General features: G+C 39.7%; 52 protein-coding genes and 1 riboswitch (1 of these 53 running past the window's edge). Of the genes, 36 read left to right on the plus strand and 16 right to left on the minus strand.

Annotated features, from left to right (window positions below; genetic code table 11):
- The first annotated feature begins 117 nt into the window (after positions 1 to 117).
- Positions 118 to 218: riboswitch (SAM riboswitch) on the plus strand.
- 117 nt (positions 219 to 335) lie between these two features.
- The 5 genes from ACZSMY_RS14600 to ACZSMY_RS14620 all read left to right on the plus strand — a co-directional run bounded on the left by ACZSMY_RS14600 (position 336) and on the right by ACZSMY_RS14620 (position 4471).
- Positions 336 to 1388, plus strand: coding sequence for a homocysteine S-methyltransferase family protein (locus ACZSMY_RS14600; protein WP_465147921.1), 1053 nt, complete (start codon positions 336 to 338; stop codon positions 1386 to 1388).
- 26 nt (positions 1389 to 1414) lie between these two features.
- Positions 1415 to 2164, plus strand: a complete 750-nt coding sequence (locus ACZSMY_RS14605) for a cyclase family protein (protein WP_042531811.1) — start codon at positions 1415 to 1417, stop codon at positions 2162 to 2164.
- Positions 2165 to 2199: 35 nt separating this feature from the next.
- Positions 2200 to 3306: a 5-methyltetrahydropteroyltriglutamate--homocysteine S-methyltransferase gene (locus tag ACZSMY_RS14610; protein ID WP_042531813.1), complete on the plus strand. Its 1107-nt coding sequence runs from the start codon at positions 2200 to 2202 to the stop codon at positions 3304 to 3306.
- Between the two features lie 188 nt (positions 3307 to 3494).
- Entirely contained in the window at positions 3495 to 4085 is a 591-nt protein-coding gene (locus tag ACZSMY_RS14615; RefSeq protein ID WP_226894757.1) for a histidine phosphatase family protein, read from the plus strand.
- Positions 4086 to 4147: 62 nt separating this feature from the next.
- Entirely contained in the window at positions 4148 to 4471 is a 324-nt protein-coding gene (locus ACZSMY_RS14620) for a hypothetical protein (RefSeq protein ID WP_042531817.1), read from the plus strand.
- Positions 4472 to 4544: 73 nt separating this feature from the next.
- Here the strand turns inward: ACZSMY_RS14620 and ACZSMY_RS14625 are convergent, their stop codons facing one another.
- On the minus strand, positions 4545 to 5318 hold the full coding sequence (locus ACZSMY_RS14625; RefSeq protein ID WP_042531819.1) for an acetoin reductase: 774 nt from the start codon (positions 5316 to 5318) through the stop codon (positions 4545 to 4547).
- 270 nt (positions 5319 to 5588) lie between these two features.
- On the opposite strand from ACZSMY_RS14625, the gene ACZSMY_RS14630 reads away from it, so the two are divergent.
- Positions 5589 to 6374 (plus strand): SDR family NAD(P)-dependent oxidoreductase, encoded by a 786-nt coding sequence (locus ACZSMY_RS14630; RefSeq protein WP_042531821.1) that lies wholly within the window; start codon positions 5589 to 5591, stop codon positions 6372 to 6374.
- Positions 6375 to 6730: 356 nt separating this feature from the next.
- On the opposite strand, the gene ACZSMY_RS14635 is transcribed toward ACZSMY_RS14630, so the two are convergent.
- The gene (locus tag ACZSMY_RS14635) at positions 6731 to 7744 is read right to left on the minus strand and encodes an Rpn family recombination-promoting nuclease/putative transposase (protein WP_465147922.1); all 1014 of its coding nucleotides are present in this window, start codon (positions 7742 to 7744) and stop codon (positions 6731 to 6733) included.
- 693 nt (positions 7745 to 8437) lie between these two features.
- Positions 8438 to 8992: a TetR/AcrR family transcriptional regulator gene (locus ACZSMY_RS14640; protein WP_042531824.1), complete on the minus strand. Its 555-nt coding sequence runs from the start codon at positions 8990 to 8992 to the stop codon at positions 8438 to 8440.
- Between the two features lie 169 nt (positions 8993 to 9161).
- Here ACZSMY_RS14640 and ACZSMY_RS14645 point away from each other — a divergent pair, with 169 nt between their 5' ends.
- Entirely contained in the window at positions 9162 to 11237 is a 2076-nt protein-coding gene (locus ACZSMY_RS14645; RefSeq protein ID WP_175297030.1) for an efflux RND transporter permease subunit, read from the plus strand.
- Positions 11221 to 13035, plus strand: a complete 1815-nt coding sequence (locus ACZSMY_RS14650) for a methyl-accepting chemotaxis protein (protein WP_042531828.1) — start codon at positions 11221 to 11223, stop codon at positions 13033 to 13035. The genes ACZSMY_RS14645 and ACZSMY_RS14650 overlap by 17 nt, the downstream gene beginning before the upstream one ends.
- 44 nt (positions 13036 to 13079) lie before the next feature.
- Here the strand turns inward: ACZSMY_RS14650 and ACZSMY_RS14655 are convergent, their stop codons facing one another.
- The 5 genes from ACZSMY_RS14655 to ACZSMY_RS14675 all read right to left on the minus strand — a co-directional run bounded on the left by ACZSMY_RS14655 (position 13080) and on the right by ACZSMY_RS14675 (position 18961).
- Positions 13080 to 14126 (minus strand): ABC transporter permease, encoded by a 1047-nt coding sequence (locus tag ACZSMY_RS14655; RefSeq protein WP_042531830.1) that lies wholly within the window; start codon positions 14124 to 14126, stop codon positions 13080 to 13082.
- Between the two features lie 90 nt (positions 14127 to 14216).
- Positions 14217 to 15716 (minus strand): sugar ABC transporter ATP-binding protein, encoded by a 1500-nt coding sequence (locus ACZSMY_RS14660; RefSeq protein ID WP_465147923.1) that lies wholly within the window; start codon positions 15714 to 15716, stop codon positions 14217 to 14219.
- A 56-nt stretch (positions 15717 to 15772) separates the two neighbouring features.
- Positions 15773 to 16771: an ABC transporter substrate-binding protein gene (locus tag ACZSMY_RS14665; protein ID WP_455725290.1), complete on the minus strand. Its 999-nt coding sequence runs from the start codon at positions 16769 to 16771 to the stop codon at positions 15773 to 15775.
- A gap of 172 nt (positions 16772 to 16943) precedes the next feature.
- Positions 16944 to 17960 (minus strand): Gfo/Idh/MocA family protein, encoded by a 1017-nt coding sequence (locus ACZSMY_RS14670; protein ID WP_256705675.1) that lies wholly within the window; start codon positions 17958 to 17960, stop codon positions 16944 to 16946.
- Positions 17961 to 17971: 11 nt separating this feature from the next.
- The gene (locus tag ACZSMY_RS14675) at positions 17972 to 18961 is read right to left on the minus strand and encodes a LacI family DNA-binding transcriptional regulator (RefSeq protein WP_465147924.1); all 990 of its coding nucleotides are present in this window, start codon (positions 18959 to 18961) and stop codon (positions 17972 to 17974) included.
- A 518-nt stretch (positions 18962 to 19479) separates the two neighbouring features.
- On the opposite strand from ACZSMY_RS14675, the gene ACZSMY_RS14680 reads away from it, so the two are divergent.
- The 14 genes from ACZSMY_RS14680 (at position 19480) to ACZSMY_RS14745 (ending at position 35875) form a co-directional block, all read left to right on the plus strand.
- Positions 19480 to 20877, plus strand: coding sequence for a polysaccharide deacetylase family protein (locus tag ACZSMY_RS14680; protein ID WP_341172540.1), 1398 nt, complete (start codon positions 19480 to 19482; stop codon positions 20875 to 20877).
- 48 nt (positions 20878 to 20925) lie between these two features.
- Complete coding sequence (locus ACZSMY_RS14685; RefSeq protein WP_465147925.1) at positions 20926 to 22737, plus strand: glycosyltransferase; 1812 nt, start codon at positions 20926 to 20928, stop codon at positions 22735 to 22737.
- A 75-nt stretch (positions 22738 to 22812) separates the two neighbouring features.
- Entirely contained in the window at positions 22813 to 24558 is a 1746-nt protein-coding gene (locus ACZSMY_RS14690) for a polysaccharide deacetylase family protein (RefSeq protein ID WP_465147926.1), read from the plus strand.
- Between the two features lie 70 nt (positions 24559 to 24628).
- Positions 24629 to 25717: a glycosyl hydrolase family 18 protein gene (locus ACZSMY_RS14695; RefSeq protein ID WP_465147927.1), complete on the plus strand. Its 1089-nt coding sequence runs from the start codon at positions 24629 to 24631 to the stop codon at positions 25715 to 25717.
- Between the two features lie 505 nt (positions 25718 to 26222).
- The gene (locus tag ACZSMY_RS14700; RefSeq protein ID WP_289584977.1) at positions 26223 to 27812 is read left to right on the plus strand and encodes an L-lactate permease; all 1590 of its coding nucleotides are present in this window, start codon (positions 26223 to 26225) and stop codon (positions 27810 to 27812) included.
- Between the two features lie 70 nt (positions 27813 to 27882).
- On the plus strand, positions 27883 to 28596 hold the full coding sequence (locus tag ACZSMY_RS14705; RefSeq protein WP_042531843.1) for a FadR/GntR family transcriptional regulator: 714 nt from the start codon (positions 27883 to 27885) through the stop codon (positions 28594 to 28596).
- Between the two features lie 42 nt (positions 28597 to 28638).
- Positions 28639 to 29382, plus strand: a complete 744-nt coding sequence (locus ACZSMY_RS14710) for a (Fe-S)-binding protein (RefSeq protein WP_332093890.1) — start codon at positions 28639 to 28641, stop codon at positions 29380 to 29382.
- Positions 29379 to 30803, plus strand: a complete 1425-nt coding sequence (locus ACZSMY_RS14715; protein ID WP_455725287.1) for a LutB/LldF family L-lactate oxidation iron-sulfur protein — start codon at positions 29379 to 29381, stop codon at positions 30801 to 30803. Before ACZSMY_RS14710 ends, ACZSMY_RS14715 begins: the two co-directional genes overlap by 4 nt.
- The gene (locus tag ACZSMY_RS14720; protein WP_332093888.1) at positions 30803 to 31504 is read left to right on the plus strand and encodes a LutC/YkgG family protein; all 702 of its coding nucleotides are present in this window, start codon (positions 30803 to 30805) and stop codon (positions 31502 to 31504) included. Before ACZSMY_RS14715 ends, ACZSMY_RS14720 begins: the two co-directional genes overlap by 1 nt.
- 506 nt (positions 31505 to 32010) lie before the next feature.
- Entirely contained in the window at positions 32011 to 32688 is a 678-nt protein-coding gene (locus ACZSMY_RS14725) for a flagellar brake protein (protein ID WP_256705680.1), read from the plus strand.
- A 123-nt stretch (positions 32689 to 32811) separates the two neighbouring features.
- A complete protein-coding gene (locus ACZSMY_RS14730) occupies positions 32812 to 33330 on the plus strand; it encodes a GNAT family N-acetyltransferase (protein ID WP_256705681.1) in 519 nt (172 codons plus the stop codon).
- A 225-nt stretch (positions 33331 to 33555) separates the two neighbouring features.
- The gene (locus ACZSMY_RS14735) at positions 33556 to 34308 is read left to right on the plus strand and encodes a class I SAM-dependent methyltransferase (RefSeq protein ID WP_193065192.1); all 753 of its coding nucleotides are present in this window, start codon (positions 33556 to 33558) and stop codon (positions 34306 to 34308) included.
- Between the two features lie 133 nt (positions 34309 to 34441).
- Positions 34442 to 35332: a cupin domain-containing protein gene (locus ACZSMY_RS14740; protein WP_244882363.1), complete on the plus strand. Its 891-nt coding sequence runs from the start codon at positions 34442 to 34444 to the stop codon at positions 35330 to 35332.
- A 177-nt stretch (positions 35333 to 35509) separates the two neighbouring features.
- Positions 35510 to 35875: a hypothetical protein gene (locus ACZSMY_RS14745; RefSeq protein ID WP_052484971.1), complete on the plus strand. Its 366-nt coding sequence runs from the start codon at positions 35510 to 35512 to the stop codon at positions 35873 to 35875.
- A 79-nt stretch (positions 35876 to 35954) separates the two neighbouring features.
- Here ACZSMY_RS14745 and ACZSMY_RS14750 read toward each other — a convergent pair whose 3' ends face one another.
- Positions 35955 to 36893: an AEC family transporter gene (locus tag ACZSMY_RS14750; RefSeq protein WP_042531856.1), complete on the minus strand. Its 939-nt coding sequence runs from the start codon at positions 36891 to 36893 to the stop codon at positions 35955 to 35957.
- Between the two features lie 116 nt (positions 36894 to 37009).
- On the opposite strand from ACZSMY_RS14750, the gene ACZSMY_RS14755 reads away from it, so the two are divergent.
- Positions 37010 to 37465, plus strand: a complete 456-nt coding sequence (locus ACZSMY_RS14755; RefSeq protein ID WP_212928660.1) for a GNAT family N-acetyltransferase — start codon at positions 37010 to 37012, stop codon at positions 37463 to 37465.
- 45 nt (positions 37466 to 37510) lie between these two features.
- On the opposite strand, the gene ACZSMY_RS14760 is transcribed toward ACZSMY_RS14755, so the two are convergent.
- Entirely contained in the window at positions 37511 to 38827 is a 1317-nt protein-coding gene (locus ACZSMY_RS14760; protein WP_042531860.1) for a lysine N(6)-hydroxylase/L-ornithine N(5)-oxygenase family protein, read from the minus strand.
- A gap of 254 nt (positions 38828 to 39081) precedes the next feature.
- Between ACZSMY_RS14760 and ACZSMY_RS14765 the strand changes: the two genes are divergently transcribed.
- The 8 genes from ACZSMY_RS14765 to ACZSMY_RS14800 all read left to right on the plus strand — a co-directional run bounded on the left by ACZSMY_RS14765 (position 39082) and on the right by ACZSMY_RS14800 (position 47379).
- Complete coding sequence (locus tag ACZSMY_RS14765; RefSeq protein ID WP_465147928.1) at positions 39082 to 39420, plus strand: hypothetical protein; 339 nt, start codon at positions 39082 to 39084, stop codon at positions 39418 to 39420.
- Between the two features lie 120 nt (positions 39421 to 39540).
- Positions 39541 to 40302 (plus strand): MerR family transcriptional regulator, encoded by a 762-nt coding sequence (locus tag ACZSMY_RS14770; protein WP_289584979.1) that lies wholly within the window; start codon positions 39541 to 39543, stop codon positions 40300 to 40302.
- Between the two features lie 258 nt (positions 40303 to 40560).
- Positions 40561 to 41208 carry a hypothetical protein gene (locus tag ACZSMY_RS14775; protein ID WP_042531864.1) on the plus strand — a complete coding sequence of 216 codons (648 nt, stop codon included), beginning with the start codon at positions 40561 to 40563 and terminating at the stop codon, positions 41206 to 41208.
- A 175-nt stretch (positions 41209 to 41383) separates the two neighbouring features.
- The gene (locus ACZSMY_RS14780; RefSeq protein WP_042531866.1) at positions 41384 to 42166 is read left to right on the plus strand and encodes an NUDIX domain-containing protein; all 783 of its coding nucleotides are present in this window, start codon (positions 41384 to 41386) and stop codon (positions 42164 to 42166) included.
- Between the two features lie 183 nt (positions 42167 to 42349).
- Positions 42350 to 43801: a nicotinate phosphoribosyltransferase gene (locus tag ACZSMY_RS14785; RefSeq protein WP_042531868.1), complete on the plus strand. Its 1452-nt coding sequence runs from the start codon at positions 42350 to 42352 to the stop codon at positions 43799 to 43801.
- 135 nt (positions 43802 to 43936) lie between these two features.
- On the plus strand, positions 43937 to 44764 hold the full coding sequence (gene nadE / locus ACZSMY_RS14790) for an ammonia-dependent NAD(+) synthetase (RefSeq protein ID WP_042531870.1): 828 nt from the start codon (positions 43937 to 43939) through the stop codon (positions 44762 to 44764).
- A 92-nt stretch (positions 44765 to 44856) separates the two neighbouring features.
- Positions 44857 to 46368: a xylulokinase gene (gene xylB / locus ACZSMY_RS14795; RefSeq protein WP_042535988.1), complete on the plus strand. Its 1512-nt coding sequence runs from the start codon at positions 44857 to 44859 to the stop codon at positions 46366 to 46368.
- A 69-nt stretch (positions 46369 to 46437) separates the two neighbouring features.
- Positions 46438 to 47379 carry an AEC family transporter gene (locus tag ACZSMY_RS14800; RefSeq protein ID WP_465147929.1) on the plus strand — a complete coding sequence of 314 codons (942 nt, stop codon included), beginning with the start codon at positions 46438 to 46440 and terminating at the stop codon, positions 47377 to 47379.
- Between the two features lie 206 nt (positions 47380 to 47585).
- Here the strand turns inward: ACZSMY_RS14800 and ACZSMY_RS14805 are convergent, their stop codons facing one another.
- The 6 genes from ACZSMY_RS14805 to ACZSMY_RS14830 all read right to left on the minus strand — a co-directional run bounded on the left by ACZSMY_RS14805 (position 47586) and on the right by ACZSMY_RS14830 (position 51473).
- Positions 47586 to 48107: a VOC family protein gene (locus ACZSMY_RS14805; protein WP_042531873.1), complete on the minus strand. Its 522-nt coding sequence runs from the start codon at positions 48105 to 48107 to the stop codon at positions 47586 to 47588.
- Positions 48108 to 48257: 150 nt separating this feature from the next.
- Positions 48258 to 49100: an aldo/keto reductase gene (locus tag ACZSMY_RS14810; protein ID WP_256705690.1), complete on the minus strand. Its 843-nt coding sequence runs from the start codon at positions 49098 to 49100 to the stop codon at positions 48258 to 48260.
- A 116-nt stretch (positions 49101 to 49216) separates the two neighbouring features.
- A complete protein-coding gene (locus tag ACZSMY_RS14815) occupies positions 49217 to 49609 on the minus strand; it encodes a DUF3592 domain-containing protein (RefSeq protein WP_042531877.1) in 393 nt (130 codons plus the stop codon).
- A gap of 202 nt (positions 49610 to 49811) precedes the next feature.
- Positions 49812 to 50243: a VOC family protein gene (locus ACZSMY_RS14820; RefSeq protein WP_042531879.1), complete on the minus strand. Its 432-nt coding sequence runs from the start codon at positions 50241 to 50243 to the stop codon at positions 49812 to 49814.
- Positions 50244 to 50255: 12 nt separating this feature from the next.
- Positions 50256 to 50603 carry a nuclear transport factor 2 family protein gene (locus ACZSMY_RS14825; RefSeq protein WP_465147930.1) on the minus strand — a complete coding sequence of 116 codons (348 nt, stop codon included), beginning with the start codon at positions 50601 to 50603 and terminating at the stop codon, positions 50256 to 50258.
- 84 nt (positions 50604 to 50687) lie between these two features.
- Positions 50688 to 51473, minus strand: coding sequence for a helix-turn-helix transcriptional regulator (locus tag ACZSMY_RS14830; RefSeq protein WP_465147931.1), 786 nt, complete (start codon positions 51471 to 51473; stop codon positions 50688 to 50690).
- A gap of 213 nt (positions 51474 to 51686) precedes the next feature.
- Between ACZSMY_RS14830 and ACZSMY_RS14835 the strand changes: the two genes are divergently transcribed.
- From ACZSMY_RS14835 to glpK, 5 genes are all read left to right on the plus strand, one after another.
- Positions 51687 to 51845, plus strand: a complete 159-nt coding sequence (locus ACZSMY_RS14835) for an RAxF-45 family protein (protein ID WP_343766485.1) — start codon at positions 51687 to 51689, stop codon at positions 51843 to 51845.
- A gap of 107 nt (positions 51846 to 51952) precedes the next feature.
- Positions 51953 to 53857, plus strand: coding sequence for a ribosomal protection-like ABC-F family protein (gene abc-f, locus ACZSMY_RS14840; RefSeq protein ID WP_281422720.1), 1905 nt, complete (start codon positions 51953 to 51955; stop codon positions 53855 to 53857).
- 212 nt (positions 53858 to 54069) lie between these two features.
- Entirely contained in the window at positions 54070 to 55260 is a 1191-nt protein-coding gene (locus tag ACZSMY_RS14845) for an AI-2E family transporter (protein ID WP_139089061.1), read from the plus strand.
- A 537-nt stretch (positions 55261 to 55797) separates the two neighbouring features.
- On the plus strand, positions 55798 to 56607 hold the full coding sequence (locus tag ACZSMY_RS14850; RefSeq protein ID WP_212928654.1) for an MIP/aquaporin family protein: 810 nt from the start codon (positions 55798 to 55800) through the stop codon (positions 56605 to 56607).
- A gap of 103 nt (positions 56608 to 56710) precedes the next feature.
- A protein-coding gene (gene glpK, locus ACZSMY_RS14855; RefSeq protein WP_042531888.1) for a glycerol kinase GlpK crosses the window boundary here: on the plus strand, positions 56711 to 57671 show its 5' portion. 542 nt of this gene lie beyond the right edge of the window; only the first 961 of its 1503 coding nucleotides appear in the window; the start codon lies at positions 56711 to 56713; its stop codon lies beyond the right edge, outside the window.

Below are 57671 nucleotides of genomic sequence, written 5' to 3' on the forward strand. Positions count from 1 at the left end.
ATTTACAAGATTCATTCAAACCGATTCAAAAACCGCTGAAATATTTTTAAAATTTCTTATTGACATGGAATTCAAATAGATATATAGTTATCTACAACAAATAAATAGCAATACATTTTCTTATCCAGAGAGGTGGAGGGACTGGCCCTTCGAAGCCTCGGCAACAGACTTATAAAAGAACTGTGCCAATTCCAGTAGCGTTAGCTAGCAGATAAGAAGAGACATTGATATCGTACTCAAAACCTCTTCTTTCTGAAAGAAGAGGTTTTTTCGTGTCTATATCGACTTATCCGCAGCGAACCAAATAATTAAAAGCTTACAGGAGGAATGGAACGATGGCGAAAAGAAGTTTGGAAGAGCGATTAAAGCAAGGAACAGTTATTGCAGGGGAAGGATATTTATTTGAATTGGAGCGCAGAGGGTATTTGCAGGCGGGCTCCTTTGTACCCGAAGTAGCGCTGGATAACCCGGAAACGCTAAAGGCAGTTTATCGTGATTACATGAAAGCAGGTTCCGATGTAGTGCTTGCCTTTACATACAACGCACACCGAGAAAAAATGCGCATTATCGGTAAAGAGGACTTATTAGAGCCTCTAAATAGAAATGCTATTAAATTAGCGAAGGAAGTAGCAAAGGAACATCCGACAGAGGAAGCTCTGTTTGCAGGAAATATATCGAACACCAATATTTTTAATCCGGAAGATCAGGAATCCAAGGATAAAGTCAGAGCGATGTTTAATGAAATGGTTTCATGGTGTAAGGATGAGGATGTTGACTATATTAACGGAGAAACTTTTTATTACCATGAAGAAGCATTGATTGCTTTAGAGGAAATTAAAAAATATGATTTACCGGCAGTTATTACCTTGGGATTAATGGGTGAAAACATTTTACGTGATGGTTACACAGTGGAAGAGTCATGTAAGATTTTAGAGGATAACGGCGCCTTGGTTGTTGGGATGAACTGTTTCCGGGGGCCGGACACGATGCAGCCGTATTTAGAAAAGATTCGTGACAAAGTAGACGGGTATGTTGGAGCACTGCCGATTCCATACCGGACAACAGAAGAGAATCCAACCTTCTTTAACTTGCCGGATGGAGGGTGCAGCTGTCATTTACCAACGGAAACAACCTTCCCGACTTCTCTGGATCCGCTATATCATAACCGCTATGAGCTGGCAGAATGGGCGAAACAAGCACATAGCATCGGCGTGAATTATATCGGTTTATGCTGTGGAGCTTCACCGGCAATGCTGCGTGCGGTTGCGGAAGCTGTCGGCATCGAAACAATTAATTCAATTTATTCTCCAGATATGCATAAACACTTTTTATTTGGTGAAGATGAAACATTGCAGGATCATATCACAGATTACAAAACAAAAGCGTAAAACAATATATTGGGAGGCGGCTTATCATGACAGTTACCAAAGAAAATGAAATCTTACACGCGTTAGAAACACTAAAATCAAAAACATGGGTAGATTTAACACATACATTCGGTCCTAATTCGCCGCATTTTGCCGCATTTAAAGATGCCGAGTTTGAAACATTATATACGCATGATGACGGGTTTTTCGCACAGCAGTTCAGTGTTTCCGGACAATATGGCACACATATTGATGCACCTATTCATTTTGTTCGTGATCAGCGCTATTTAGAGGAGCTGGATTTAAAAGAAGTTGTCCTCCCAATCGTTGTGATTGATAAATCAGAAGCGGCCGGAGAAAACCATGATTATATTTTAACGGTGGAGGACATTTTAGCTTTTGAAGAGGTGCATGGAAAGGTTGAAGCGGGTACATTTGTCGCGTTACGGACAGATTGGAGCAAGCGCTGGCCGGATAAAGGTGCATTTGAGAATAAGGATGAGAATGGAGACAGTCATTTACCCGGATGGGGGCTCGATGCTCTGAAGTTCTTATTTGAAGAAAGACAGATTAAAGCAGTGGGTCATGAAACGTTTGACACGGATGCGGCTGTGGATGCCAGAAAAAATGGTTCATTGATCGGCGAGTATTATGTATTAGAGCAGGATACTTTTCAAGTAGAGCTGCTGACGAATCTGGATCAATTGCCGGCAAAAGGAGCTGTGATTTTCAATATTAGTCCCAAGCCTGAAAAAGCAAGCGGTTTTCCAGTTCGATCGTTTGCCATTTTGCCATAATAAATACTATCTACCAAAAAGGGAGAAGGAATAACATGACAAAAACAGCAGTGAAAGCACCATTTCGTGCAGACCATGTCGGAAGTTTATTGCGGCCGGAACGGATTCATCAAGCTAGAAAGAACTTTCAAGAAGGAGCTATTTCCAAAGCGGATCTTCATCAGATTGAAACAGAAGAAATCAAACGTATCGTAGATAAGCAGATTGAAGTCGGCTTAAGCGCTGTTACGGACGGGGAATTCAGACGCCGCTTTTGGCATACGGATTTTCAAGAGCATCTAAACGGTGTGGAAGGATATGTGCCGGATACAGGATTTCAATTTGTTGGAGAAGAAACAGAACGCTATAATGTGCGTGTCACAGGAAAGGTTTCCTTTAATCCGGATCACCCGCATGTTAAGGAGTTTGTGGAATTCAAAGAAATCGTCGGAGACCGTGCGATTGCCAAACAAACGATTCCAAGTCCGAATCAATTATTTGGGAAAGGAATTGTAAATCCCGAGGTTTATCCAAGTATTGCAGAATATGCAGAGGATGTCATCCAAACCTATCGTGATGCAATCAAAGCTTTTTATGATGCGGGATGCCGCTACCTTCAGCTGGATGATGTGTATATTGCGGGGTTAAATGTAGAGAATTTCCCGACAACGGAAGATGGAAAGGACCGTCAGTATTTTATTGACTTGGCACTGTATGTACTAAACAGCGTGTTGGAAGACAAACCAGAAGATTTGATGATTACCACGCATCTTTGTCGTGGAAATTATCGTTCGAAATGGGCATTTGAAGGAAGCTATGCAAAAATAGCCCCTACTTTATTTGCCAAAGAAAAAGTAGATGGTTTCTTCTTGGAATATGATGATGACCGCTCTGGCGGTTTTGAACCGCTGGATTACATTCCAAATGGCGGACCGCGTGTAGTATTGGGTGTATTTACTTCAAAACATGGGGAATTAGAAGATAAAGCAAATATTAAAGCAAGAATTGAAGAAGCGTCGCAGTATGTTCCAAAAGATCAGCTATGCATCAGCCCGCAATGCGGCTTTGCATCGACCCATCATGGGAATCTGTTAACAGAGGAAGAGCAATGGAACAAGCTGAAATATATCGTGGATACGGCTAAAGAAATATGGGGAGAATAAAAAACACGTTTATAAAGAAAAATGCGTTATCACATTGTATGGAAAATAAATAAACAACCAAACAGGCTGAGGGAGATTGGAACCCTTGAGCCTGTTTTTTCATGCCAACCAAGCACAACTTAATAGATATAAAGATAGAAATAGTGCTAGAATAGGGGTAACTGGAAAAATAGTTCGAAAGTGGGGAAATGACTTTGACAGAGATTTGTATGATACGCCACGGAGAAACAAATTGGAATAAAGAAAAAAGAATTCAAGGCAAGACAGATATCCCTTTAAATGAAACGGGAAAATCGCAAGCGGGAGTTTGCTGCGCGGCTGCAATGCAATTTGAACCGACTGTATTAATTACCAGTCCCTTAGCTCGTGCAAAGGTAACAGCAGAAATTATTAATCAGAAACTGCAGCTGCCGCTTCATGAAATGAGGGCTTTTGTAGAGCGGTCTTATGGAGATGCGGAGGGGATGACGATAGAGGATAGAAATCGTTATTTCCCTGATCGTGAGGCTATCCCGAATGTGGAGACGTTTGAAGATTTAAAGCAGAGAGGGATAAAAGGATTAGAGGAAGTGTGCGTGAGATATCCGGACGAACGTGTTCTTATCGTTTCCCATGGCGCATTAATCAATAGTCTGTTGTCTGTGATTTCAAAAGGAGAGCTGGGTACAGGGGTTACCTTTCTCCAAAATACATCGATTACAAAATTTACTTGTGAAAAAGGGGAATGGCGTGTGGTTGATTATAATAATACAGACCATCTTACGCCTGTAAATGAGTAATCATTGCGATAAAAAACGTATCAATTTAAAATAGAGAGATGTTCAAAAAAGGGGGGATATGGATGAAAATGAATTTTGTGAAGGTAGAGGTGCTGATTGCAGAGGAATATATCAGCAGTTTGCGGGAGCAGCTTCATGAACATGGGTTTCTGCACTACGGCAATCAGGATAACGTACTTTCTTATACAAAATACAATCACTATTCCCGTCCTTTGGAGTTAGCTTCTTTGGAAATGGCTTTGCCGATAGAAAGCGAATTTTTTCAAACTCTCTATAAGGCGGAGTTTCGTTGTATGATTCACCAGATTGAAAAGGTAAAGAAAATCATCCATGATATCCACCCGAGTGATTATCCTGTTATGTATTTTATTCCTATCCTTGAGTAGTTAAAAGCAGCCATATCTAGATCAGATACGGCTGCTTTTTATATACATTTAATGCTTTCAATGCTGACCTCTATTATCTATACACAATTCCGCCATCTGTGATAATAGCTTGTCCGGTAATATAGTCGGAATCATCTGAAGCTAAGAAGGATACAAGGTTAGCGACATCCTCCGGCTCTTGAGAACGACCTAAGGAGATGCCGTCAACAAATTGCTTATAAGCGTCTCCACGTTCCATATTGTCATAGTATTTCACCATTTCTTCATCGATACGATCCCACATTGCTGTACCTGCAACACCTGGGCAGTATGCATTGACACGAATGTTATATGGTGCAAGCTCTTTTGAAGCGGAATGCGTGAAAGAACGGACCGCGTGTTTAGTTGCAGAGTAAGTACCCAGCATTTCATAGGATTCATGCCCGGCGATACTGCATGCATTAATGACTTTCCCTTTTGTATCCTGTTTAATAAATTGATCCGCAGCAGCCTGTGTACCAAATACTGTACCATTTACGTTTACTGAAAATGTTTTATTCAGCTGATTTTCGTCAATTTCAAGGAATGGAGAAACAACATCAACTCCAGCATTGTTCACAAAAACATCCAGCTGTCCAAAAGCATCTACAGCTTCTTTGACAAGATTAAATTGGTCCTCTCGTTTAGACACATCTCCGACAACGGCAATGGAATCTACACCGGCATCTTTAAATTCTTTTAATGTACTGTCCAGCATCTCTTTATTAATATCATGCAGAACGATTTTGAAACCATCTTCACCAAGACGTTTTGCGATACCTTTTCCTAAACCGCCTGCAGAACCTGTAATAATTGCCACTTTTGACATAGAAAAGACCTCCAAATAAATTTACTTTAAATAATTAGATGTAGTTTTTTGCATCTAGTTATACTATTCCTCTTTTAAGGAGTTTAAAACATGCATAATTAGAAAAAGTTTTTGGGAAATCTTTAGAAAGATGTTTCCTTTTAAGAGGTAATTTTTCAGTGATTATTTATACACCTAAAATGTAACGATAAATTGAAGTTTAAAAGCTGCAAACTTTGAAATAATAAAACAAAAGCGTATGCTTAAGGTAGAAAGAAGGAGGAAGTAAGTATGACAACATTAGCAGGTAAAGTTGCAATTGTAACTGGAGGCGCTTCAGGAATTGGCTATGCGATGGTACAGAACTTGCTGGAAGCTGGGGCAAAAGTAGGTGTAGCGGATTTAAATGAAGAAAAGCTGAAAGAGCTGGAACAGCAGCATAAAGGGGAGCTGCTTGGTGTCGTCACCAATGTAACCAAAGAAGAGGATATTAAAAACCTTGTTAACAAGACGGTAGAAGCATTTGGCGGATTGGATATAGCTTTTAATGTAGCTGGTGCATCGAAATCAGGAGCAATTATTGATCAGCCGGAGGAGGATTGGAATTTCACTGTTGACTTGTGTTTAAAAGGTGTCTTCCTATCTTTAAAACATGAAGCAAAATATATGAAAGAGCATGGCGGTGGAGCAATTGTCAATGTTTCATCTTTAAACGCGCATGTTCCAATGCATTACGGAGCAGCTTATTCCTCTGCGAAAGCTGGTGTGGAGATGCTTACAAAAAATGCTGCGCTTGAAATGTCCAAGCACAATATTCGTGTCAATGCCATTCTGCCTGGGCTTGTATCGACGCCGTTAACCTCCGGCTTAACAGACGTTGATGCAATCAATGAAGCTTATTTGGAGCGTATCCCAATGGAAAGAGCCGGGGACCCGAAAGAAATAGCAGGTCCAGCGTTGTTCCTTGTCAGCGAGGAAGCCTCCTACGTGAATGGAGCCAGCTTACTTGTAGATGGTGGCTGGGCAGTGACAGGTTATCCGGATTTAAGCAAATTTATCACGGAGAACCGTCCGTAAAACTCCCGCCTCAAAATAAAGCGTAAAAATAAATTTATTTAGGCGGGAGATAACGGACGCTAACTCCCTGAATCACTCGACTAACACTCAGTGGGGAACTAAGGAAACAGACTAAGTTCGCGACGTCTGCACTAGCACATCCTGGGACTGCGATTACTCGCCCCATCGGAAACATTTGTGCGTCGAAAAACTCCCACTGAGTGAAGTTTCGTTTTATGTAACCAAAGCTGTTATTTTGAAAATGGGTTATCACCCAGCCTTTAAATAACAACCTCAGTTACACTTATACAGGGGTAAGTTTAAACTTACCCCTGTATAAAAATAGAAACAAAAGAGCTGCTCGTTTTACCCTTACATTAATTTTCAAGCGATTTTCGGAGTTCGTTTACGTCCTTAAGCTCGAGACCTGTTAATTCGGATATTTCTTCATCTGAATAGTTCCTGTCTAAAAGCTTTTTGGCAAAATTCCGTTCCGCTTCCTCCATGCCTTTCTCCATGCCTTTCTCCATGCCTTTTTCTAAGCCCTTTTTTGTCGCCTCTTCCTCGATTTCTCTAAACAGTCTTCCAAACGTCGGGGTATCTCTCAATTTTTCCATTCCCATGAATTTTCCTTCCTCCTTTTCGTTTTCTGCGATTGGTAATGATTCATACAGCTTTTCCTGTAATTCCGCTGGGACCTGCAGGATATAATCGATAAAATACAATAGGGCTGACAGATAGGTGTCACGGTGCGAATATTTTTCGAGTGCCATACTGATAAGCTGCTGTTTAAATTGGAACTTTTCTTCGTCGTCTTTCTTTGTTCTGCCGGCGTTTTCACTAACATAGATTCCTGCAAGTACCGCTAAAGCGAATGGATTATCAGATTTTTTCAGCTTCTCCTTATCTTTTCCGTAAAAACGATAGACATTGTATAAATAAGTTAATTCTGTTCCGTAGAAAGAATAACGAAACGTATCTTCATAATGCTGATGACTTGCATCCGTCAAGAGGGCGATGGAATAAATCGGATGCTTATATTTGTCATAGATTCGATAAAAGTACTTAAACATGCGTTCAGCAAAGTCTTGCTCTCCAATAGCCTGCACTTCAATATGGACGAAGACGTATTTTTCTTCCCCGTTCTTCAGCGTCACTTTGGCTAACCTATCTGAATATTTTCTGCCTTTTCTTGAATTAATTACAAATTGAAGAAGTTCTATATTCGGGAAATCTGCTCCTTTTTCAAAATCAATTTCCGGGTATAACTCGGGTGCGAAAAATTCCATAAATTCTTGAAACAGTTCTTCAATCAAATTTTTCCAAAGCCCGTCATAATCCGTATCCTTTGCATCGTAGCTGTCGGTATTTTCTTTTACTGTGGTTATCATTATTTTATCACACCCCCAGGTAATATTAAATTTGCTTTTAATCATAGCGGCTATGAGTGGGGGATGCAAAACGGTAAAATAGGATTTCCTGCGTGAAAATCTGCTGTATAAATGACGTTTTAACTTAGGTTTGTGCCTTTTTCAATGACAATAGGATGTTCATATTGCATTTTTTATGTTTTTTTATACAGAACGAAAAATGATCATTTAAGGCTCTTCACCAAAATCTATGGGTGACATAGTAGATATAAATTTGCTGTAAGCGACCGCTACGGAAATACACTACGCTTTCCATGAGCCCCAAGCTCATCTCCTTTAAAGAAGACTTGCTGATTGGCAAGCCGTCAGGCGCAGACAGAAGCATAGTCGCACTTATGCCCTGCGGGTAGAAAAAAAGAAGTTCGCTTTTTTTCTGCGGGGTCTTCCCACTGGGACTGGGACAGCGATTACTCGTCCCATCGAAGAGCTTTTGCGATTACTCGCCCCACCGAAGACCATTGCGCTTTCCCATAGGAGTCTCCGTGTATTTTCTCCGCTAGCTAGTTGCTTTTATCACATTTAATTATATTTTCCAACCATAGATTTTGGTGTTGATCCTTATTTAATCGTTTGTTCTTGGTGTGAAAATGGACAAGTTTCGATGTTATCGTACAATGGAAGAAGCTTAGTGAAAGAGTTTGACTTTCCCTGAATTCAACAAGGCTTACTTATTTCCGTAATAATTCTTGCCATTTCATCCGGTGACTCCTTCATTCCATTTTCCAGCCAGTATTCAATTACCGTAATACTCCCGCTGATAGAATAGATTGTCATATACTTTGCAGCGGTTTCGCTCATTTTATGTTCTGGTCCGTTAAAGTCATTCATAATATGCGTTTGTGCGGCGAACATGACTTTATGTGTGAATCTTTTATTGCCGTGTTCGCTGAACAGAATCCGAAAATGCTCATGACGGCTGTACACATATTTGAGTAAATAATTTAACATCGCCAGCGCTTCTTTTTCCTGCGTGTAGTCATACTGAAGCAGTGCCTGATTTAATTCATCGATAATTTCGTCCTCAATATTGGTCAGTAAATCATATTGATCGGCATAGTGGCTGTAAAATGTGGAACGGTTGATATCAGCCTGCTCACAAATTTCTTTAATTGTAATCGAAGAAATTGGTTTTTCTTTTAAAAGCTCCATCAGCCCATTTTTAAGAGCCATCCTTGTATAACGTTTTCTGCGATCTAGTTTTTGTGCCATGATAAATAAGCTCCTTTTATGAACAAAATATGAAATTCTATCTGTTATCCAACAGATAATGATTATTTGTTGCGAAACGTACATATTTTAAACAACTGTTTGTTGTCTAACTGACAGTGTGTAGTTATAATAATAGATTATATGAATGAAATCAGCAAGGTAATGGGGAATGACAGTGGCAAATTTAATTATTCGTTTTAAAAAGACAGTGGTAACACTTTTTATCATACTTATGATCCTTTCTTTAGCGGGGATTCTGTTTGTTGATGTGAATTACAATATGCAGGATTATTTACCGGATGATGCAGAATCTACGCAGGCTTTAGAGGTGATGGAGGAGGAATTTTCAAGCGGTATTGCAAATGCCAGGGTCATGATAGGAGATGTCTCGATTCAGGAAGCGATGGAGTATAAACATGCTCTGGAAGAGATAAATGGGATTACAGAGGTTCTCTGGCTGGATGATGTTGTTGATATTCGGACACCGATTGAAGTAACTGACACGGATACAGTGGAGACATACTATAAGGATGAAAATGCCCTTTTTTCTGTCACGATTGCCAATGAAAAAGAGGTAGAGGCCACCAATGCTATTTATGACTTGATTGGTGAGGGAAATGCCGTTTCCGGGGAGGCTGTCAATACAGCAACAGAACAGGAAATGACAGGGACAGAGAGCATGTACGCGGCGGCCTTGCTTGTTCCAATTATTATCATTATTCTTATCTTGTCTACCAGCTCATGGGTGGAGCCGGTATTTTTCCTGACAGCCATTGGGGTATCTGTATTAATTAACCTGGGGACGAACATATTTATCGGCGAGATTTCTTTTGTTACCCAAGCGGTTGCACCAATATTGCAGCTTGCAGTCTCCTTGGATTATGCTATTTTTCTTCTGCATAGCTTTCAGGATTACAGGAATAAAAATTACAAACCGGAAGAAGCAATGAAATCAGCTATTAAAGAATCATGGCCGGTTATCAGCACAAGTGCTTTTACAACTATTTTTGGCTTTATGGCATTGATGTTTATGCGTTTTGAGATTGGTTCCGATCTGGGGTTGAACTTAGTTAAAGGAATTATTTTAAGCTTTATCAGTGTGATTGTCTTTCTGCCAGCCTTTACACTTGTGTTTTATCGCTGGATTGACCGGACGCAGCATCGTGCGTTTGTTCCGACTCGTTTTGAGGGAGTCGGGAAGAAGCTCTTGAAATTAAGACTTCCTGTTCTTATTCTGGTGCTGCTGCTTCTTGTTCCCAGCTTTATGGCGCAGAGCAGCACGACCTTTACCTACGGGATGGGAGAACCGCCGGAGGATACCCGGCTAGGAACTGATGTGAGACAGATTGAAGAAGTTTTTGGAGAATCGACTTCCGTTGTGTTGCTTATTCCTAATAATGATATAGGGAAAGAGGAGGAAATGGTTCAGGTCCTGGACAATGTAAATCATGTTTCCTCGGTTATCAGCTATGCAACCATGGTCGGCAGTGTTATTCCGCAGGACTTTTTAGAGGAAGAGGCGACAGAGCAATTTCTTTCCGATCATTACAGCCGGATTATTATTAATACGGAAGCTGGAACAGAAGGAGACCTTCCTTTTGCAGTGATAGAAGATATACGGGAAATTGCTTCCGCTTATTATGGAGAGGAGGCGCTGACCTTAGGTGAAAGTGCGTCTCTGTATGATATGAAGAATATTGTGTCCCAGGATAATCAGCTTGTAAATATTTTAACCATTCTTGGGGTAGGGATTGTGATTTTGGTTAATTTCCGATCGATTTCTTTCCCGATTATTTTACTACTGGTTATCCAAGCAGCCGTATGGATAAACTTAGCTATTCCTTATTTTACAGGAACACCGCTTGTCTTTATCGGTTATTTAATTGTCAGTACGGTTCAGCTGGCAGCAACGGTGGATTATGCCATATTATTAACGGAGACATATAAAAATTACAGAAGATATATGCCGAAATGGAAGGCAATAAAAATGACATTGGATGATAAGATTTTCTCCATTGCTGTTTCTGCATCGATTCTATCCATCGTCGGATTTGTTTTATGGATGACATCATCTAATCCGGTTGTCGGGTCTATCGGCTTGCTGCTGGGGAGAGGTGCGCTCTTGGCATTTATTCTGGTTATCACCTTACTGCCTGCATTGCTTGTATATGGGGATACATTGCTTCAAAAGACATCATTAGGAATGAAGTTTCGCAAGGAGGAAAAACATGAGGACAACAATTAAATGGATCTGGCTCGCTTTAGCTCTGTTCTTTATTCCGTTTATGAATACAGCTCTTGCAGAGGGGGCTTCTGAGGATTCTGCGTCTGAGGGAGATGCGGAAATTGAGGAAAAGAACGAGGTTATTTATGCGAATTTAGAAGCAGGCGGCGCATTAGAAAATATCTATGTCGTAAATGCGTTTGAATTGAATAAATCAGGTGTTATTGAGGATTTCGGAAACTATGAATCTATCAAGAATTTAACAGATACGAGTGAAATAGAACAGGACGGAGATACAATCCGTATGGACGCGGCTTCAGATACGTTTTATTATCAAGGAGACCTTTCCAAAGAGCTGCCCTGGAAATTCACCATCTCCTATTATTTAGACGGGGAAGAAGTAGATCCGCAAACGGTTATTGGGGAATCCGGACAGGTAGAAATCGAAATAAAGGTAGAAGAGAATGCAGAAACAGAAACTGCTTTCTTTGATAACTATATGCTGCAAATATCACAGGCGCTGAATACCGATTACTTTTATAATATTGAAGCGGAGGATGCAACGATAGCCAATGCCGGGAAAAATAGGCAGGTGGCATTTACGGTGATGCCGGGAGAAGAAGAGACGCTGACGATTCAAGCAGATACCGATCAATTTGAATTAGAAGGAATGGAAATCTCCGGCCTGCCGTCTTCTGTTTCTGTAGACGGTCCGGATACAGATGCGCTCACAGAGGAGTTTCAGAGCTTAACCGATGCCATTGGTGAAATCAACCAGGGAGTAGGTGAGCTTGGTGATGGAATCAGCGGGCTGTCTGGCGGATTAAGTGAATTAGAGAATGGGTCTTCTGAATTTCAGAACGGTTTAAATGAGTTAAATAATTCCAGCGGTGAATTAACAGGTGCATCGGAAGAAATCAATAATGCTTTTCAAACCGTACAGGAAGAAGTTGGCCAAATTACAGGGATAGATGGAATAGAGCAGTTAAGCGGGATGACAGAAGCTGCATCAGATATGGCTGCAGGAATGGAAGCATTGGCTGACGAATTAGATTCGCTGTCAACAGGCTATGGAGATGCGAAAGAAGCATTGCAGACAGCTATGGAGGGCATCCCAGAAGCCACCTTAACAGAAGAGGATTTTCAAGCATTATATGATAGTGAAGCAGTAGATCCGGCGGTTGTTGATGAATTAGTTGGCACCTATGAAGCTGCCCAAGGTGCATTAGCTGTCTACTATGAATCCGTAGAATCATTTGATGCGGTGGAGCCGGCATTATCTGAATTTCAAACTTCTGCCAGTGACATTGCCAGCAATATCCGTACGTTTTCCGATGAATTAGAGCAATCTGTCGGCCAAATTGATATCGATGAAGGACTGGATGAATTTATTACAAGTGTAGATACCATGGCTGAAAATTATAATCAGTTCCATGAAGGTCTGGTTTCTTATACCAATGGCGTAAATGAGCTCAGTACTTCCTATGCTGATATTCATAATGGAATTAGTGAATCGGCATCCGGTTCCAATGAACTTGCGAACGGAGCAGATGAATTACAGGATGGAACCAGTGAATTATATGATGCCACTGAAAGTATCCCTGATGAGATGCAGGAAGAAATTGATGAGATGATTTCACAATATGATAAATCTGATTTTGATCCTGTATCCTTCGTATCGGGAGAAAATGATGAGATCACAAATTCTGTTCAATTTGTGATTCAAACAGACAGTATTCAGCCGGAAGAGGATACCGAAGAGACAGAAGAAGAGGAAGAGAACGAAGGGTTTTGGGATAGGTTATTGAATTTGTTTTAAGAGGATTTCAATATTTTAATGATAAAGAAACCGCATGAAATGACTCATGCGGTTTTTTCCTTCCGCTGCAACAGAACAGCTGCAATGACAATCATCCCTTTAAATGCATCCCGCAGTAATGGAGGAACCCCGAAGAGATTGAGCAGGTTGTTCAGCACAGCAATAATCAACATTCCATAAACCGTTCCGAGGATAAATCCTCTTCCGCCCATCATACTTGTACCTCCGACAACAGCGGCAGCGATAGCGTCCATTTCCATTCCCCGTCCTGAACCGGCAAAATCCATCGAGCCGATTCGAGAAACTTGAATGATTGCAGCAATGGCTACAAGTATTCCGGAAAGCGCATAAACCCGGTACTTAACCTGCTTCACGTTAATTCCGGATAGTCTGGCAGCTCTTTCATTGGAGCCAACCGCAATAATCTGCCGGCCAAAGATGGTGCGCTTGGAAATATAATACATAACAGCAGCAATCAAAATCCAGTAGATGATGGGCATAATCATATAGTTCCCGATTTTGAAATTGGCAATTTGTAAAAATTCTGGCGGTACACGCGGTGCAGCTCCTTGCATGAAATGCTGTGTGACACTGCGGAAGACCATCATCGCTCCTAAGGTGGCTATAAAAGGAGGAACCATTCCCCGTGTAACAGTTACGCCAATTAAGGAACCAAGCAAATATCCAAAAAGAATCACAACAATGATTGTAATGAAAATAGCTGTCCAGCCTGTGATTCCAATCGCATTAAAAAAACCGTTTGCTCCAATATCAAGCAATGTCATTGTCAATGCGCCAGTTGCTACAAGCGTTGCACCAACAGCTAAATCGATTCCGCCTGTCATAATAACAAACGTCATTCCCAGTGCGACAATTGCTACACTGGCATTGTTTCGTAAAATATTGATCCAGTTATTAGTCCAAGACGTAAACCATTCTCCAAATGAAGGATAATCAAAGCCTAATACAATCGTTTGTAAGATAACCATTACGATGAACGCAATAAAAATACTAAACAATGGACTAGTAGACCATCGATTCTTGAACCAAAGGATAAACTGGTGAAAGTAATTGATATTTTTCTCTGTCAAAAGGTACACCCCTTTTCGATCCCGGATAAAAAGAAGCTGCAACCTGCGGGATACCTGTTACTTATCGCCTAAGTGATGGCGGACAGTCCATTAAGACGTTGAAATAAAAGCATCTCCGCCTGTAGCCAGCTCCATTATTGCTTGTTCGTTCATTGCTTCTCCTTTTAATTCTCCTTGCAGCTGTCCGTGGTACATGACATACGTCCGATTGCAAAGCCTTAATATTTCATTTGCTTCACTGGAAAGAATAATAACCCCAATCCCTTCATCAGCTAAACGAAGGATAATATCATAGATATCTTCCTTCGCTCCAACATCTACCCCTTGTGTCGGGTTATCTAAAATCAAAATACGGGGATCTGTGGAAAGCCATTTAGCTAAAACGACCTTCTGCTGATTTCCTCCAGAGAGATTCAGAATACTGTTTGAGGAATCAGTCATCCGTATCTTCAGCTGTTTTTGAAGTGCAGCCAGCTTCTCTTGATGGATGGAATGCTGGATGATTCCCCATTTGGCATGTCTCTTCCAAGAAGCAATGGCGCTATTTTCGAGAATGTTCATATCTTTAATAATGGCGTTTTCCTTTCTGTTTCTTGGAAGGTAGGAAATTCCGTTTTTAACAGCGTCCATCGTGGTATGGATATTAATTTCTTTGCCGTAAAGGAACAGCTTGCCCGATGAAATATCATTTGCGCCAAAAATGGATTGAAACAGCTCACTGCGTCCGTCCCCTAAAAGACCGGTGAATCCGACAACCTCTCCCTGATGAATGGAAAAAGTAATATCGGAAAAAGCAGCATTATACGTAAATTTTTCTGCACGCAGGATTTCTTCACCGCGGTCACGCTGCTGGACCAGTTGATCTGTCCGGACATCATAGCCGACCATAAAGCGGGCAAGCTCCTTTGTGGTTACATCACTGACCTGTCCTTCAGAAACAAGCCTGCCATCCCGGAGTACGGCATATGTGTCACAAGCCTCAATGACTTCTTTTAACTTATGAGAGATAAAAATAATGCCAACCTGTTGATCGCGTAAACGCCGCATCATCGTAAATACACGTTCGATTTCAGAATCGGTAAGCGATGTTGTTGGTTCATCCATGATAATGACAGAAGCATTCATCGAAATCGCGCGACAGATTTCAATAATTTGTTTATAGGAAGAATCTAACTCTTTGACCAGCATGCGGGGGTCAAGGTCTACATGCATGCGTTCAAATATCTCCTTTGTTTCTTGAATCATTTTTTGATGCTGTACGCGCTTGAATCCCTTTTTATAATCTCTTTCTAAAAACATATTTTCATAGATGGGCAGATCATTAATTAAGTTCAGCTCCTGATGGATAAAAGAAATTCCCATATTAATAGATTGCTCCGGACCGGTCAGATTTACCTCGGCCCCGTTTATATAAAGCTTGCCTTTATCAGGCTGATGAATACCGCCTAAGATGTTCATCAGGGTTGATTTCCCCGCTCCATTTTCTCCAAGCAATGCACAAATTTCTCCTGCTTTAATAGAAAGGGAAACGTCTTTTAGAACATGATTTTTGCCAAAGGACTTTTGGATATTTCTTAACTCCACAAGCATGTCATCACCTCTGAGAAATGGATGGAAAGGGAGCAGACTTTCCTGCTCCCCTCTGCTTAATATGGTGAATTTTCATCTAAGAATTCTTCGTAGTTATCCCGGTCAACGACAGTAGTTGGAATGATGGTTTCTTCCTCCACGTCTTCTCCGTTGAGCACGTCTATCGCAATGTCAACAGCATCTTTTACCATAACAGGGCTGTATAATGCGGATTGAATCCAGATATCTTCGTTTTCTGGCATCATTTCAAAATATTCCTGCATGCCACCGCCGCCTGTGACGACTTGAATGTCTGTTCTTCCAGCTTCTTGAATAGCTTGTAAGACACCGACAGAGGTTTCATCATCAATCGAATAAACGGCATCAATATCCTCAACAGAAGTCAGAACATCAGCGAAGTCAGCTAAACCATCCTCTCTGGTGAATTCTGTTGCATACGTCATCAGATTCATATCTGGAGCAATTTCTGCCATGGTTTCCTCGAAGCCTTTGGTCCGTAACTCGGATACAGAACCGGACGAAGGCACTTCCAGTACAACAACATTCCCTTCCTCACCAATTTTATCTACAATGTAATTCGCTCCCTGGATACCCATATCTTCATTATCACCTGCAACGCGGTAAACTCCTTCTACATCAATCGCGATGTCAAAGTTAACCACGGTTATACCACTGTCAATGGCATTTTGAATCGGGACTTCCATGCCCTCCCATTGAGGAAAAGCAACAATGGCGTCAGCTCCCCATGTCATTAAATCATCTAATTGGGAAGTCATTTGTTCCGCGTTACTGCTGGTTTGAATTTGATAATCTACTTGATCTCCTAATTCTTTTACGCGTTCTTCAGCGTGGTAAGCAACTGCCGCAACCCAGCCATGCGTCACTTCTGGCGCAAGTATGCCAATTTTATAGTGTTCTTCAGTGTCCTCGCTGCCATTTCCGCTGTCCGCATTATTCTCCTCTGAAGCCTTACCAGAATCATTTCCACCGCCGCAAGCAGCCAACAAAAGCATGAGGACAGCAATCATTAAAAAGCCAAAACTTTTTTTCTTCATCGTATTGTAAACCTCCCCGATTTTTAGTGAATCTTATAAAATAGACTGGCTCTGCACAGAATAACCGTTTGCAATTAGCATACGAGGTAATGATGGAAATAAATAAAATAGATGGGGAAAACGCCTCCTTTCCTTCCTATGAGAGATAAATCAGCTGCTTTCATGAAATCCATTACATCCTTTCCTCGTTTTGCTGGAGAATTTCTTCAAGCAGTCGTAATGATTTTAATGCATCTTCTCCGCTGACAATGGGCTTTTTTTCTTCTTGAATGCAATGGATAAAGGCATCGATTACGCCGGAGTTTGTTTGATTCGTATTGGTTTGAATTCCTTCTAATGCATAGTAAATGTTTTCACCGTTTTTCTTTTCAATAAGAAGTGGATAGTGTTTATCCTGGTATATTTTCATAATTCCTTCCTGGCAGTAAATCGTTGTAGAGTTATTTTCTTCCCCGTAATAGGTCCAAGAGAAAGTGGCAGTACCGATGCTTCCTCCAGCAGTTTTTAAAATACAGACGACATTGTCATTTACTTCGATAGGCTGACCGTTTTCATCTGTTTTATCTAAGGTGGCCGTATAGGAATGGAGATTTGTAATATCGTCATCCAACAGATAGAAGAGCAGGTCCAGCTTATGAATGCCTAAATCTCCTGCAGCCCCTGAATGAGAACGGTCTTTTTTAAAAAACCAGGTTTCTTTTGATTTGGTTGCTCCCCAATCTTCGGGGCCGCTGTGCCCAAAGGTTGTCTGAAAGGAGAGAATCTCGCCAAGCTCTTTCGCTCGAAGGATTTCACGTGCTTTTTGATGTGCTTTTGTAAAGCGTTGGTTGTGGTCCACCATTAATAGCTTTCCGGTTTCCTTCGCAGTACGTACCATTTTTTCTGCCTGTTCCACAGTGGCGGAAATTGGTTTTTCACAAAGAACATGCTTACCGGCTTGTAAAGCTTTTGTTGTATGAAAATAATGTGCTTCATTGGAAGAGCAATCACTAATGGCATCAATGGTCGAATCTTGAAGCAATGCCTCCAGTGACGAAGCGGTTCTGCCGCCAAATAATTGCTTCATTTCCTCTGCGCGTTCAGGATTTCTGTCATAGAAAACAATCTCTTTTACGGATGGATTGGCTCTATACTCGGGAGCATGCCTGAAGCGTGTAATCGAGCCGCAGCCAATAATTCCTACAATCATTTAGATCCCTCCTAACCCAATGTTGATTCTCGAATAATCAACTCATAATCCATGATGACATTTTCAACAGGCAGCCCTTGAATCCGGTCAATGACCATTTTTGCGGAACGATAGCCCATTTGATATTTTGGCTGAGAAACTGTTGTCAGGGCAGGTGTGGTCATACTGGAAAAAGCAATATTGTCAAATCCGATAATCGCCATCTCTTGAGGGACCTTAATGCCCTGAGCATGTAATTCTTTGATAGCGCCAATCGCTAAAGTGTCTGAAATAATAAATACAGCAGTTGGCCGGTTTTTAGAACGCAGCATTTGCCGCATGGCTTCTACACCGTCCTGGAAGCTGAGTCCGTCAGTGTAATGGATCCATTCGTCACAAATAGGCAATTGAAATTCGTTTAAGGCCTTCTCAAATCCGATGCGCCGCTGCTTTGCATAGAGCAGATTTTCATTGAAATTGATCAAGCCGATTTTTTTATTTCCCATCGTAATCAGATACTTTACCGCGCGATAAGCAGCCTCTGTATTATCAATTGCAATATAAGGGATATTGGCATCTTCATAATAATCACTGCAAAGCACGATAGAATGGGACTCAGAAAGCTCTTTCAGCTTATCAACATGAACGGTAGGATTCATGGAAATAATACCGTCCGCCAATTTATTACGAACCATATGAAGAAAGATATCTTCCCGCTGCAGGTTATCATCTGTTTCGCAAAGCAGAATATTATAGTTGTTTTCTATGGCATAATCCTCAATCCCATTAATGATTTCTGTGTAATAAGGGTTTGAGAACGTGTGAATAAGAACAAGAAGTAATCTGCTTTCCGAGTTTCGTAAATTCCTGCCAAGCATACTGGGAGCATAATTTAACTCCCGAATGGCTTTTTCAACCTTGTGTCGCGTTTTCTCAGAGACCTTGGATGTGTTATTTAGAACACGCGAAACCGTAGCAATGGAAACACCTGCCTGTTTTGCAACCTGATGTATATTTGCCATGGCACAACCTCTTTCAGAACAAATAATGTACAGTCGATGTAGAATTGAATAGAATGAAGAAGTTCTGATGTAAACGTTTTCTGTAAGCTATAGAATTAATATGCGAAGGTTTATAAATACATTCTAAAAAATTTGGAAGAGCAGCTTATTTTTATGAAAATACTCCTTTTTAGCGATGAAGATTCAAAAAGTGCAGGATAATTCTAAATATGAATGTGGAAATTGCTTGAAAGATGTAATGGATTTCATGATAATGGGCTATGAAAAAAGGGTTGGGGAAAATTACATAAAATATAAAATAACTGGTATATATAGAATTATTAGTAGATGAGTGAATAAACTTTTTTACTTTTAAATAGACTTTGTCCCTTGAAGTTTGTTAATTGACTCCATTATAAAAGTGGATTATTAAAAATATAATTATAATATTTTCCATATTTTAATTTTTAAATAAGAAATTTGTTATAATATACATAAGTGCTTTCGAATGTTTGTTTAGTAAAGAAGGAGGATATGTAGTGAAAAGGTATATTTTCTGGAGTCTCTGTTTAGTATTGGTTATTATAACGGGATGCAGTAATAAAGCAGAAGAAGCAGAAGCTGTAAAACCGGAAATTGAAATTCCTCCAAATGAAATAGAGTCTGAGGAATCGATAAGTAAAATAATGACAACAGATAAAAAAATAGCTTTAACGTTTAATGGAATGGCAGATGAAGAAACGATGACTAGTCTTTTGGAAAGATTGAATCAGCTTCAAATTCATGCCACTTTTTTTGTTCAGGGGGTAAAGATAGCTGAGGAACCAGAAATAGCAGAAATGATTTTAGAAAATGGACATACGATTCAAAATAACACTTTAAATCATATATTAGTTGAACCGATAGATTATGAAGAAGCTTATACGGAATTATATTTGACTAATAAAGTAATCCAAGAAAACTTAGATATTACTCCACAATTTGCAAGAAGCCGTTCTGGAGACACTTCCCCTTTTTTTGAAAGTGCTGCTGCACAGCTAGATATGCAGGTAGTTACTAATACAATCAATCCAAGGGACGGGGACATGCAAAGTGCAGAAGAAATTGCTGAATATGTGAGGGGTTTTATGAACAGAGGAGCCATTATTCAACTGAATACTTATCTGAATCCAGAGATTATTGATGCTGTTTCTTTAATTAAAAAAGATGCCGAAGAAGCGGGATATGAATTAACAACTTTGGAAGCCGTTGTGGAATCGGCTTATACTAATCCAAATAAGGAAATTGAAACAAATAAGTTAGCTGTTAATCAAGATTACGATCAGGCTTCCCCTCAGGTTATTGAAAACTTTCAAACCGATGAACAAGAAGTTGTTCTAACTTTCGATGACTGGGCAGGTGATGAAACGTTATCAATAATATTAGATATTCTAGATGATTATCAGATAAAGGCAACATTTTTTGTTATTGGAAAGGGAGTAGAAGCAAATCCTCAACTTGCACGTTTAATTATAGATAGAGGACATGAAGTGGCAAGCCATTCCTACAATCACCTTGTTGTAACAGAAATGAATTCCCTTGAATTACAGGAGGATTTAGTGAAGGCGGATCAAGTTATATCTAATGCGTTACAAGAAAAACCGAAGAATTATTTTCGCCCTGCCCAAGGGCTTTTAGATGATTCATCAGCAAATACAATTGCTGCAACCGGAATAGATTATATTGTCCTTTATGACATTGCTTCTCTCGATTGGGATTTGAACAGATCAGAAGACGAGATTTATAAACGTGTTGTAGATAATGTAGAATCCGGAAGTATTATTGGAATGCACATTTCAGATGAATCACATACAATCCGGGTGCTGCCTAGAATTATTGAAAATATACTAATGCGTGGATACACATTTAAGACTGTTTCGGAAATGATTGGAGATTGAAAAATTGGAAAGTAGGGGAGGGAGCTGTGTGAACAGCTACATTCATCAATGAAGAAAAAAGAAATATTAACAAATCCAAAAAAAGACCGTAGAATATTATCAAACGTTCCTGATCCAGATGGAATCAGGTTAAATCTAGATCGCCGTGGTTCAGATACAGAAATTGCAGAGCAAGATACGAATAAATTATATAAAGCAAGAATGGATGGACAACGTTATATAGCGGAATTTCCAGTAGTGATGAGAATAGGTAGAAAAAAGAAGACTTCAAACTGTGTAGATATATCTAACACCGGAATTTTAGTTCAACTGCCGAGCAGCACTGAAGATCTTGGTCTACAAAAAGGGGAACAAATAAAGTTAAAATTTCAAATACCCTCAGGTGCCATGCCTGAAGGGTTTGAAATGAGGGTGAATATTAAAGCAAAGCTTGTCCGGCAATTTCAAGAAGAAGAAAACAAAAAGGAACATTATTATGCTTTTGAATTTTTACAATCAATGGAAAGCTATCATCGGAGTAGGAGATGGGGGTTATCCATTGCTGTAGCCAGCATTCTTTTATTCTTCATGGCGCTAGTTGTTATGCTTATGCGTGCTGAAAGTATCATATATTTTCAGTTTAATAAAATTCTCTACGCATATAGCTTAGTAGCCGCAACATTTTTGCTATCTAGATATATTTTCGGAATGTTATATCGAAATGTTAAAGTAAACCCGGATTTTGAACCCGGAGTCTCAATTATCATTCCTGTATTCAATGAAGAAGAATGGATTCAGCGGACAATTACAACTTGTTTTGATCAGACATACCCTATTGATAAATTAGAAGTAATTATTGTTGATGATCAATCATCTGACCGTTCTATGGAAGAAATACGTAAAATAGTTTCTAAGATGTATCAAGAAGGGAAAAGATTTAAAACAAAGAACCGTTTAAAATTTGTTCAACTTCCGGAAAACGGTGGAAAAAGAGAGGCTCTTGTAGAAGGAGTAAAGATAGCAAAGCATGAACTAGTAGCTTTTGTTGACTCGGACAGCTTTTTGGAGCCAAATGCAATTCGAAACATTGTGCAGCCATTTCAAGATCCTAAAATGGGTGGCGTGGCAGGAAGAACCGAAGTAGAGAATAAATTCACTAATACGCTGACTAAATTACAAACCGTCAGATATTATATTGCATTTCGAATCATGAAGGCGGCAGAAGCAACCTTTGATTGTGTTACTTGCTTGTCAGGCCCCTTATCTTGCTATCGTAAAGAATTAGTTTTAAAGCATGCAGATGCTTGGTTAGACCAGCGCTTTTTAGGGCATCCTGCAACATTTGGAGACGACCGGAGCATGACTAATTTGATTTTGAAAACGCATCGAACAAGCTATCAGGATAGAGCAGTTTGTTCTACCATTGTTCCTTCAGAATTTAGCATGTTTTTAAAACAACAGATGCGCTGGAAAAGATCATGGCTGAGAGAAACATTAAGGGCGATGACCTTTATCTTTAAAAAAGAGCTATTTATGGTGCTGTTTTTCATAGTAGGCTTTATTGTTCCAGTATTAGCACCTATTATTGTGCTCTACAATCTTGTATATGTTCCGGTTGTTTATGGAGTATTCCCATTAACCTTCATAATTGGATTACTAGTGATGGCACTTATGCTTAGCTTTGCACACCTTCTTTTTCGACGAAGTAAACTGTGGTTTTTTGGTTTTGTGTTTGTCATGTACTATGAGTTTATTTTACTTTGGCAAATGCCAGTTGCATGGGTTACCTTCTGGAAATCGACATGGGGGACAAGAGATACGCCACAAGACGTATCAGCTAGGGAAAAGAAATTAGAAAAAAAACAAAAAAAAGCCCAATAATATAATGTGTCAAAGCCTAATGATAGATGGCAGTTATATACCGCCAAAAGTAAATAACTTTAGGGAGGTTGGCATATGCCGTCCCAATCAAATAAGAATAAATTGAATGTGCGAAGAAAAAATACGTTTAAACTGATTAAATCTTTATTTCAGTTTGTGGTAATTAGTTTACTTGCCGTTCTGTTGATACGTACACTTTTTATTACGGAAAGGTATGAAACTTTGTCTTCTGACACTATGGTAAATGAAGAAGGTTTTCTAGCTATCTCATATTTTGGAGTAGATCGAAGCGGCTCTACGCAGCATGTATCAAAAGAACAATTAGAGAAACAACTGACAGTTTTAAAAGAACAGGACTTTGAAACGATTTCTCTGCAGCAAATTCTAGAGTATTATCATGAGGGAAAACTTTTGCCAGAAAAGGCATTGTATCTATCGTTTGAAGACGGGCGGACAGATTCAAGTATTTTTTCTCAATCTTTATTGGAGGAACTGAATTATAAAGCAACGATGTATACCTACGCCAATAAATTTGAAGAGCGAGATACAAAGTTTTTAAAACCGAACGATTTAAAAACAATGATGAGAAGCGGCTACTGGGAACTTGGTACAAATGGTTATCAATTATCCTATATCAATACATTTAATGAGAATGGAGAGTCTTTGGGAGAATTAGATAATATACCAATTCCTGACCACCCAGATATTGAATATTATAATCATTACTTAATGGACTATCTTCGAGATGAATATATGATTCCAAAAGAGACGCGTAGAGAAATGGAAGAGAGAATTTTGAATCAGTATAATAAAATGCATGAATCTTATACGGAACATTTTAATGAAATTCCGAATGCTTATGCAATCATGCACGCGAATTCAATGTACAATAATATGGATCAATCTGTAGAATCAATCAATGAGAAAATGATAACAGATAATTTTTCTCTTCATTTTAATCGTGATTTAACCTCTTTCAATGGTCCAAAAACAGATATATATAATCTAAATCGACTGCAAGTAGCTCCTTGGTGGTCGACTAACCATCTTTTAATGAAAATACAAGAGGATTATGACTGGGGTATTCAATTTGAAAACGGTGATGAATCTATTGCAAACCTGTGGTCAATAAATGGTGGAGTTGGAGAATTTGTTGGAGAGAAGATTATATTAACTTCTCAACCGGAAAAAGAGGTAGTGGCTACTTTAAAAGAAGTATTACCTGAATCTTATCGTATTTCTATGAACCTTGAAGGGAATGTAATGGGAGAACAGACTTTTTATTTGTCTAATGACAATAAAGAGCTGAAATTTAGTTTAGAACAAAATAAACTATATATTTATCAGCGGAAATCAGATAAAGAAGAGGTACTGTTTGAAACAGATTTAAGCGGGATTAAATGGAATCAAGATGACTATGCATTTAATAAAGCCATGGTTTATACGTACGAAGACACACAACAAGGGTCTCGAGTAGATGATGATGAATATCCAGTTACTTTGCAGAATAATCGCCAAATAGTATTGGATGTTAATGAGCAGGAAATTACTGTTGAGATTGAGGGGAAAAATATGATGCAGATAGATTGGATAAACGAAGAAGGCTTAACACAATTTGCAGTTGGCGGTAAAATTGTAGATTTAAATACGCAGCATCAACAAAATACTGATACTATCTATGATTCGGTTGTTAATATGCTTCAAATAACTTCTGAAGATGATATAATTTATCAGGTTATACCGCCAGTAGAAAAAAAGCTGAAAAGAGATATAAAATATAAAACAGATGAGATAATCGACTTTTTCATAGAATATCTATAAATATAAATTTCAACTCGTGTTCTGTCGAATGCCAAATAGTTTAATAGTTTTTTAAAGGAGGGGTATGTATTTGCCGCTAAGAAACATAATTGTTGTTATAATTTTCATATTTATTATAGGAGGGTGTTCAGCAGCTGAGGAGGAAAAAGCTACACCTATGTTAAAACCGAGTGAAGGGGTAGATGACATTTCAGTTAAAACCTCTATTTGGATAGTAGACTGGGATGCTGAAAAGAGTCTGGATGATGTAAGTTCCTCTCTTTCAAATGTAGATAACATTATATTATTTGGAAATTATTTTGATGAAAATGAAAAGCTCTTTACTACACTAGAAGGCCAATATTTAATTGATGAATTACTGCAACAGCCGATAAGAGCGAATAAGCAGGTATATCTTTCACTGGTGAACGATCAGTTTTTAGAAGATGGCTCTACCATTCCAAAAAGTCCGGACCTTATAAAAAATTTGATGCAAAGTGAAGAAACGCGAAAAAAACATATAGAAGAAATTATGAACTATGCGGTAAGTATGCCTATAGATGGTGTCGAAATTGATTATGAAAAAATACCTGAGGAAAATATATCTTCATACCTGCAATTTTTAGAAGAATTATCAGAGCAACTCTCAGGAAAAGGATTAGCGTTAAGAGTGGTGCTTGAACCATCGTTCCCTGTTGAACAATATACTTTACCAGAGCATATAGATTATTCCATAATGACATATAACTTATATGGAATGCACAGTGGACCCGGCCCTAAAACTGATATAAATTTTTTAAAAAGTTTAGCTGACATGTGTTCAAATCAAGCAGCAAGTATAGAATTTGCATTGTCTACAGGAGGTTTCAGTTGGAAAGATGATCACGTTACTTCCCTAACTGAAAATGAAGTAGAAGATTTGATTAGTTTAAATAATGTAACACCGGTAAGAGATCATGCGAGCGGTTCCCTAACCTTTATTTATGAAGAGGAAAAACAAGAGGTGGAAGTATGGTATGCAGATGCTGAAACACTGACTGAATGGGCGAAAATATTGGCTGAGGAAGGAGAATATTATACTTTTTCTTTTTGGAGAGCCGGGGGGTTAAGTGAAGATACACTAAGGAGAATTAATCATCTTGAAGAAGTTTTAACTCAAATAAATAAAGAAGAAGCTTGATTACTAACTCTAAAAAAATTATTTAGAATAGATGAAAATAAGTAGAATCATAGCTGGGGAAAAGCGTTTTTGACTTAGCCTTGAAAGATTGTATTTTATTGTTTTTTTGTTACTCGATGAAAATTTTTGATAAGGAATGGAATAGTTGTAAGCTTAGCTACTGAATAGATACTCAGGAGAACAATTCAATTTTTGTAAAAATAAAATAGCTTGGTTATAATACGCAGAATGATGATATCTAACTAAGACTTTTGACAAATTCAATATAGTGTAACATTGGATATTAGTAGGGTTTAGTTTTACAATTTTGGGTTTATTTATAAATAGAATAAAGGGAGTGCTTCTACAACAATGGAGCACTCTCTCTTTCATTTTGATAAAATTTATAATTTTATCTTGTCATCAATAGAATTATAAAGTAGTATGTATAAGTAAGGTCATCTGATGACCTTACTTATACATACCTAATGAAAGCGTTTTATAAGAGCGGCAAGGGGGGATTCGTTTGTATTTATTATTAGCTTTAAGTGCAATCATTGCGCCGTTTGTGTTTTTAGTTCTGTTACGTATGCCGGCAATGAAGGGGATGTCGTTAAGCGCAGCAATCGTTATTGCAATAGCTATGATTTTTTGGGGGATGGAAGGAAATGTTATTCTATCATCGATTTTTCAAGGGGCCCATAAAACATTAACGATTCTATGGATTTTATTTGGGGCATTAGTTTTACTGGATACACTTCGCAAAACAGGAGCAGTGGACAGAATCAATCAAGGTTTTCAGAGCATTTCTGAAGATATGCGTGTTCAGGTTGTCATTGTTGCTTTTTTATTTGGCGGAGTGATTGAAGGGGCAGCCGGGTTCGGAACTCCGGCAATGGTTACAGCTCCATTAATGGTAGCTTTAGGATTTCGTCCGATTGTTGCTGCGACATTGGCGTTGATTGCAGACAGCACACAGGTGGCTTTTGGAGCTGTAGGGACACCTTTGGCAGTAGGGTTAAGTAATATTCCGGGGGCAGATGCGGAGTTCTTTAATGCAATTGGAGTGCGGATAACCACGTTAGATATATTCGCCGGATCATTTATACCGTTTATTGTCATTGTTATTATGACTTTATTTTTTGGTAAAAAAAGAGGGTTTAAGTATGCCTTGCCGATGCTTCCGTGGACCATTCTTATAGGGTTTACTTATACGTTGTCTGCTTTATTCTATGCTTCGGTATTTGGTCAGGAATTTATCTCTATTTTAGCATCTTTAACTGGATTGGTAGTAGCAACAATCACAGCTAAAAAAGGCTGGCTGTTACCAAAAACGACATGGAAAGAGGCGCTGCGCCCTGGTTTTGAAGTAAAAACGGAGAAGTCAAAGATGAGCATAGGGGCGGCTTGGACACCTTATGTTATTGTCGTTGCCTTGTTGTTAATGACCAGGATTATACCTTGGCTGCAGGAGTTCACACAGACAGCCATTGATTTCTCTTGGACAACTATTTTTGGTGTAGAAGGTGTGGACTCTGCCTGGGAGTTTTTATATTCGCCAGGAACAATTCTAACATTTGCGGCAGTTTTATCTGTATTTGTTCATCGAAAATCAATTGGCACGTTTTTTAGTGCATCCAAGGATTCTCTGATGACGATGCGGTCAACCGCGATTGCTTTAGTGGCAACGTTAGCGATGGTGCATGTGTTTACAAATTCGGGAATAAATACAGAAGATTTAATCAGCATGCCGCAGTATATCGCCGTAAGCATGGCGGAGCATTTAGGGTTTATGTGGATGTTTGTCGCACCCTTTTTAGGAGAGTTAGGATCGTTTATTACTGGAAGTGCGACGGTTTCTACATTAACTTTCTCACCTATTCAATACAGCGTAGCAAATCAATTGGGTTTAGATATAAATACGGTTTTAGCTGCCCAAACAATGGGAGCTGGAGCGGGAAATATGATTTGTGTGCATAATGTCGTTGCAGCAAGCGCGGTCGTTGGCTTGAGCGGTAAAGAAGGGGATATTATTCGGAAAACGCTGATTCCGGCCGTTGTCTATGGATTGATGATTGGATTGGCTGGGTTTATTGCTATTCAATTCTTCGACTGATAAGCTGATGGGCTTTAAAAACCTCTGGGAATGAATTAAAATAGATTCACGTACTAGAGGAGTTGACATGATGGAATATAAGCGTATAAAAACCGAAAAAATATATGAGCAAGTAGCAGATTCCTTAATTGGCATGATTAAGGATGGAAGGTTGAAGTCAGGAGACAAGCTGGATTCTGTAGAGCAGTTGGCAAAAAGCTTTGGCGTCGGCCGTTCCGCAATCAGAGAGGCGCTCAGCGGACTCCGTTCCATGGGGCTGGTCGAAATGCGGCAGGGAGAAGGCACCTACGTAAAAGCGTTTGATGCAGAGCTTTTCACCTTGCCTGTAAGCACGGCATTTTTAATGAAACAGAATGACGTTAAAGAATTGTATCAGGTCCGCAAAATTTTAGAAGTCGGCACTGCCGCATATGCTGCAGAAAGCTATACGGACAAAGACCTTGAGAAAATGGAAGCGGCGTTACAGCTGATGGCAGATGCGAAAGGGAATGATCAGCTTTCTGAGCAGGCAGACACCGATTTTCATCTGGCTGTTGCTCAGGCAACGCAGATGAATTTATTGATTCATTTAATGGGCAGTGTTTCCGAATTAATGTCAGAGACGATTCGGGAAGCACGTCGGATATTATTATATACAGAAGACCGGTCACATATTTTATATGAAGAGCATGAACGTATTTATCAAGCAATCAAAAATAGGCAGGCGGATCAGGCAAGAGAAAAAATGTATGAGCATTTGGAGAATGTAGAGCAGTTGCTGTTTCAGGAGCTTGATAAAAATTAAGTACCTCGTTCATGTCCGGTATCAATAGAAGAGGTGGAAAAAATGAAAGTATCTTTGTTCATTACATGTGTAAGTGATATTGTTTTTGCAGATGTAGGTAAGAATACGGTGGAATTATTAGAGCGGCTGGGCTGTGAAGTAGATTTCCCGGCAGCTCAAACCTGCTGCGGGCAGCCCGCATATAACAGCGGTTACTTGAGTGAAGCGAAAAAAGCAATGAAGCAGATGATAAAGGCCTTTAAAGATTCGGAGTATGTGGTCGGCCCGTCTGGTTCATGTGTCGGGATGCTGCGAGAATATCCGAACGTATTCAAGGGAGACCCGGAGTGGGAACAGCCGGCGATTGAGCTGGCTAGTAAATCCTATGAAGTAACCCAGTTTATCGTGGATGTATTAGGGATCACTGATGTCGGTTCTACCTTTGAGGGAAGGGTAACCTATCATCCATCCTGTCATATGACCCGTATTTTAGGAGTAAAGGAAGCGCCCACCAAGCTGCTTCAAAATGTCAAAGGAATTGACTTTGTTGAGCTGCCGGTGAAAGAGGACTGCTGCGGGTTTGGCGGTACATTTGCTGTGAAAAATGCAGATATATCCGCAGAAATGGTAAAAGAAAAATCCCGGCACGTCTCGGAAACAGAAGCAGAGTACCTTGTCGGCGGAGATATGGGCTGTCTGATGAATATTGGCGGACGTATGCGCAGGGAAGGTAAACATGTAAAAGTCATGCATATCACAGAAATTTTAAATACACATGTCAAAGAACAAGAAGGAGTAACCGTATGAGCATAAAAATTAGCGAAACTCCTTATAAAGAACGGATTGGAAAAGGGATTGACAATGATTTTATGCGGCAGGCCGTTTCTTCTGCACAAGGAAGGTTCCGAAATGGCCGCCTGACGCAGGCGGAAGAGCTCGGCAATTGGGAAGATTGGCGCCGACTTGGAGAGGAAATACGGTCCCATACATTAGAAAACATTGATTATTATTTATATCAGCTCAGTGAGGAAGTGGAAAAACGCGGCGGCAATGTCTTTTTTGCGGAGACGGCAGAAGAAGCAAATGCCTATATTGAAAATGTCGTCAAAAAGAAAAACGCGAAAAAAGTCGTGAAAACCAAATCCATGGTTACCGAAGAAATTGGTTTAAATAAAACATTAGAGGAAACCGGAGCAGAGGTAGTCGAATCGGATTTAGGGGAATGGATTCTGCAATTAGATGAAGATCCTCCATCCCATATTGTCACCCCGGCTTTGCATAAAAATAGGCAGCAAATCAAAGATACCTTTCAAAATAAAAAAGGCTATGATAAATCAGATACTCCCGAGGAACTGGCTTCCTTTGCCAGAGAACAGCTGAGGCAGGATTTCTTAACCGCAGATGTCGGGATTACCGGATGTAACTTTGCGATTGCAGAATCTGGTTCTGTTACATTGGTAACCAATGAAGGGAATGCGGAAATGGTTACTTCCCTTCCTGATACACAAATCAGTGTCATGGGGATGGAGAGACTTGTTCCAACCTGGGAGGACATGGAAGTATTAGTCAGCCTATTGACACGAGCTGCTGTCGGGCAGAAGCTGACCAGTTATATCACAACCATTACAGGAACGCGCTTAGAAGAGGAAATCGACGGCCCGGATGATTATCATCTGGTAATTGTGGATAATGGGCGTTCTAAAATCCTGGGAACAGAATTTCAGTCTGCACTTCATTGTATCCGCTGTGCAGCTTGTATTAATGTGTGTCCGGTATATCGTCATGTCGGCGGTCATGCGTATAACTCGATTTATCCGGGACCGATTGGAGCTGTATTAACCCCGCTGCTTGACGGCTACGAGGATCATAAAGAATTGCCGTATGCATCCTCTTTATGTGCTGCTTGTACGGAAGCCTGCCCGGTAAAAATTCCGTTACATGAACAGTTAATCCGTCATCGTGAAATTATTGTAGAAGAAGAGAAAAAATCTCCTGCTTCTGAAAAAATCATGATGAAAGGTTTTGCGCAATGGGCATCGAATCCGGCGGCGTATAAATTAAGTACAAAAGTTGCTAGAAGCGCATTAAAACCGTGGATAAAAGAGGAATACGTTGAAAATGGTCCGGGACCATTAAAAGAATGGACGGATGTCCGAGATTTTCCGGCACCGGGGAAACAATCCTTCCGCAGCTGGTGGAATAAACGTCAGAAGGGAGGAGAGGCATAATGGCTATTCAAAACCGTGACTCCTTTTTAAGCAATCTTGCCGCAAACCTGGGACGTCCGCAAAGAAGAGAAGGTGTAAGCCGGCCGGAGTACAGTGTTCAGCCGCAGCATGAGGTTTTTAAAGATTATTCTGCCGAAGAGCTGATTGGAGTGCTAAAGGAGCATTGTAAGGTGATCCATACCGATTTTGTCCGGACAGATAAAAGCGATTTGCAAGCAACACTGAAAAGAGTATTAGATGGATATGAGGCAGCTTCGATTATTGCATCGAATGATAAGCGTAACCAGGAGTATGGACTGGATAAGGCTTATGAGGAATTTTCAAAAGAGGTCGATGTCCATATCTGGGATGCAAGCCTTGGTAAGGAAAACCAAGTGATTGCCGAAAGAACAGATGTCGGTATTTCCTTTAGTGATATCACGCTTGCTGAATCAGGAACAGTCGCATTGATGACGAATAAAGATAATGGCAGATCCATCAGCTTAATGCCGAAATGCTATGTTGCCATTATCCCTAAAGAAACAATTGTGCCCAGGATGACACAGGCAGCAGGTAAGATTCATCAGGATAATGAAAAAGGCATTGCTCCTCCTTCCAGTGTTTGTTTTGTAACAGGTCCGAGTAACAGTGCTGATATTGAAATGAATCTGATTGTTGGTGTGCATGGACCGGTAAAGGTAACGTATATTGTAGTAGATTAATATAGCTTTTATGGCAGCTTTTTTATTAAAACAGCCGCTTCTGTCAAAAAAACATCTCTTCTGTTAAGCGTTTTTTAATCGCGCGGAACGGAAAGGTGTTTTTTTTTGTGATTACTAAGCTGGAAGAGTTATATTTATCAAGAATAATAAGAATTACCATTACAAAAATCAGAAAAAACGTTATAATTAGGATAAAGTAGTCCTGTCTAAATACCTAAATATAGTATGGGTTTTTATTTTGGGAGGACTCTTTTGTTTGGATATAATTATTTTCGTCTCCCCTTTAACAGAGGAGAAAACAGACGCTGGCACCATGATAGATATAACACATAGAAAAGTTCGGTAAAAATAGTGGTAAGAAATAGGATTCGTTTATTAGTTCTAAAAATAATACAAAAATTGGTTTTTGGTTGGATTGAATGTTTCCTTGTATGACTACATAGAATGAAATGAATTGAAGGATGAACATGATCTATTTAAAGTAACGGAGAAAAGGGGGATTTATTATGAGCAACGAAGCATATACAGAATTTTGGAATGGCCAATTACTTGAACTGGTAACATCAGAGGGAAAAACATACTATACACAGCTCATTCGCAATGAGTCTGAGCTGCTGATTCAAAGACCTGTCAATAAACAGAATGTACCTATGCTGATTGAAAACGGCATGATGGTTACAGTCTGTTTTCATGATGATAAAAAAGGGCTCTGTAACTTCTCTTCCCAATTACATCTTCAGCAAAACGGAAAAATCGCCATTACGAACCCCTCTTTAGATGCAATTAAAGTAGTGCAAAGAAGGCAATTTTTCCGTGTGAAAGTCATGCTGGATATGGATTTGACACTGCCTTCTGCAGAAGATGCAAATCCGAACGAAGAGGAAGCCGAAGGGGAAAGTATAACCGTTACTACCCACGATATAAGCGGCGGGGGAGCTGCTTTTCTGACGCAGTCTAAAATCGTTGAAATAGGCGATAAGGTCGAAGGAACATTGTATTTGAAAACAAAGGATACCCAGCAGAAAATTGTATTCAAAGGCAGTGTTGTGAATGTGATAAAACAATCGAATAGCATGTATAAAAATGCGCTGCAATTTATTGATATGCGAGAAGGAACCAGGTCACATATTGTGAAATTCTGTATTGCTAAACAAATTGAGATTCGCAATAAAACCAAGGGATAAATGACGGATTGGAATATCTGGAAAGAGATAATGATTACTTTAATTTGAATTTTTTTTATAAAAAAGGAGGAATTTTTAATTTTCATGTCGAATGTATAGCAAAGGGTATAAGGAGGTAGAGGTATGTCGAATAAAGTTGGATCTATTAATCAGGAGCTAGATGTGTATATTGCACAAAAGGAAGATATGAAAGCTATACTCCGCCTGCTAAAGGGTGTAACAACATGGCTGAAGAAAAGCCGTTTAAAGCAGTGGGAATTCCTTGATCAGGATGAGGAAGATCCGGAAGTAAGACAGTCTGTTGAAGATGGAGCTACCTTTGTTGTTAAAGAAGGCGATGAGATTATTGCTACGTTCACACTAAATGAAATGCAGACCCCTTGGGATAAAAACATTTGGGGACAATCCAGCGAAGATGCGTTTTATATGCACCGCTTGTCCGTAGACTATGATCATATTGGACGCGGCTTAGGAAGACCTATTGTCGAATGGATGGAAGCATATACGAAGACGCAGGGAATGCGCCGGATTCGTTTAGACTGTGTAGAAAGCAATAAGAAACTAAACCAAATTTATAAAAACTTTGGCTATGATTATAAGGGCACAAATCATGATCATTGCAGGTATGAAAAGATTTTATAATTTGTAACCGTTGTTTTCCATCCTCATTACTTTCTTCTTGGATTTCATAAGAATCAATTAACTTCAATATATTTAATCTGGCGGTACACCTTATCTATTTTTAGATTTGTATAAGGTTGCTGTCAGGTACATAATTTTCAAGAATAAAGCATGTTTTTAAATAGATATGCTTTTTTTTCGTTATATAGACGATTATAATATACAGGGTGGAAAGGAAGTGACACGTTGAAACAAAACAAATATGATGATAAATCATTTTTTCAAGCATATGCGGAAATGGACCGGTCGAAACAAGGGCTGGAAGGAGCCGGTGAATGGCATATATTAAAAGAAATGCTGCCGGATTTCCAGGGAAAAAATGTCTTAGATTTAGGCTGTGGATTTGGCTGGCATAGTCGTTATGCACGGGAGAAGGGCGCAGCATCTGTGACAGGAACAGATATATCTGAACGGATGCTTGCGCATGCAGAGGAACTGACCAATGATTCAGGGATTGTATATCTGCATCAAGCTATAGAGGACATCGATTTTTCTAAAAGCTCGATGGATACTGTTATCAGCTCGCTTGCCCTGCATTATATTAAGTCCTTTTCCAGTGTATGTGAAAAAGTGCATACGATATTGAAGCCAGGCGGAAGCTTTGTGTTTTCTGTGGAGCATCCCATTTTTACGGCAAGAAAAGAACAGGACTGGATATATGATCAAACGAGTAAGAATCCATTATATTGGCCAGTGGATAATTATCAAATAGAAGGAAAAAGAGAAGCATCTTTTTTAAATGAAACAGTCATAAAATATCATCGTCCGATGTCTGTTTTTATGAACGATTTAATCCAAACAGGATTTGAGATTTTACGTGTGGAAGAGTCAGTACCTTCAAAGGAAATGCTTGAGAGGGAGCCGGCGATGAAGCATGAATGGCGCAGACCGATGTTTTTGATGATTGCTGCGGAGAAGAAAGCAAAGCAGAGCGTATAAAGAATAGTTGGGTATAGTGTAATGAAATATGGATGAAGAAGATATTTGTCAATGTCTTCTTTTTTTGGGTTCCATTTTTCATTTATGGTCATATGCTGATAGGAGATTAAGGAAAGGCAGGGAACAGACCCATATGTATTATCACCCTATTTACCAGCAGCAAATGGATCGAATGGATTCGAATGGAAACCAAGGACATCCGTATGATGAACAGACAGCTAATATCATAGAGGAAACCTTACAGCGAGAGGCATCAGCACTACCAATGTATTTTCAAATAGCAGATCAGTTTAGAAATGACGCATCGGCACAAGGACTTGTGTATGCTGTCCAATCCAGAAATCAAATCGCTGCAGGTCTGGAGCAGGTTTATCACTATTTTACCGGGAAACAGCTAGATAGGAGACAGTCAGAGCATCATCAGGAGAGAAATAATCATATCGAGGACGTGTATGATCATGCCAGGCAGGGCTATGAAGAAAACTATCATAAAAGCGGGCAAGTAAATGAACCGTATTCCCGGCAGCTGCTTTATCAGCTCGCGATGACAGATTACCAAATTGCAAGCCATTTAGCCGGATATTTAGAAAATAATCAAGGGAATACAATAGCTTCCAGAGTTACTGATCATGGCGGAAATCCTTTCGTGATTGATATTGAAAACGCAGCGGAAGACAATACGAATTACCGGACTGCTTTGTGGACAGGAGAACATCTGCAGGTTACATTAATGAGCATCCCGGCAGGAGGAGATATTGGCTTAGAGGTCCATCCGGATACCGATCAATTTATACGGATTGAAGAAGGAAGCGGAACGGTACAGATGGGAAATCGGCAGGATAATCTGACAATTAGACAGCAGGTGGAAGAAGACAGTGCGATAATGGTTCCTGCTGGCACATGGCATAATATTACGAATACAGGGGATGAAGCTATAAAGCTTTATACGATTTATGCCCCGCCTCATCATCCGTTTGGCACGGTGGAAGCTACAAAAGAAGAGGCGATGCAGGCGGAAGGTTAGAGCTGGTGTCTTCGTAAGCCTGCTAATTTTTTAAACTTAGAAGGTCGTTCTTTTCAAAGAGCGGCTTTCTATTTTTTGCATTCTAGAGAAAGAGCTTAGTTCTATTGTACCTGTTGACGACATGTATTCCGTGTTAGAATTCCCAGTATATTCAAAAATAGTGGAAGGAGTACATGAATGGAGGTTTACATAAGTAGAAGTACCGGTTTATTGGGCGGACTGTCCAGTGTAAAGGTAAAAGTGAATGGGGAATTTCAGGGCAAACTAAAAAACAATGATATTACTGTTGCCATCTTCGAGGGAGATACAGCGGAAATTGCTGTTAATCAATCCTTTCTCCGGAGCAAACCTCTGACGGTAAGTGATGGAGATAACGTAGAAGTGACTGCAAATCCGAAATGTGTTCCTATTTATATCGTTGGAATCTTTGCTATTATACTGGGCATAATATCGAAGGTTCCCGGTTTTCATGTGGTTGGATTGATTTGTATTTTCATCATCCTCATCGTGTCTTCCAATTGGTTTATCATGACGAAAAAATAGAATGAAAGCAGACGTCCATGGAGGCATATTCGTCTGCTTTCATTTATTTTAGGTGCTGCAGTATATATTAGCCTGCGTATCAACCAATCCAAAAGGCGGACAGCCAGGCGATAAACGGAATTGTTCCTAAAGCGAGTATGGTAGAAAATACCGATGTAACGACAGCTTCCTGCTCTTTATCCGTATAGCGGGAAAAGAGAACCGCAGAAAGCATAAAGGTTGGCATGCAAGCAAGGATGACTAAGATATTTTTGAGTAATGTCTCCAGTGGCAAGAAGGACAGAATAATCATCACCATGATTGGAAGAATAAGCAATTTCCACACCAAAGGCATCCATAATTCACGAAAAAATAACGGCTGCTTGCTGCGGAAAAGGTCTGGCAGACTAAAACCGACATAGAGCATCGCCATGGGAGCCGCCAGTGCAGAGAGCATGCTGGCTAAATCTTTAAATAAAACAGGGGCTCCCCAGCCGTTGAAGGCAAAAATAAGCCCGAAGCTGATAGCTATTAACGGCATATTCACGAGCGCCTTTAAGTGTCTCCATTCAAAATGATTATTGTTTTGCAATAGATAGATTCCCAGCGAAAAGACAACAACGTCCAGTCCTGCATCAAAAATAGCAGCAAGCAGCCCGCCGGTTGGACCGAAGATGGCAGCACATAACGGAATGCCGATAAAACCGGAATTTCCAATAGCCGCAAGTAAAGCAAGCTGCTTTGATTTTGTCATGGAAAAGCCGATAATTTTTCCAAACAAAAAGCAAATACCGACAGCCAAAACGTTAAAACTGACACTGCAAATAAACATCAGAATAACCTGATGCAATACATCGTCTGTTAAATCGGTATTGAAGACGCCGTTTAAAATAATAAATGGAACGGCGACATTGATAATTACGCTCATGAACAGCTGTTTTGCTTCATATGTAATCGTGTTTTTAAGAGCTACCAAGGCTCCAATAAATAAAATAAGCCCCATCATTATGACGGTCAATATGACAGTGGTGACATCCATTTTAATCTCCTTTGAATCTGAAAAGTTGGTATACTTAAATTCAGTGTATAATTCTTAATACTAGAAGAATCACAAGAAAGAAACAAGCTTATTTTATCAAAAGAGGAAGTGAAAATATGATTCGTCTATTGCATAGCGGGGAAGCATTGCCTATGAACTTATTATTGCTTGCGGATCCATCAGAAAGGCTGATCCGTGATTATACTACCAGAGGAGCTTGCTATGTGCTGGAGAAAGAGGAAAAGGTGGTTGGTGTATACGTTCTTCTGCCGACCAGACCAGATACCGCGGAGCTAGTCAATGTTGCTGTGGAGGAAGCTTGTCATGGACAAGGTTTGGGAAAGAAACTGGTCTTGCATGCGATTCAGACAGCGAAACAGCAAGGGTACCGTACGATAGAAATTGGAACAGGGAACTCAGGAGTTGCGCAGCTGGCACTATATCAAAAATGCGGATTCCGGATGGTTTCCATTGACCGTAATTTCTTTTTGCGGCATTATGAAGAGCCGATTTTTGAAAATGGGATACAGGTCATCGATATGGTACGTCTGGAAATGGACTTGGAGCAGTGAAAAAGATGCCAAACGCTGTTCCAACGCGTTTGGCATCTTTTGATATTAGTATAATTTTTTCATTTCGAATTGCTGAAAGACTGCTTGCTGCGGTATAGGATAGATTTCTTTGCCGGCAATCGAATTAATGATTTTTTGATTTCGCAATACCGATAAACCTAAGTTTGTTGCACTGGAACCATGAGAATGTTCAATATTGGTCAACGTATATATTTGATTTTTACGGGAGTCTTTAAAAACAAGCCGATAATCCGCAGTTACACGAAATCTTTTTTCATCCTCCCACTCTATGTATTCATAGAAGTTCTCGAGCCAATCAGGAAGATGCGGCTTATATCCAGTTGCCAGAATTACTTTATCCGCCGGGTAAGTAAATTTTTCTCCTTTTTGCCATTGTTCACATTGCAGGCTATAGGCTCTGTTTTGAGAATTGTCGCCGGGCTCCATCGTGTTTACTGCTGTGTTTGTTTGAATCGTGATTTGCTGTAAAGGCGATTCGATGGAACGGTTATAAAGCAGCTCATAAATTTTTTCTAAGAGTTTAGGATCGACGCCGTTTCGGATAGTGCTTAAATTTTCAAGCGACTCCATCCTGTCTCTTAACGGCAGGTTATAAAAGTAATCAACATACTCTGGAGAGAATACCTCCTTTCCGAGTCCTGTATCCTCTTTTTGAAAAATTCCGCTGGAACGGGTAAACCAGGTTAAATCATAAGCCCCTTCTTTTTGGTCTTGTAACAAATCATAGAACACCTCTGAAGCGCTTTGACCAGAACCGACGACCGTAATGGAATTCCCCTGCTTTAAGGTGTTTTTAAGATACATGTAACGGCTGGTATGTGTGATATCCTCTTCTGGAAAGCCCTGCAGCGCTTCTGGAATATTCGGGATGCTGCCCGTCCCTAAAATAATATGTTTTGCATAATAGCTTCGTTCACTTTCATCTTCTGTAGATCGGGCTGTAACCTTATAACAAGATTCATCCGGCATAGCTGATACATCCGTTACACGCTGTCCGAACTGACAGTTATCTAGTCTGGAAGAGACCCATTTACAATAAGTATTGTACTCTTCTCTTGGGATGGTGAAACGGTTAAAAAAGTAAAATTGATATATCCGATTATGCTCATGGAGATAATTTAAATAAGAAAAACGATTGGTCGGGTCTGCTAAAGTTACCAGATCTGCAATAAAAGGTGTCTGCAGGTCCATCCCCTCAATCAACATTCCAGGATGCCAGTCAAAAGAAGCTTCCTGTTCCAAAAATAAGATGTCTGCATCCTGAAGATCATTTGTTAAAGCAGCAAGACTTAAGTTAAATGGACCAATTCCAATACCGACTGCATCGTATACTTTGTTCATTGTCGTTCCTCCGATTGTATTTTTTAATTTGAATGATTTATATCGCTTTGGTACGTAAGAAATAATTATGCTTTGTTGAGAGGACTGTTACATAAAAAGCTTGTTAAAGAAAAGCAGCTTACTATCTTTTTTCCCCTATCCCCATGAAAATAAACGCTGAGGCTTCTCATCAAATTCTCATTTTTCTCTAAGGACATTATAAGCAGTCATCAAGTAAACTGGTAATTGTTAAGAAATTAAGGAGGTTTTTACCAATGAAGACAATTTTACTATCAACGGTAGCAGGAGCATTACTGTTTAGTGGAATCTACGCTAATACCGGAGAAGCGGAAGAAGTCACAGCAGATAAGGAAGCAGTGACTATGGAAGAGCAAACAGGTGCAAATACGCAGGAAGAAATGGATATTATCCAGGATCAAATTCCATCTGGAAATGAATCTGTCCAAGTAGTGGAGGATAACCCGCATAAGCGTATTCTATTTATTGGTGATGACGCTAATCAGAAAAAATACAAAACAATTTTTATCAAAGAAACAAGCCGTTTAAAGATTATTGACTTAAATGGCGGACAAATTTTTAATGAAATCATCTAAAATAAGGTAAGATAAACCCATCTCAAATTGATCGAGATGGGTTTTTAAATAAGTAAAAAAGGTATTGACCTTGACGCTGCGTAAATCTCTATACTAAAAAATGAAAGGAGGGCAAACGAGATGAAATACACCATCAAACAAGTAGCTGACATGTCTGGTATCAGCACACGCACACTCCGGTATTATGATCAAATTGATTTATTAAAGCCGGCGGAGCATTCGGATGCAGGATATCGTCTCTATGAAGACAAGGAATTAAATCGGTTGCAGCAGATTCTTCTTTATCGTTCCTTAGGGATGAAGCTGGAGCAGATTCAATCTGTATTAGATAATCCTGCATTTCATACGCTCACTGCCTTGGAAGAGCATCAGCAAAAATTAGAGGATGAAAAAGAAAAGATAAACCGATTGTTAGCTACCGTGAAAAAAACAATTCAACATACAAAGGGAGAGATTACGATGACAGCGGAAGAAAAATTTGAAGGATTTAAGAAAGAACGCCTGGAAGAGAATGAACGGTTATATGGCGAAGAAATCAGAGAAAAATATGGAGAGGAAACAATAGAAAAATCGAATAAAAAATTTATGAACCTCAGTGAGACAGATTTTCAGGAAATGCAGCGGATAGAAGATGAATTATTTAGGAAGCTGGAGCAGCTGGCAGAGACGAAGGATTTAGATACACCAGAAGCAAAGGAAGTGTATGAACTTCATAAAGAATGGCTGCTGTATTCTTGGCCGAATTATTCCGTTGAGGCTCATAAAGGCTTGGTACAAATGTATATGGCAGATGAACGATTTGCGAAATATTATAATAATCGTGCGAAAAAAGAGGTTGTTTCTCTCTTGCATGATGCAGTAGTTAAATATGCAGCGGATTGATTCTGCTGAAAAAAATCGGGGAAGCGTTTTCCCGATTTTTTTATATACATGAATCTTTTCTGGTGCTCTTGCGTAAATACTATAAAACGAAACGTTATTCTGTGAGAATTTTTGGTTTTTTCTCACAGAAAGTAGATGAGTGATTCAGAGGCTGTTCATCTCCCGTCAGAATAAATTGATTTCTACTCTGTATTTTGAGGCGGGAATTTTACGGACGATTCCTCGTGATAAAAGGTATTTACAAAAAGGAGATAAGCCATGCAAGAAGCACTTTTAACCTACCAGTGGGAATTATTTATCGCAGCGGAGATTCTTTCTGTTGTTATGCTCTTATTATTTGGATTAACGAGATACTTGCTGAATCAGAAAAAGTTAAGCGTCATCTTCATCAGTTTATTTTTAGCTTTGTTTATTTTTGAAGCAGGGCTGGCTCTCTACATTTATCAAATCACCGGAGAAATCAGCACTTTCCAGATTATCGTTATGCTTTTTGTGCTCTATGCCTGTACTTTTGGTATCGCAGATTTTAAACGTCTTGACCGCTGGATGCGGCAAACGATTGGTAAGTGGCGCGGTGTTTCCTTATTAACGGAAAAAGATATGCAGGTAATGGAGCGCCAGCAGGATACAAAATATATTGCCCGTAAAAATCGTATGAGTGCAATGATTCATCTGGTTATTTTTATCATTGTACAAGCAGGGTTGTGGATTTATGGACTGGGTGGGACAGCAGGAATTGTGGATTATTTAACGGATTTGACTTGGGTGGAAGTGGATGATTATCGGCAGTCCCCGTATGCCAGTGAAACAGCGTTTAGCATGTCCAAGCTTTGGGGGCTTATCTTTATCGTTGATTTTATTTATTCCTGGTCGTATACCTTTTTCCCGAAAAAAACGAAAGCATAATTAAAAAAGCTGGAGAGAATGAAGCAGGATCTTATGAAGGGGCCATTCTTTTCAGCTTTTGTTATGGAAAATAAGTCTGGAGCTTCAACAGTTGACATCGGTATTCTTTTAGCTATAATATTTAGTAATTATAAAATTACAAATTACTGATAATGATATCCATTGGAGGTGAAAAATGATGGTGGAGGAGAAATCAAAGTATATTACACCAGACGGTTATACGAGTGATATTGCCGTATTTACCATTGTTTCAGAGAATGCTGAACCCAGGGAACAACGCAAAAAAGAGCCGCCTCAAAAAAGATTAAAGCTTTTATTAATCAAACGGGCTAAAATGAATGCAGAGGGAAAACCTAATATTGAAGCCGACAAATGGGCGTTGCCCGGAGGGTTTGTGGATGCGGAAAAAAGGGAAACTGCTTTACAGGCAGCAACGAGAGAATTAAAGGAAGAAACAGGCGTAGAAAATGTATTCTTAAAGCATTTCGGCACGTACGATGCATGGGGAAGAGACCCGCGCGGCTGGATTATATCCAATGCGCATTATGCCATTGTACCGGAATTTCAGCTTGAAAAACGAGAAGCGGCGGATGATGCAGCGGAAGTTGGGTTGTTCTCATTGGATGAGATAGGTGAGCTTGCATTAGCGTTCGATCACGAACAAATAATTGCAGATGCTGTATCCTTAATTGAATGGGATATGCTTCATTCCACCATTGCTAAAAACTTTCTGCCTAATGAATTTACTTTATCTGAATTACAGCGTGTACTGATGACGGTATCCAATCATTCCAGAATCACAAACACATCTGTATTTTTTGGAAAAGCTCCCAAATTACCTTTTTTAGAAAAAGTTGTCGATCAGCATGGAAACTTAAAGAAAACGGAACGGAATTCATTCAGGCCGTCCCAGTTATATCAATTTAACGATTATGTTGTTTTCTCAACTATTTGGTAATAAAATAGAAGACGTATAAAACGAAACTTCATTCCGTGAGAGCTTTGCTTTTCTCTCACTGGATCAGGCGGAGTTGTTCAGAAAATGAGGTCTCGCCTAAGCAGATTTAATTATTCCCCTTCTACTTGGAGGAGGGAGATTTACGGACAGTCATCCGTGATAAACCACAGGAGGAAATCGGAAATGAATTATATAGATGACAGCTTAATGCTGCATACAGATCTTTATCAAATAAACATGGCTGAAACGTATTGGTATGATGATGTACATCAGCGTAATGCTGTGTTTGATTTATACTTTCGCAAGCTCCCTTTTGGAAACGGCTATGGCGTATATGCCGGTTTAGAAAGAATTATCGAGTATTTACATAATTTCCGCTTCAGTGAATCGGATTTAACCTATTTACAGGAACTCGGCTATAAAGAAGATTTTCTCGATTATTTGCGTCAGCTTCGTTTTACCGGATCGTTGAAATCCATGCATGAAGGAGAGGTTGTTTTTGCGAATGAGCCGATTATCCGTGTGGAGGCGCCGTTAGCAGAAGCACAATTATTAGAGACTGCTTTATTAAACATTGTGAACTACCAAACACTGATTGCGACGAAAGCTTCGCGCATCAGGCAGCTGGTCAGAGATAACCCGGTGATGGAATTTGGAACACGCAGAGCACAGGAGATGGATGCAGCCGTGTGGGGAACGCGAGCGGCGTATATTGGCGGATTCAATGCAACCAGTAATGTCCGGGCAGGCAAGCTATTTGGAATCCCTGTATCCGGAACACATGCCCATTCGATGGTTCAGGCTTATCGAGATGAATATACCGCCTTTAAAAAATATGCAGAGCGTCATCGTGAATGTGTCTTTTTAGTAGATACATACGATACACTCAATTCGGGCGTGCCGAATGCGATTAAAGTTGCTCAAGAATTAGAGGATACTATTGATTTTAAAGGGATCCGGATTGACAGCGGCGACCTAGCTTATTTGTCGAAGGAAGCCAGAAGAATGATGGATGAGGCTGGATTCAAGGATGCAAAAATTTACGTCTCCAATGACTTAGATGAATATACCATCGCCAGTCTGCAAGCTCAGCATGCGAAAATCGATGTATGGGGAATCGGCACAAAATTGATTACGGCATATGACCAACCTGCGCTGGGAGCGGTTTATAAACTTGTATCGATTGAGGATGAGCATGGAGAAATGGTAGATACCATTAAATTGTCCGGAAACCCGGAAAAGATGACCACACCAGGCAAGAAAAAAGTGTATCGGATTATTAATAAGGGAAACCACCATACAGAAGGGGACTACCTGACATTAGAGGATGAAGATCCGAATCAGGAAGAGGAAATTATGCTTTTCCACCCGATTCATACGTATTATAAAAAAATGGTTTCTAATTTTGACGCAGTAAACCTGCATCTTGATATTGCTGTCGACGGTGACCTTGTCTATGAATGTCCAAGTCTTCTCCAAGTACAGAATTACGCAAAGAGCCAGCTTCAGCTTTTCTGGGATGAATATAAGCGGACAAACTATCCGGCTGAATATCCAGTCGATTTAAGTATCAAACTATGGAATAGTAAGATGGAGCATATTGAAAATGTGAAGAAACAGCTAAAACAAGATTAGAATCATTGATTTTATCGGAATACGGATAAACTTTCTGTTTTTTTACCGCAGTGAAATGTTTGTATGCCAAGTGAAAGCTGCTGGTTTGCTAAGAATAAGTGAATTCGACGTTTTCGAATAAAGGAGTGTTTAGGAATGAGTGAATTACAGCAATCCGTTATCAACGCATTACATGTAAAGCCAGAAATCGACCCGAAGGAAGAAATTCGTCTCCGTATTGATTTTATGAAGGAATATTTGCAGAAATTTAGTTTTGCCAATGGCTTTGTCCTTGGAATATCGGGGGGACAGGATTCTACCTTGCTTTCGAAACTGGCTCAATTGGCAATAGATGAATTGAATCAGGAAGAGGAAGGAGAAACGTATCAATTTATTGGTGTGGAGCTTCCATATGGAAAGCAAGGCGATGCAGATGATGTAGCAGATGCGATTGAATTTATTCAGCCTTCGAAAGTGCTGACAGTTAATATTAAGGAAGCAGTAGATGCAAGTGAAAAAGCATTGCGTGCTGGAGGAGTCGTTATCAGCGATTTTCTAAAAGGGAATGAAAAAGCAAGAGAACGCATGAAGGCGCAATATAGCATCGCAGGGGTGCATAACTGCTTTGTATTAGGAACCGATCACGCCGCAGAAGCAATTACCGGGTTCTTCACCAAGCATGGAGACGGAGCTTGTGATCTGGCACCCCTGGAAGGGTTAAATAAGCGTCAGGGAAAACAACTGCTGAAAGCGTTAGGCTGTCCGGAGCATCTCTATTTGAAAAAACCGACTGCAGATTTAGAGGATGACCGTCCGGCCTTAGCTGATGAAGAAGCATTAGGTGTTACGTATGAAGAAGTGGATGATTATTTAGAAGGAAAAGAAATATCTCAAGAAGCAAGAGAAGTTATTGAAGGCCACTATATCAAAACGATGCATAAGCGGGAGCCGATTGCTTCTATTTATAATGATTGGTGGAAATAAGAATTGCAGAGGGCGGATGAATGATTCGTCCTTTTTTCTTTTTTAATAAAGAAGTGGCTTTTGTTATAAGGGAGAGGAAGGGTGATGAAGCAGTGAAGTATGTTATCGGTGTGGATTTAGGGACCAGTGCGGTAAAGTTGCTTTTGGTCAATCAGAAGGGAAAAGTAGTTCAAGAGGTATCGAAGGAATATCCATTGATGCAGGAAAAAGCAGGGTATAGTGAACAAAATCCGGAAGACTGGGTAGAGCAGGCAATAGCCGGCCTGACGGAGCTGACAGATCGATTTTCTGGGAATTTATCTGATATTGAAGGAATCAGCTTTTCCGGGCAAATGCATGGTCTTGTTTTAGTGGATGATAGTCACGAGGTAATCCGCCCGGCTATTTTATGGAACGATACGCGCACTACTGCAGAATGCCGGGAAATTACAACGTGTGTTGGAGAGGATACGCTTTTAGAAATACCAAAAAATATGGCCTTAGAAGGTTTTACATTAACTAAAATTTTATGGGTTAGAAAGCATGAGCCTGAAAATTACGCAAAAGCAAAGCTGTTTTTATTGCCGAAGGATTATTTGCGTTTTCGCCTGACTGGTCAATTACATATGGATTATTCAGATGCTGCAGGCACCCTTTTATTAGATATAAAGAAGCGCTCATGGAGCAAGGAAATCTGTGAAGCCTTAGATATTCATCCTGATTTGTGTCCGCAGCTGGTTCCTTCTCATGAAATGGTTGGGAGCTTCAAGAGAGAAATAGCAGAAAAAACCGGTTTGTCAGAAGAAATGAAAGTGTTTGCAGGAGGAGCTGATAATGCTTGTGGAGCGATTGGTTCCGGTATATTGGAAGAAGGAAAAACGATGGTCAGTATCGGTACTTCCGGTGTTGTTGTCTCCTATGAAGCGAATGGAGATAAATCGTTTGAAGGAAAAGTGCATTACATGAACCATGCTGCTCCAGATGCTTATTATACGATGGGGGTGACACTTTCTGCAGGTCACAGTTTATCCTGGTTTAAGAACACCTTTGCAAAAGAACGGACGTTTGACGACCTTATAAAGGAAGCAAAGGATGTACCGGCAGGAGCAAACGGACTTTTATTCACACCTTATCTTGCTGGAGAACGTACACCCCATGTGGACGCCTCCATACGCGGCAGCTTTATTGGCATGGACAGCTCACATGAGCGCAAGCATTTTACCAGAGCAGTAATTGAAGGAATTACATTTTCTTTAAATGAATCGGTAGAAATTTTCCGGGAGCATGGAAAAGTGATTGATAAGGTTATCGCCATTGGCGGCGGAGCCAAAAGTGAGCTATGGCTGCAAATTCAGGCAGATGTATTCGATGCTGCAGTAATAAAGCCGAATAGTGAGCAAGGACCGGGAATGGGAGCGGCGATGCTGGCAGCTTATGGAGCAGGGTGGTTTGAAACACTGCAGGAATGTGCTTCTGTTTTTCTGGAGGATGCAAAAAGGGTGGAGCCTATTCCGGAAAATGTAGAGAAGTATAAGGAATTGTTTAAACTGTATAAGTCTGTTTATGGTTCTACGAGACAAGTAAATAAGGATTTAATGCAATACCGGAATAGCGGTAAAGCATAGTCACCTATCACACCTTCCTCTCTAGATGAATAATCTGTAACGATACGTTAAAGAGGAAGGCGGAGGGGCATGGATACTTTATTTACACTAGCGTATGAAATTGGTTCGCTTTATATTATTGTCGCCATCGGGTGGATAATCAGACGTAAGGGACTGATTTCTGAACAGGGTCAGCGTTCATTCACGACCTTATTATTATATATTGCTTTACCTTGTCTAATAATTAGTTCTATGCATATGCCCTTCCAATATGAACAAGCTTATGGCGCCCTTATTATGTTCGTCCTTTCCATCTATATCATGGGAGGGACCCTTTTTGTAAGCAGGTTTATCACGAAAAAACTAACGCTGCCGGTGAACCGAAGCGCTGTATTCGAAAATGTAATTTTATTTGGGAATCAAGGGTTTATCGGCATGGTGATTATCCTGCAGCTTTTTGGGCAAGAGGGAGTCCTGTTCGCTTCGGTATTTAATCTGATTTATTATGTCCTGATGTGGACATATGCGATTTATATTATGAATCCAGAAGGACTTCCCATGTCCAAGACGATGTTTATCTTAAAAAATCCCGGCTTTCTAGCAACAATAGCTGGTTTTGTTTTATTTATTTCTCCTATTCAGATCCCGGCTTTTATCATGGATCCTATATCTACGATTGGACAAATGACAGTACCTTTATCCATGATTATGATTGGCATGATGATTTCAACCGTAACGTATGCTAAAGTTCTTGCCTATATGAAGGATATTTTTGTTTATATTGCTGTAATGATTCGATTGTTTATTTATCCCATTGTCTTTTTTTTGCCATTGCTGTTATTTAAGCTTCCATTTGAATTATTTATGATAGCATGTTTGCTTTCCGCGACGCCGAGTCCGGCAACAATAAGTATGTACGCACAAGTATATGGAGGAGATATGGAATTTTCGGCGGTAGTTGTCTTTTTCTCTACACTTCTTTCGGTTGTCAGTATTCCGATTGTTTATTTGGTGTTTTTGCTGTTGATTTAGTGGTGGTGAATAGAAAAGTTATGGTTTACTATTAAAGTTTGTGTTTATGGCTATGAATTTGATGAATAATACAGCCCAGAGATTTTATCACCTAACATAAAAAAGTTCCAATCCTTCTTTTTGATGACTGGAACTTTTTATGTTGTTTTATACCGGGCATGGTCTAGTTAAGTTGCTGCAAAAAGACTGGATATGTAAAAAGATTTTCACGGTGTAAATCTTTTTGCTTCACTATCTTCAGGATAATCCAATTGATTCGGATTATAGCTTATTAACTCAATCAGCATGCCCCATGGTGCACGGCCATAAACAAATTCTCCAGATCCGTTTTCTACATCCCCTAATAGCTCGCCAGGTTCTGTTAATAATTCGCCGCCTGCTTCCACAAAAGCGTCAGCTGACTGCTGGATATCATCAACATAGAATGCAACGTGCTGGACTCCAAAATCAGAGGCAATAACAGGTTCTCTTTGTTCGGTATCTTTAAAATGAAAAAGCTCTATGTTGGAACCATTGTCAAAAGAAAGAATCCGTATATGGATCACCTTCGCCCCATTTTTCAGACCTAACGTTTTTTCAACAGCTTCTCCCTGCTGCGGTTCGTCGCCTAATTTCTTATTATCGTAAGCAATTTTTGCATGGAAAGCTTTTTTGAAAAATGTTGTTGCTTCTTCAATATCTGGTACTGTAATTCCTATATGGTCAATACCGCGTGTCAAATTTGCCATGAGTTAGCCACTCCTTTATGAAATGAATAAATGGAAGTAAGAAATAAAAAGAGCTGCCGTACAATCGATTACCTCATTGCACAACAGCCTCCTTTCGTATAAGTGATTTCTTTATTTACAGGTGAAACTTGTCTTCTATTTTTTAATCTTTTAAAACTCTTCATAAACAGCCGGGTCTTGATCCTTCAAACGCCCATCTGTCTTGGTAAAACTGTTGATTATCGTCATCTCTTCATTACTTAATTCAAAGTCAAATATAGAAATATTTTCCTTCTGGCGGACTGGTGACGCTGATTTAGGGATTGCCACCGCTCCCAGCTGATAGTGCCAGCGGAGAATAATTTGTGAGATTGTTTTGTGATGCTTTTCAGCAATTTTTTGTAAGGTTTCATCCTGCAGGAGGTCGCTTGCTCTGGATAAAGGGCTCCAGGATTCTGTTACAATCTGATGGTCCGTATCCCATTTCAACTGCTCTGCCTGATTGAATCGCGGATGTAATTCAATTTGGTTCACAGTCGGCAAAATCCCTGTTTCTTTTTCAAGCCGCTCTAAATGTTCTGGTAAGAAGTTGCACACACCGATGGAACGGATATAACCAAATTTCTGTGCATCAATTAACGCTTGCCAGGCTTCCACATAGTTATCCTGAATGGGATTTGGCCAGTGAATCAAGTATAAATCATAATAATCCAGATTAGCGCGGAATAAGGATTCTTGAATCGTAACAATGGCATCATCATAATGATGATAACGTCCGGGAAGCTTTGATGTGATAACTAATTCTTCACGTGGTACGGAGCTACGACGTACGGCTTCTCCAACGGTAGCTTCATTTTCATAGTTGTACGCTGTATCGATCAAGCGGTAGCCATTTGTGATTGCCGTATTGATTGCTTGTGCGCCTTGCTGTCCTTTCAGCTTGTACGTACCAAAGCCGACAGCAGGAATTTGAACACCGTCATGTAATGTGATTTCTGGAATTTGATATGTCATCTGTATATACTCTCCCTTCGCTTATACTTAAAATCCTACCTGTCTGCTCCGGAAAATTCAAACAATTTGTCTTTACCGTTCAATCGTTTCCATCTATGTATTCGGCGGCGTTTGGTTTAAAGCATCCTGGCCAAATCGATGATAATAATCAAAGCTCCCAGCAAAAATAGAGAGAAGGCCATCCATTCTAAACGATGAAAACCTTTTAAAGCCACTCTTTTATCTGGTGCCTTCGGGTTAAAATAAGCCCAGCAATACATTCCCAAATACTTTCTGGGTATTACACCGTCTGTTGCAGTAAAAGTATCAATAGAGGTAACATAATACAGTTCGTCATTATATTCCAGTAAAACTCTATAATTGTAGGCGACGATGCTATAGCGGCCTTTCGCACCGCGGTTATATCCTACAATTTTTCCTTCTACTAATTCACCAGTTAAAACACTCTTTAATTTTAAGAAAATAACAAACAAAGCTGCAATGCAAAGCAATAAACCAATAAAAGCCAACGATTTCCCATCCTTTTTTCGTTTATTATAAATAGTATTTATCTGGTATTATTGCATTTTTCACCTGTTTTGAACAATATAAAATTTTATCCGGTAACCACTTTTTATCCGTTGTTTTTAAAATTTCTCCTTAAAGAAAAAACTCCTACCTGATAAAGGTAAGAGAAGGTGGAGATACATTTCATCTGCTTTAGAATCTAACTTACATGCATTCCTGCAGATTCGTTGATATTTGCCAGGTAATCCCGAATTTATCTTGCACCTGTCCATAAGCAGGGCTCCAATGTGTCTCTTGAAGCGGCATAAGCACCTTGCCTCCTTGCTGCAATTTCTCAAATGTATCTTTAGATTTGCCGGCGTCTTCTAATGTAACACAAACGTGGACCTGTGAACCCGTCTCAAGGGGCTGCCCTGGAAAAGTATCAGACAGCATAAAATACGTATTTCCTATTTGTATCTGGGCATGCAGGATACGGTTCTTTGCTTCAACCGGAAGAGCAAATTCCGGATTCTCAGGCAGGTCGCCAAATGTTTGTACCCCTAATACTTCAGCATCCAGTGCTTCTTTATAAAAATCGATTGCTTCTTTTCCGGTACCATCCATTGTTATATAAGCGTATACTCCTGCAGGCATCGTATTCTCCTCCTAGGTTTGTTTAATCATATAGGCAGTAAGGTTTTTTAATTTTTCATTCTCAAACGTATACCAGTCATTAAAATAATAAGTGACAGACCCATCTTCATCTGTAAACTGCATTTCACCCTCCACAACAGCTGTATTTCCTTCAATGAGTGTTCGGTAAACTTTATAGACATCTGCCTTATAACCGCGCATCGGCTCCATTTTTTCAATAAAAGCTGCTTTTCCTTCACTAATACCTTGACCAACTTCATTCATGATAATATCGTCTGCGGCTGCTTCAAAAATAAAATCAACTTTTCCGTTGGCGAAAGCAGTGTTAAACTTTTCCATTAATTGCCTAGTAACGGTCAATTTTCTTCACTCCTTTTCTCTTTTTTTTAGTATAACAGCAGTTGTTTACACTGATTTCTTCTCGATTGCTCCATTTAAAATAATTTAATGTGAAATCGGTGACTGCTGCAGGAAATGTTTCATGAGTAATGGTAACGAAATAAGGATGGGCGGGTCTGTAATTTCCGGTTTTCTCATAATCAGGCGGGTTTCGGGCAGTGAACGTTTTCCATCAATACTGATGGGATAGGGATGGCGTGCACGTAATGTTTCCTGCGGGATAAGAATCTTTTTGGAATCCATTTCCCATGAAATAGCGGTTGCCATCAGAAAATAGGTGCCAACAGGAATATTCGTTAAATGAAAAGAATGAGAATGTATTAATAAGGTGCCGCGGACTGGCAGTCCTTCTGGAATCGGCTTTGGAAATAGCCCCGCCAGAATAATACCGTTGATTGGTTCATCTGTCTGAATCGATCCAGATAATTGGCGGGCAGAAGCAGTATGCATGGATGGAGGCTGCCATTTATTTTGCTTTAAATCAGTCATATATGCTTCCGGGTGCTGAAGAGAAGCACGAAAGGAGGCAGGTGTCATTCCAATACTTTTGGTAAAGCGTGTTGTAAAGGTACCGAGGCTTTGCTGGCCGATTTCAAGACCGATATCCCGGATAGGAAAAGCGGTGTCTAATAATAATGTTTTGGCAAGCTGCAAGCGTAAACTGGAAATAAAGTACATCGGTGATACGCCGATCTGCCGTTTAAACATACGGGAAAAATGAAATGGACTGTAAGCTGCTTCATCAGCAAGAACGTTGAGTGAGAGGTCCTGATCTAAATTCTGCTGAATAAATACAATGGAATCCTGAATGGTCTTATTTGGTGTCAGCATTTTTAAAAGCCTCCTTCTATTCTGAGTATAGCTGAAAATAAGAGAATATCTATACTAATATTAGAATTTTAAATTATTTTAAATGGTTAATCTAAATTTAATAAATTTCACAATGGATCCTGAACTGTGAAACAATACACTGGGAAAAGTTTGCATGGAGCACAAAAATTCTATATAATGAATATAATTTATGAGAGAAATGGAGGTGTAGAGATGTTTTTAGGGCTTGAGAAATCGTGCGGAGACTGGATGGAATTCTTATATTACTGCCGTGCGAAATTTGCGCTATTTGCTGCCTGCGGGATACGTCTGTCCTTTTTTAGCAATTTAATAGCAAATACGAAAGCAAAAAAGCATCTCTGCATCGGATAAAGTACGGTTATGTGAAATAAAGTGACGTCTGAAAGCACACAGAGAGGTACGCTCTTTGTGTGCTTTTTGCTGTCTTTATCTTCGGCAGAGAAGGTAAAGGGGAATAAATAATGATTTGTCAAATGAATCAGGTTAAGAAAATGTACGGAGGAAATATCATATTTGAAGATTTAACATTGGAAGTAAAAGAAAAGGAGCGAATCGGAATTGTCGGCAGGAATGGAGGCGGCAAGACGACACTGTTACGGTTAATGGCAGGAATTACAAAGCAGGACGAAGGAAATATTCATTGGAAAAAAGCGACGACCATCGGTTATTTAGAACAGATACCTCATCCGGGGGAAGGCATCAGTGTATTTGAAGTGCTAAAACAGTCTAATGAGGAAATAGTAGCTTTGGAAAAACAAATGAAGCATCTGGAGCAGGCGATGCAGAGCCCGGAATCAGAACAGGATATGACTGCAGCTATTAAGGCATATGGTGAAGCGCAGGAACGATTCACTGTGTTTGGCGGATATGAATTAGAGGCAAATATTGATCGGATTACGACGGGCTTGCACATTCATGATTTATTACAAATGCCTTTTGACCAAATCAGCGGCGGAGAAAAAACAAAGGTTGGCTTAGCGAAGATTCTTCTTCAGAATCCAGATTTACTATTACTGGATGAACCGACAAACCATTTAGACCTGCAGGCAGTGGAATGGCTTGGTGAATTTTTAAATAACTATAAGGGAACTGTGGTTGTCATCTCCCATGACCGCTATTTTCTCGATGAAGTCGTGGAGCGGATTTTAGATTTAGAGGATGGAGAGCTGGCTGTGTATCATACGAATTTCTCCGGTTATGTGAAGGAAAAGGAAGAGCGCCTGCTCCGGGAGTTTCAGGCCTATGAAGAACAACAGAAGAAAATCAAGAAAATGAAGGAAGCTATTAAGCGTTTGAAGGAGTGGGCGAACCGGGCCAATCCGCCCAATGAAGGACTGCATAAGCGGGCAAAAAATATGGAACGCGCGCTGGAGCGAATGGAAAAAATAGATAAGCCGGGGCTAAACCGAAAAAAGATGCAAATGGAATTAGACAGCTCGGATCGAAGCGGTAAAGATGTAGTTGTGATGACCGATGTGCGGAAGCAATTTGGAGAAAAACTGCTTTTTAATCATGTATCTATGCATATTCGTTATCAGGATCGTGTTGCCATTATTGGGGAAAATGGAACAGGAAAATCAACGCTGATTCAGCTGATGCTCGGCAATGTATCTCCAGATAGTGGAGAAGTCATGATTGGCAGCAATGTGAAATTTGGTTACCTGTCACAGCATGTATTTCATGATATTGACCCGAATCAGACGGTGCTTGAAACCTTTCGTGAAGCAATTTCCGTTACGGAGGGAAAGGCAAGACATATTCTGGCAAAGTTTCTTTTTTACGGAGAGCATGTTTTTCGTAAAGTTACACAATTGAGCGGCGGTGAAAAAATGCGTCTGCGCTTAGCACAGCTGATGCATCAGGACATCAATACGCTTATACTGGATGAACCGACGAACCATTTAGATATTGATTCCAGAGAAGTATTAGAGGAGACGTTGGAAGGGTTTGGAGGAAGTCTGATTGCTGTCAGCCATGACCGCTACTTTTTAGATAAACAATTTGATTATCTGTATTGGATAGAAAACAAACAAATATCAACGTATCTGGGGAATTATTCTTGGGCAAAGAAAAAACGGAAAGAACAATTATCGGAAAAGCAAGAAACGCTCTTTTCCTCTGACAAAAAAACAGATAAAAAAATGAAAAAATCGTATAGAACCATAGAAGACCCGTCAATAATGTTAGAGAAGCTGGAACAGCATATTGAAGCGTTAGAAGCGGAAATTTATGCGATAGAGCTGCGTATGGCAGGAATAGCTGATGCAGAAGAACTGCAAAGGTTACAAGAGCAGAAGGAAAATAAAGATAGTGAAAGACAACACGCCTATGAAAAGCTGGTAGTTTTAGAGAATGGGGATTAAGGCATGATGGCATTCATCAACCAATTCGGTGAATGCCTTTGATAAGATGAGGATGGGACCGGGATTACTCGCCCATCAAAAAACTTTTGCGTTTTATTCGCCTCCATGAAAAACGTTTACTAAAATTTTAACGTATCTAAATATGCAAAAAATGGTGAGCTGGGTAGAGATTCCTGTCAGTTTTTGCGATATAATAGGAGTAACTTAGAAATATGGGGAAAAGAGAAGGTGCTGCATTGAAATCCGTTAACGATAAAATAGATTTATTTAAACGTTTTTTCTTAAATAACCGCTTCGTTGTGTTTTTAGTCATTTTATTGTTGATTGGCTTAAACATACTTATTTTCACGCATATTTCCTTTGTATTCACACCATTTGTTGTACTTTTAAAAACCGTATTGCTGCCGATTATTTTATCAGCAATTTTATATTATTTATTAAATCCAATCGTTAATTATTTAGAAAAGAAAAATGTGAAGCGGATTTATTCTATCTTTATGCTGTATCTGGTTATTACTGGCATTTTAACGATTTTAATCATTTCTGTCTTTCCTTTTTTAAGAGAGCAGATTACAAGTTTCATAACAAGCCTGCCGCCGTTTATTTCAGATATTGAAAAAATGGTAAATAATTTTATTGGCGGGAATTTCATTAATCAATTTCAATTAGTAGAATATATTGATCTGCAAGGATTTGCTACACAGTTATCTGACCGTTCACTTGATTTAGTGAACAGCGCCTTTTCCAATATTGGCAGTGTAATCGGTGCCGTCACAGAGATTGTTTTAGCAATTGTCACGCTGCCATTCATCTTATTTTATCTATTGAAGGATGGGGAAAAGCTGCCACACTATTTTCTTGAATTTTTACCAGTCTCCATGAGAAAACCGACCTACGTGATTTTGAAAGAAATGAATCATCAAATCAGCAGTTTTATTCGCGGACAAATTATTGTTGCTTTCTGTATAGGTGTACTGATGTATATCGGATTTACCATCATTGGATTGGAATACGCGCCGGTGTTGGCGTTAATTGCTGCTTTTACAAATGTTGTTCCTTACCTCGGACCAGCAATTGCGATTACTCCAGCATTGATTGTTGCAGTTGTGACTTCTCCATTTATGGTAATCAAGCTGATTATTGTATGGACCATTGTACAGCTTATTGAAGGGAAATTTATTTCCCCGCAGATTATGGGAAGAAATCTCCGTGTGCATCCGATTACGATTATCTTTATTATTCTGACGGCTGGGAATTTATTTGGTGTCGTTGGTATTCTGTTAGCTGTCCCCGGCTACGCACTTCTTAAAGTATTTGTGACGCATGCCTTTGAGTTCTTTAAAATCCGCAGTCATTTATATGAAGCTGATTTGGAGTCAGACAATCGGGATGAAAAAGAGTAGCTGAAGGCAGTAATTTGCGTCAATTAAGAAATCTACAGGTATTGATGAATATAGAAATAAAAGTAAAAAACGTTCTTGCCTTTCTTCAAGGAAAGCAGGAGCGTTTTTAATTTATTGAATTAGGGTAAAATGAAAAGGAATACAAGTCTGTTGCTTAAAGGTTTCATAAAATGTGAATGGTTATTAAATTATAGGGAATCCTTATGAAATAAGATATTATACAGAAATGTATGATAGGAAGACGGAAAAGACCAATCAAAAGCGATTTACTTGGGACAAATGACGATAGCGTTTAATTAACATAATGATGATGCCTGCCAAATATAAAAATTGAAATTATTGACAGCGTTTTAATTTTGTTATAAGGTATTGGATGACAAGTTAAGGATTGTGTCGGAGATAAAGTTCACACAGTAAATCGTTTTTTTTCGTAAGAGAAGGGACGGTTGTATCTGTGTGGACTTTTTTATTTGTCATTTTTACTTCATACTTGTTGAAAATCAATAGAACATTCTATTTAACAAGGGGGATATAAACATGTCTGAATTTGCAGCTGAGTTGCTTGGGACAATGATTCTAATCATTTTAGGGGCAGGAGTTGTCGCTGGCACAGAATTAAAAAAATCGAAAGCTGCAGGCGCCGGCTGGGTATTGGTTACAATAGGCTGGGGTTTAGGTGTGACGATGGGAGTCTATGCGGCAGGGAATATCTCCGATGCCCATTTAAATCCTGCGGTAACATTAGGATTTGCTGCAATTGGCGAATTTCCTTGGGCAAAGGTGCCGGCATATATATCTGGTCAAATACTCGGAGCTATTATCGGCGCAATGATTGTTTACTTTCAGTATCTTCCACATTGGAGAGAAACGGAAGATAAAGGGGCGAAGCTGGGAGTATTTGCGACAGGTCCAGCTGTGAGAAGCTATCCATCCAATTTAGTAAGTGAGATAATCGGGACATTTGTTTTGGTTATGGGCTTATTATTTATTGGTGCAAACGAATTCACAGAAGGATTAAATCCGGCAGTTGTTGGTTTACTAATTGTTGCGATTGGGATGTCTCTGGGAGGACCGACCGGTTATGCAATCAACCCGGCCAGAGATTTGGGTCCAAGAATTGCACATGCTATTTTACCGATTACAGGCAAAGGCGGATCGGATTGGAGTTATTCACCGATACCTGTGATTGGTCCGATTATCGGCGGTGTATACGGTGCCATTTTCTATCATGCTTTTTTTGATGGAAATATGGGTGCAAGCTTTTGGATCATGTCTGCTGTAGTAGCCATTATTCTGGCAACAGCTTTTGTAACTGAACAGCATCGAGATAAGCATGCTGTCTCATAAATAAGAATAGAAGATAGCATTTTAGGGTATGCAATAAATGGAATCACTACGCCTGAACTTTTGGAACAGGTGAATTTTAAATGAATAAACGGAGGAAACAGGGATGGCAGAGAAATATATTCTTTCAATTGATCAAGGAACAACGAGTTCGCGTGCGATCTTATTTGATAATAAAGGGGCAATTATCGATACCGCACAAAAAGAATTTGAACAGTACTTTGAAAAACCAGGCTGGGTAGAGCATGATGCCAATGAGATTTGGACATCTGTATTAGGCTGTATCGCAGAAGTCTTAAATAAAACAGGTGTTGAAGCGAATCAAATAGAGGGGATTGGAATTACCAATCAGCGTGAGACCGCAATCGTGTGGGACAAAAACACGAAACGTCCAATTTATAAAGCGATTGTCTGGCAATCCCGTCAGACAGAGCCTATATGCAAGGAGTTAAGAGAACAAGGCTATGAGGACACATTCCGGGAGAAGACAGGACTCCTGATTGATCCGTATTTTTCAGGAACCAAGGTTAAATGGATTCTGGATAATGTAGAAGGTGCAAGAGAAAAAGCGGAGGCAGGAGACTTGTTATTTGGAACAGTTGATTCGTGGCTTATTTATAAGTTTTCAGGCGGACAAACTCATGTGACAGACTATTCTAATGCTGCCAGAACACTGATGTTTAATATCCATGATTTAGAATGGGACGAAGAACTGCTAGACATTTTAGATGTACCGAAATCGATGCTTCCAGAAGTACGTCCATCTTCTGAGGAATATACAAAAACCGTATCCTATCATTTCTTTGGAGAGGAAGTTCCGATTGCCGGCATTGCCGGTGATCAGCAGGCTGCTTTATTTGGGCAGGCTTGTTTTGAACAGGGAATGGCAAAAAATACGTATGGGACCGGCGGCTTCTTGCTAATGAATACAGGAGAAAAACCAGTTGAATCAAAAAATGGATTATTAACAACCATTGCCTGGGGCGTTGATGGAAAAGTAACCTATGCGTTAGAAGGAAGTATTTTTGTAGCTGGCTCTGCTATTCAATGGCTGCGGGACGGTTTAA

It is taken from the genome of Oceanobacillus sp. B139/18, assembly GCF_055524595.1.

Excerpts from the sequence above, each read along its gene's own strand:
- ACZSMY_RS14820 (WP_042531879.1), bottom strand. The coding sequence starts at position 50,243 with ATGCCTGCAGGAGTATACGCTTATATAACAATGGATGGTACCGGAAAA.
- ACZSMY_RS14675 (WP_465147924.1), bottom strand. The coding sequence starts at position 18,961 with ATGGCAAATATACATCAGGTTGCAAAACAGGCAGGTGTTTCCATTGCT.
- ACZSMY_RS14750 (WP_042531856.1), bottom strand. The coding sequence starts at position 36,893 with ATGGATGTCACCACTGTCATATTGACCGTCATAATGATGGGGCTTATT.
- ACZSMY_RS14850 (WP_212928654.1), top strand. The coding sequence starts at position 55,798 with ATGTCTGAATTTGCAGCTGAGTTGCTTGGGACAATGATTCTAATCATT.
- ACZSMY_RS14765 (WP_465147928.1), top strand. The coding sequence starts at position 39,082 with ATGAAGACAATTTTACTATCAACGGTAGCAGGAGCATTACTGTTTAGT.
- ACZSMY_RS14650 (WP_042531828.1), top strand. The coding sequence starts at position 11,221 with ATGAGGACAACAATTAAATGGATCTGGCTCGCTTTAGCTCTGTTCTTT.
- ACZSMY_RS14770 (WP_289584979.1), top strand. The coding sequence starts at position 39,541 with ATGAAATACACCATCAAACAAGTAGCTGACATGTCTGGTATCAGCACA.
- ACZSMY_RS14730 (WP_256705681.1), top strand. The coding sequence starts at position 32,812 with ATGTCGAATAAAGTTGGATCTATTAATCAGGAGCTAGATGTGTATATT.
- ACZSMY_RS14630 (WP_042531821.1), top strand. The coding sequence starts at position 5,589 with ATGACAACATTAGCAGGTAAAGTTGCAATTGTAACTGGAGGCGCTTCA.
- ACZSMY_RS14810 (WP_256705690.1), bottom strand. The coding sequence starts at position 49,100 with ATGACATATCAAATTCCAGAAATCACATTACATGACGGTGTTCAAATT.
- ACZSMY_RS14740 (WP_244882363.1), top strand. The coding sequence starts at position 34,442 with ATGTATTATCACCCTATTTACCAGCAGCAAATGGATCGAATGGATTCG.
- ACZSMY_RS14620 (WP_042531817.1), top strand. The coding sequence starts at position 4,148 with ATGAAAATGAATTTTGTGAAGGTAGAGGTGCTGATTGCAGAGGAATAT.
- ACZSMY_RS14670 (WP_256705675.1), bottom strand. The coding sequence starts at position 17,960 with ATGATTGTAGGAATTATTGGCTGCGGCTCGATTACACGCTTCAGGCAT.
- ACZSMY_RS14725 (WP_256705680.1), top strand. The coding sequence starts at position 32,011 with ATGAGCAACGAAGCATATACAGAATTTTGGAATGGCCAATTACTTGAA.
- ACZSMY_RS14690 (WP_465147926.1), top strand. The coding sequence starts at position 22,813 with ATGCCGTCCCAATCAAATAAGAATAAATTGAATGTGCGAAGAAAAAAT.
- ACZSMY_RS14610 (WP_042531813.1), top strand. The coding sequence starts at position 2,200 with ATGACAAAAACAGCAGTGAAAGCACCATTTCGTGCAGACCATGTCGGA.
- ACZSMY_RS14605 (WP_042531811.1), top strand. The coding sequence starts at position 1,415 with ATGACAGTTACCAAAGAAAATGAAATCTTACACGCGTTAGAAACACTA.
- ACZSMY_RS14780 (WP_042531866.1), top strand. The coding sequence starts at position 41,384 with ATGATGGTGGAGGAGAAATCAAAGTATATTACACCAGACGGTTATACG.
- ACZSMY_RS14635 (WP_465147922.1), bottom strand. The coding sequence starts at position 7,744 with ATGATAACCACAGTAAAAGAAAATACCGACAGCTACGATGCAAAGGAT.
- ACZSMY_RS14710 (WP_332093890.1), top strand. The coding sequence starts at position 28,639 with ATGAAAGTATCTTTGTTCATTACATGTGTAAGTGATATTGTTTTTGCA.
- ACZSMY_RS14755 (WP_212928660.1), top strand. The coding sequence starts at position 37,010 with ATGATTCGTCTATTGCATAGCGGGGAAGCATTGCCTATGAACTTATTA.
- ACZSMY_RS14830 (WP_465147931.1), bottom strand. The coding sequence starts at position 51,473 with ATGCTGACACCAAATAAGACCATTCAGGATTCCATTGTATTTATTCAG.
- ACZSMY_RS14685 (WP_465147925.1), top strand. The coding sequence starts at position 20,926 with ATGAAGAAAAAAGAAATATTAACAAATCCAAAAAAAGACCGTAGAATA.
- ACZSMY_RS14625 (WP_042531819.1), bottom strand. The coding sequence starts at position 5,318 with ATGTCAAAAGTGGCAATTATTACAGGTTCTGCAGGCGGTTTAGGAAAA.
- ACZSMY_RS14715 (WP_455725287.1), top strand. The coding sequence starts at position 29,379 with ATGAGCATAAAAATTAGCGAAACTCCTTATAAAGAACGGATTGGAAAA.
- ACZSMY_RS14835 (WP_343766485.1), top strand. The coding sequence starts at position 51,687 with ATGTTTTTAGGGCTTGAGAAATCGTGCGGAGACTGGATGGAATTCTTA.
- ACZSMY_RS14800 (WP_465147929.1), top strand. The coding sequence starts at position 46,438 with ATGGATACTTTATTTACACTAGCGTATGAAATTGGTTCGCTTTATATT.
- ACZSMY_RS14805 (WP_042531873.1), bottom strand. The coding sequence starts at position 48,107 with ATGGCAAATTTGACACGCGGTATTGACCATATAGGAATTACAGTACCA.
- ACZSMY_RS14745 (WP_052484971.1), top strand. The coding sequence starts at position 35,510 with ATGGAGGTTTACATAAGTAGAAGTACCGGTTTATTGGGCGGACTGTCC.
- ACZSMY_RS14845 (WP_139089061.1), top strand. The coding sequence starts at position 54,070 with ATGGGGAAAAGAGAAGGTGCTGCATTGAAATCCGTTAACGATAAAATA.
- ACZSMY_RS14705 (WP_042531843.1), top strand. The coding sequence starts at position 27,883 with ATGGAATATAAGCGTATAAAAACCGAAAAAATATATGAGCAAGTAGCA.
- ACZSMY_RS14720 (WP_332093888.1), top strand. The coding sequence starts at position 30,803 with ATGGCTATTCAAAACCGTGACTCCTTTTTAAGCAATCTTGCCGCAAAC.
- ACZSMY_RS14785 (WP_042531868.1), top strand. The coding sequence starts at position 42,350 with ATGAATTATATAGATGACAGCTTAATGCTGCATACAGATCTTTATCAA.
- ACZSMY_RS14640 (WP_042531824.1), bottom strand. The coding sequence starts at position 8,992 with ATGGCACAAAAACTAGATCGCAGAAAACGTTATACAAGGATGGCTCTT.
- ACZSMY_RS14665 (WP_455725290.1), bottom strand. The coding sequence starts at position 16,771 with ATGAAGAAAAAAAGTTTTGGCTTTTTAATGATTGCTGTCCTCATGCTT.
- nadE (WP_042531870.1), top strand. The coding sequence starts at position 43,937 with ATGAGTGAATTACAGCAATCCGTTATCAACGCATTACATGTAAAGCCA.
- ACZSMY_RS14615 (WP_226894757.1), top strand. The coding sequence starts at position 3,495 with ATGACTTTGACAGAGATTTGTATGATACGCCACGGAGAAACAAATTGG.
- ACZSMY_RS14645 (WP_175297030.1), top strand. The coding sequence starts at position 9,162 with ATGACAGTGGCAAATTTAATTATTCGTTTTAAAAAGACAGTGGTAACA.
- ACZSMY_RS14660 (WP_465147923.1), bottom strand. The coding sequence starts at position 15,716 with ATGCTTGTGGAGTTAAGAAATATCCAAAAGTCCTTTGGCAAAAATCAT.
- ACZSMY_RS14760 (WP_042531860.1), bottom strand. The coding sequence starts at position 38,827 with ATGAACAAAGTATACGATGCAGTCGGTATTGGAATTGGTCCATTTAAC.
- ACZSMY_RS14600 (WP_465147921.1), top strand. The coding sequence starts at position 336 with ATGGCGAAAAGAAGTTTGGAAGAGCGATTAAAGCAAGGAACAGTTATT.
- ACZSMY_RS14775 (WP_042531864.1), top strand. The coding sequence starts at position 40,561 with ATGCAAGAAGCACTTTTAACCTACCAGTGGGAATTATTTATCGCAGCG.